55 protein-coding genes and 2 pseudogenes (1 of these 57 cut by a window edge) are annotated in these 55,695 nt (G+C 69.9%); 39 read left to right on the plus strand and 18 right to left on the minus strand.

The features are described from left to right. The 5 genes from ACH4OW_RS26670 to ACH4OW_RS26690 form a co-directional block, all read left to right on the plus strand. Positions 1–404 carry the 3' end of a nitrilase-related carbon-nitrogen hydrolase gene (locus ACH4OW_RS26670; protein ID WP_398030349.1) on the plus strand. The gene continues 1,351 nt to the left of window position 1, outside the view, so the window shows 404 of its 1,755 coding nt (coding positions 1,352–1,755); the start codon falls outside the window, past its left edge; the stop codon is at positions 402–404. 226 nt (positions 405–630) lie between these two features. Next, positions 631–1,182 (plus strand): hypothetical protein, encoded by a 552-nt coding sequence (locus ACH4OW_RS26675; protein ID WP_398030350.1) that lies wholly within the window; start codon positions 631–633, stop codon positions 1,180–1,182. A gap of 416 nt (positions 1,183–1,598) precedes the next feature. Then, complete coding sequence (locus ACH4OW_RS26680; protein ID WP_398030351.1) at positions 1,599–1,808, plus strand: hypothetical protein; 210 nt, start codon at positions 1,599–1,601, stop codon at positions 1,806–1,808. Positions 1,809–1,921: 113 nt separating this feature from the next. After that, a complete protein-coding gene (locus tag ACH4OW_RS26685) occupies positions 1,922–2,203 on the plus strand; it encodes a hypothetical protein (RefSeq protein ID WP_398030352.1) in 282 nt (93 codons plus the stop codon). A 67-nt stretch (positions 2,204–2,270) separates the two neighbouring features. Further along, positions 2,271–2,765 carry a tyrosine protein phosphatase gene (locus ACH4OW_RS26690; RefSeq protein WP_398030353.1) on the plus strand — a complete coding sequence of 165 codons (495 nt, stop codon included), beginning with the start codon at positions 2,271–2,273 and terminating at the stop codon, positions 2,763–2,765. A 412-nt stretch (positions 2,766–3,177) separates the two neighbouring features. Here the strand turns inward: ACH4OW_RS26690 and ACH4OW_RS26695 are convergent, their stop codons facing one another. Further along, the gene (locus tag ACH4OW_RS26695; protein ID WP_398030354.1) at positions 3,178–4,005 is read right to left on the minus strand and encodes a S1 family peptidase; all 828 of its coding nucleotides are present in this window, start codon (positions 4,003–4,005) and stop codon (positions 3,178–3,180) included. 1,447 nt (positions 4,006–5,452) lie between these two features. Here ACH4OW_RS26695 and ACH4OW_RS26700 point away from each other — a divergent pair. Then, positions 5,453–6,361 carry an aldo/keto reductase gene (locus tag ACH4OW_RS26700; RefSeq protein WP_398030355.1) on the plus strand — a complete coding sequence of 303 codons (909 nt, stop codon included), beginning with the start codon at positions 5,453–5,455 and terminating at the stop codon, positions 6,359–6,361. Between the two features lie 384 nt (positions 6,362–6,745). Here the strand turns inward: ACH4OW_RS26700 and ACH4OW_RS26705 are convergent, their stop codons facing one another. Then, the gene (locus ACH4OW_RS26705; protein ID WP_398030356.1) at positions 6,746–7,294 is read right to left on the minus strand and encodes a hypothetical protein; all 549 of its coding nucleotides are present in this window, start codon (positions 7,292–7,294) and stop codon (positions 6,746–6,748) included. A 56-nt stretch (positions 7,295–7,350) separates the two neighbouring features. On the opposite strand from ACH4OW_RS26705, the gene ACH4OW_RS26710 reads away from it, so the two are divergent. After that, the gene (locus ACH4OW_RS26710) at positions 7,351–9,513 is read left to right on the plus strand and encodes an SDR family NAD(P)-dependent oxidoreductase (protein ID WP_398030357.1); all 2,163 of its coding nucleotides are present in this window, start codon (positions 7,351–7,353) and stop codon (positions 9,511–9,513) included. Positions 9,514–9,639: 126 nt separating this feature from the next. Here the strand turns inward: ACH4OW_RS26710 and ACH4OW_RS26715 are convergent, their stop codons facing one another. Then, positions 9,640–10,569 (minus strand): ribosome-inactivating family protein, encoded by a 930-nt coding sequence (locus ACH4OW_RS26715; RefSeq protein WP_398030358.1) that lies wholly within the window; start codon positions 10,567–10,569, stop codon positions 9,640–9,642. Further along, positions 10,566–10,784 carry a hypothetical protein gene (locus ACH4OW_RS26720; RefSeq protein ID WP_398030359.1) on the minus strand — a complete coding sequence of 73 codons (219 nt, stop codon included), beginning with the start codon at positions 10,782–10,784 and terminating at the stop codon, positions 10,566–10,568. The genes ACH4OW_RS26715 and ACH4OW_RS26720 overlap by 4 nt, the downstream gene beginning before the upstream one ends. A gap of 554 nt (positions 10,785–11,338) precedes the next feature. On the opposite strand from ACH4OW_RS26720, the gene ACH4OW_RS26725 reads away from it, so the two are divergent. Further along, a complete protein-coding gene (locus tag ACH4OW_RS26725; protein WP_398030360.1) occupies positions 11,339–12,658 on the plus strand; it encodes a YcaO-like family protein in 1,320 nt (439 codons plus the stop codon). Positions 12,659–12,736: 78 nt separating this feature from the next. Here ACH4OW_RS26725 and ACH4OW_RS26730 read toward each other — a convergent pair whose 3' ends face one another. Then, the gene (locus ACH4OW_RS26730) at positions 12,737–12,988 is read right to left on the minus strand and encodes a hypothetical protein (RefSeq protein ID WP_398030361.1); all 252 of its coding nucleotides are present in this window, start codon (positions 12,986–12,988) and stop codon (positions 12,737–12,739) included. Positions 12,989–13,510: 522 nt separating this feature from the next. On the opposite strand from ACH4OW_RS26730, the gene ACH4OW_RS26735 reads away from it, so the two are divergent. The 3 genes and pseudogenes from ACH4OW_RS26735 to ACH4OW_RS26745 all read left to right on the plus strand — a co-directional run bounded on the left by ACH4OW_RS26735 (position 13,511) and on the right by ACH4OW_RS26745 (position 15,348). Next, a complete protein-coding gene (locus tag ACH4OW_RS26735) occupies positions 13,511–13,741 on the plus strand; it encodes a DUF397 domain-containing protein (protein WP_398030362.1) in 231 nt (76 codons plus the stop codon). 65 nt (positions 13,742–13,806) lie between these two features. After that, positions 13,807–14,721 (plus strand): annotated as a pseudogene (locus tag ACH4OW_RS26740) (IS5 family transposase). A gap of 120 nt (positions 14,722–14,841) precedes the next feature. Then, entirely contained in the window at positions 14,842–15,348 is a 507-nt protein-coding gene (locus ACH4OW_RS26745; protein WP_398030363.1) for a DUF6624 domain-containing protein, read from the plus strand. A gap of 441 nt (positions 15,349–15,789) precedes the next feature. Here ACH4OW_RS26745 and ACH4OW_RS26750 read toward each other — a convergent pair whose 3' ends face one another. After that, complete coding sequence (locus ACH4OW_RS26750; protein ID WP_398030364.1) at positions 15,790–15,933, minus strand: hypothetical protein; 144 nt, start codon at positions 15,931–15,933, stop codon at positions 15,790–15,792. A gap of 631 nt (positions 15,934–16,564) precedes the next feature. Between ACH4OW_RS26750 and ACH4OW_RS26755 the strand changes: the two genes are divergently transcribed. The 9 genes from ACH4OW_RS26755 to ACH4OW_RS26795 all read left to right on the plus strand — a co-directional run bounded on the left by ACH4OW_RS26755 (position 16,565) and on the right by ACH4OW_RS26795 (position 28,075). Then, complete coding sequence (locus tag ACH4OW_RS26755; protein WP_398030365.1) at positions 16,565–16,882, plus strand: hypothetical protein; 318 nt, start codon at positions 16,565–16,567, stop codon at positions 16,880–16,882. A gap of 562 nt (positions 16,883–17,444) precedes the next feature. Further along, on the plus strand, positions 17,445–18,374 hold the full coding sequence (locus ACH4OW_RS26760) for a hypothetical protein (protein WP_398030366.1): 930 nt from the start codon (positions 17,445–17,447) through the stop codon (positions 18,372–18,374). A 14-nt stretch (positions 18,375–18,388) separates the two neighbouring features. Further along, positions 18,389–19,318 carry a hypothetical protein gene (locus ACH4OW_RS26765; RefSeq protein WP_398030367.1) on the plus strand — a complete coding sequence of 310 codons (930 nt, stop codon included), beginning with the start codon at positions 18,389–18,391 and terminating at the stop codon, positions 19,316–19,318. Positions 19,319–19,359: 41 nt separating this feature from the next. After that, positions 19,360–19,746 (plus strand): hypothetical protein, encoded by a 387-nt coding sequence (locus ACH4OW_RS26770; protein WP_398030368.1) that lies wholly within the window; start codon positions 19,360–19,362, stop codon positions 19,744–19,746. 13 nt (positions 19,747–19,759) lie between these two features. Then, positions 19,760–20,128, plus strand: a complete 369-nt coding sequence (locus ACH4OW_RS26775) for a hypothetical protein (protein ID WP_398030369.1) — start codon at positions 19,760–19,762, stop codon at positions 20,126–20,128. Between the two features lie 58 nt (positions 20,129–20,186). Then, positions 20,187–21,476, plus strand: coding sequence for a hypothetical protein (locus tag ACH4OW_RS26780; RefSeq protein ID WP_398030370.1), 1,290 nt, complete (start codon positions 20,187–20,189; stop codon positions 21,474–21,476). A gap of 12 nt (positions 21,477–21,488) precedes the next feature. Continuing rightward, entirely contained in the window at positions 21,489–22,517 is a 1,029-nt protein-coding gene (locus tag ACH4OW_RS26785) for a polyprenyl synthetase family protein (protein WP_398030371.1), read from the plus strand. Positions 22,518–22,557: 40 nt separating this feature from the next. Further along, complete coding sequence (locus ACH4OW_RS26790) at positions 22,558–24,324, plus strand: hypothetical protein (protein ID WP_398030372.1); 1,767 nt, start codon at positions 22,558–22,560, stop codon at positions 24,322–24,324. 88 nt (positions 24,325–24,412) lie between these two features. Continuing rightward, on the plus strand, positions 24,413–28,075 hold the full coding sequence (locus ACH4OW_RS26795) for a hypothetical protein (RefSeq protein ID WP_398030373.1): 3,663 nt from the start codon (positions 24,413–24,415) through the stop codon (positions 28,073–28,075). Here the strand turns inward: ACH4OW_RS26795 and ACH4OW_RS26800 are convergent. The 4 genes from ACH4OW_RS26800 to ACH4OW_RS26815 all read right to left on the minus strand — a co-directional run bounded on the left by ACH4OW_RS26800 (position 28,068) and on the right by ACH4OW_RS26815 (position 32,526). After that, positions 28,068–28,928 (minus strand): hypothetical protein, encoded by an 861-nt coding sequence (locus ACH4OW_RS26800; protein WP_398030374.1) that lies wholly within the window; start codon positions 28,926–28,928, stop codon positions 28,068–28,070. The two genes, ACH4OW_RS26795 and ACH4OW_RS26800, sit on opposite strands and share 8 nt — an antisense overlap. Further along, positions 28,925–30,376 carry an FAD-binding oxidoreductase gene (locus ACH4OW_RS26805; protein WP_398030375.1) on the minus strand — a complete coding sequence of 484 codons (1,452 nt, stop codon included), beginning with the start codon at positions 30,374–30,376 and terminating at the stop codon, positions 28,925–28,927. The genes ACH4OW_RS26800 and ACH4OW_RS26805 overlap by 4 nt, the downstream gene beginning before the upstream one ends. Before the next feature lie 293 nt (positions 30,377–30,669). Beyond that, positions 30,670–31,557, minus strand: a complete 888-nt coding sequence (locus ACH4OW_RS26810) for an undecaprenyl-diphosphate phosphatase (RefSeq protein ID WP_398030376.1) — start codon at positions 31,555–31,557, stop codon at positions 30,670–30,672. A gap of 267 nt (positions 31,558–31,824) precedes the next feature. After that, positions 31,825–32,526, minus strand: a complete 702-nt coding sequence (locus tag ACH4OW_RS26815) for a TVP38/TMEM64 family protein (RefSeq protein ID WP_398030377.1) — start codon at positions 32,524–32,526, stop codon at positions 31,825–31,827. A 184-nt stretch (positions 32,527–32,710) separates the two neighbouring features. Between ACH4OW_RS26815 and ACH4OW_RS26820 the strand changes: the two genes are divergently transcribed. From ACH4OW_RS26820 to ACH4OW_RS26835, 4 genes are all read left to right on the plus strand, one after another. After that, positions 32,711–32,911 carry a hypothetical protein gene (locus ACH4OW_RS26820; protein ID WP_398030378.1) on the plus strand — a complete coding sequence of 67 codons (201 nt, stop codon included), beginning with the start codon at positions 32,711–32,713 and terminating at the stop codon, positions 32,909–32,911. A 123-nt stretch (positions 32,912–33,034) separates the two neighbouring features. Further along, positions 33,035–34,210 (plus strand): elongation factor Tu, encoded by a 1,176-nt coding sequence (gene tuf, locus ACH4OW_RS26825; protein ID WP_398030379.1) that lies wholly within the window; start codon positions 33,035–33,037, stop codon positions 34,208–34,210. Positions 34,211–34,316: 106 nt separating this feature from the next. Then, the gene (locus ACH4OW_RS26830; RefSeq protein WP_398030380.1) at positions 34,317–35,159 is read left to right on the plus strand and encodes a patatin-like phospholipase family protein; all 843 of its coding nucleotides are present in this window, start codon (positions 34,317–34,319) and stop codon (positions 35,157–35,159) included. A gap of 231 nt (positions 35,160–35,390) precedes the next feature. Then, positions 35,391–36,182: a spermidine synthase gene (locus ACH4OW_RS26835; protein WP_398030399.1), complete on the plus strand. Its 792-nt coding sequence runs from the start codon at positions 35,391–35,393 to the stop codon at positions 36,180–36,182. A 79-nt stretch (positions 36,183–36,261) separates the two neighbouring features. Here ACH4OW_RS26835 and ACH4OW_RS26840 read toward each other — a convergent pair whose 3' ends face one another. Next, complete coding sequence (locus tag ACH4OW_RS26840; protein WP_398030400.1) at positions 36,262–37,524, minus strand: MFS transporter; 1,263 nt, start codon at positions 37,522–37,524, stop codon at positions 36,262–36,264. A 173-nt stretch (positions 37,525–37,697) separates the two neighbouring features. On the opposite strand from ACH4OW_RS26840, the gene ACH4OW_RS26845 reads away from it, so the two are divergent. The 7 genes from ACH4OW_RS26845 to ACH4OW_RS26875 all read left to right on the plus strand — a co-directional run bounded on the left by ACH4OW_RS26845 (position 37,698) and on the right by ACH4OW_RS26875 (position 43,674). Further along, entirely contained in the window at positions 37,698–38,162 is a 465-nt protein-coding gene (locus ACH4OW_RS26845) for a DUF4442 domain-containing protein (protein ID WP_398030381.1), read from the plus strand. Positions 38,163–38,478: 316 nt separating this feature from the next. Further along, positions 38,479–39,123: a DedA family protein gene (locus ACH4OW_RS26850; protein ID WP_360130159.1), complete on the plus strand. Its 645-nt coding sequence runs from the start codon at positions 38,479–38,481 to the stop codon at positions 39,121–39,123. A gap of 197 nt (positions 39,124–39,320) precedes the next feature. Further along, complete coding sequence (locus ACH4OW_RS26855; protein WP_398030382.1) at positions 39,321–39,860, plus strand: putative immunity protein; 540 nt, start codon at positions 39,321–39,323, stop codon at positions 39,858–39,860. 498 nt (positions 39,861–40,358) lie between these two features. Further along, positions 40,359–41,384, plus strand: coding sequence for an alpha/beta hydrolase-fold protein (locus ACH4OW_RS26860; RefSeq protein WP_360129967.1), 1,026 nt, complete (start codon positions 40,359–40,361; stop codon positions 41,382–41,384). A 103-nt stretch (positions 41,385–41,487) separates the two neighbouring features. Next, positions 41,488–42,030 carry a gamma carbonic anhydrase family protein gene (locus ACH4OW_RS26865; protein ID WP_398030383.1) on the plus strand — a complete coding sequence of 181 codons (543 nt, stop codon included), beginning with the start codon at positions 41,488–41,490 and terminating at the stop codon, positions 42,028–42,030. 55 nt (positions 42,031–42,085) lie between these two features. Continuing rightward, positions 42,086–43,048, plus strand: coding sequence for a non-homologous end-joining DNA ligase (gene ligD, locus ACH4OW_RS26870; protein ID WP_398030384.1), 963 nt, complete (start codon positions 42,086–42,088; stop codon positions 43,046–43,048). 326 nt (positions 43,049–43,374) lie between these two features. After that, positions 43,375–43,674 carry a hypothetical protein gene (locus tag ACH4OW_RS26875; RefSeq protein ID WP_360129976.1) on the plus strand — a complete coding sequence of 100 codons (300 nt, stop codon included), beginning with the start codon at positions 43,375–43,377 and terminating at the stop codon, positions 43,672–43,674. Between the two features lie 204 nt (positions 43,675–43,878). On the opposite strand, the gene ACH4OW_RS26880 is transcribed toward ACH4OW_RS26875, so the two are convergent. Together ACH4OW_RS26880 and ACH4OW_RS26885 are read right to left on the minus strand one after the other, a co-directional pair. Next, positions 43,879–44,211 carry an STAS domain-containing protein gene (locus ACH4OW_RS26880; RefSeq protein ID WP_398030385.1) on the minus strand — a complete coding sequence of 111 codons (333 nt, stop codon included), beginning with the start codon at positions 44,209–44,211 and terminating at the stop codon, positions 43,879–43,881. Between the two features lie 56 nt (positions 44,212–44,267). Beyond that, positions 44,268–45,311 carry a Ppx/GppA phosphatase family protein gene (locus tag ACH4OW_RS26885; RefSeq protein WP_398030386.1) on the minus strand — a complete coding sequence of 348 codons (1,044 nt, stop codon included), beginning with the start codon at positions 45,309–45,311 and terminating at the stop codon, positions 44,268–44,270. Positions 45,312–45,553: 242 nt separating this feature from the next. Here ACH4OW_RS26885 and ACH4OW_RS26890 point away from each other — a divergent pair, with 242 nt between their 5' ends. The 5 genes from ACH4OW_RS26890 (at position 45,554) to ACH4OW_RS26910 (ending at position 49,528) form a co-directional block, all read left to right on the plus strand. Further along, the gene (locus tag ACH4OW_RS26890; RefSeq protein ID WP_398030387.1) at positions 45,554–46,291 is read left to right on the plus strand and encodes an ANTAR domain-containing protein; all 738 of its coding nucleotides are present in this window, start codon (positions 45,554–45,556) and stop codon (positions 46,289–46,291) included. A gap of 141 nt (positions 46,292–46,432) precedes the next feature. Then, positions 46,433–46,840: a DUF2795 domain-containing protein gene (locus ACH4OW_RS26895; RefSeq protein ID WP_398030388.1), complete on the plus strand. Its 408-nt coding sequence runs from the start codon at positions 46,433–46,435 to the stop codon at positions 46,838–46,840. 34 nt (positions 46,841–46,874) lie between these two features. Continuing rightward, positions 46,875–47,342, plus strand: coding sequence for a DUF5709 domain-containing protein (locus tag ACH4OW_RS26900; protein ID WP_360129991.1), 468 nt, complete (start codon positions 46,875–46,877; stop codon positions 47,340–47,342). 187 nt (positions 47,343–47,529) lie between these two features. Next, a complete protein-coding gene (locus ACH4OW_RS26905) occupies positions 47,530–48,414 on the plus strand; it encodes an SDR family oxidoreductase (RefSeq protein ID WP_398030389.1) in 885 nt (294 codons plus the stop codon). 73 nt (positions 48,415–48,487) lie between these two features. After that, positions 48,488–49,528, plus strand: coding sequence for an SDR family oxidoreductase (locus ACH4OW_RS26910; protein WP_398030390.1), 1,041 nt, complete (start codon positions 48,488–48,490; stop codon positions 49,526–49,528). A 21-nt stretch (positions 49,529–49,549) separates the two neighbouring features. On the opposite strand, the gene ACH4OW_RS26915 is transcribed toward ACH4OW_RS26910, so the two are convergent. Next, a complete protein-coding gene (locus ACH4OW_RS26915; RefSeq protein WP_360130000.1) occupies positions 49,550–50,155 on the minus strand; it encodes an NAD(P)H-dependent oxidoreductase in 606 nt (201 codons plus the stop codon). Between the two features lie 121 nt (positions 50,156–50,276). Further along, positions 50,277–50,768, minus strand: a complete 492-nt coding sequence (locus tag ACH4OW_RS26920) for a DUF6328 family protein (protein WP_398030391.1) — start codon at positions 50,766–50,768, stop codon at positions 50,277–50,279. A 125-nt stretch (positions 50,769–50,893) separates the two neighbouring features. Between ACH4OW_RS26920 and ACH4OW_RS26925 the strand changes: the two genes are divergently transcribed. Then, positions 50,894–51,697 (plus strand): acyltransferase, encoded by an 804-nt coding sequence (locus ACH4OW_RS26925; protein WP_398030392.1) that lies wholly within the window; start codon positions 50,894–50,896, stop codon positions 51,695–51,697. 61 nt (positions 51,698–51,758) lie between these two features. Here ACH4OW_RS26925 and ACH4OW_RS26930 read toward each other — a convergent pair whose 3' ends face one another. Continuing rightward, positions 51,759–52,520, minus strand: a complete 762-nt coding sequence (locus ACH4OW_RS26930; protein ID WP_360130009.1) for a Mut7-C RNAse domain-containing protein — start codon at positions 52,518–52,520, stop codon at positions 51,759–51,761. Between the two features lie 141 nt (positions 52,521–52,661). Here ACH4OW_RS26930 and ACH4OW_RS26935 point away from each other — a divergent pair, with 141 nt between their 5' ends. After that, positions 52,662–53,630: a DUF3048 domain-containing protein gene (locus tag ACH4OW_RS26935; protein WP_398030393.1), complete on the plus strand. Its 969-nt coding sequence runs from the start codon at positions 52,662–52,664 to the stop codon at positions 53,628–53,630. Between the two features lie 16 nt (positions 53,631–53,646). Here ACH4OW_RS26935 and ACH4OW_RS26940 read toward each other — a convergent pair. Together ACH4OW_RS26940 and ACH4OW_RS26945 are read right to left on the minus strand one after the other, a co-directional pair. After that, a pseudogene (locus tag ACH4OW_RS26940) lies at positions 53,647–54,505 on the minus strand (IS5 family transposase). A gap of 36 nt (positions 54,506–54,541) precedes the next feature. Continuing rightward, complete coding sequence (locus tag ACH4OW_RS26945; protein ID WP_398030394.1) at positions 54,542–55,171, minus strand: TetR/AcrR family transcriptional regulator; 630 nt, start codon at positions 55,169–55,171, stop codon at positions 54,542–54,544. A gap of 90 nt (positions 55,172–55,261) precedes the next feature. Here ACH4OW_RS26945 and ACH4OW_RS26950 point away from each other — a divergent pair, with 90 nt between their 5' ends. Continuing rightward, a complete protein-coding gene (locus ACH4OW_RS26950; RefSeq protein WP_398030395.1) occupies positions 55,262–55,675 on the plus strand; it encodes a DUF4345 domain-containing protein in 414 nt (137 codons plus the stop codon). Positions 55,676–55,695 lie beyond the last annotated feature (20 nt).

Raw genomic sequence — 55,695 nt, forward strand, 5'->3', positions numbered from 1 at the left:
CGCTCCCCAAGGGCCGGCTGTCGAACGACTACCTTGTCATCGACCGCGACTACGCCAGGCTCGCCCTCATGCAGGACGTCGACATGATGCCGCCCGAGACCGCCCAAGTCCTCGCCCACATGGGAGTCGACGTAGTCGCGATGAACACCGACTGGCGCGATCCGGTCCGCAGCGCCCTCTGGAAGAGCCGCACCGGCGACTACCTGCACATTGTCACAGCCAACAAGTCCGGCCCGGAGGGCGTCTACCTCGGCGGCTACAAGGCGGACCCCAGCTTCACTGAGAACGAGGGCATCGTCATCCGCGACATCACCACCGGCGACGTCCGCGCCAAGCCCTCGGCCCGCTTCTTCGACCCCACCACCATCCTCAAGCCGTGCCAGGAAGAAGCACACACCTGCTAGCCAGTACGCCCACCCCCACTACGAGAGATAAGGAACCCCGCCGGCTAGCTCCGGCGCGGCGGGGGTCCCCGTCCTCGATCTGCCTCCCCAGGGGCACGCCCATGATCACACTCGCCACACCGTAATCATCACTGCTCGGAACGGCTTCTGCCGACACGATCTCCACAGCTATCTCCACAGCTATGCTGACCGGAGCAGACGACAGTGAGCCAGACCGGGGGACATCGTGAACCGACCACTGCTGTTCCTCGACGTGGACGGCCCGCTCAACCCTTATGCGGCCCAGCCGGAAAGGCGTCCTGACGGCTACACCACACGCAGAGTCCCGCGGAACGGCGCCCATGAGGAGCACAGAAGCCTCTCCTCCCGGCGGCGCCCCCTGCGGGTCTGGCTCAACCCGGAGCACGGGCGGTTCCTGCTCGGACTCGGTTTCGAGCTGTGCTGGGCCACCACATGGATGGACGACGCCAACCGGTGGATTGCACCGGTACTCGGCCTTCCTGAACTTCCCTTCGTCGACTTCGGCGACGTCTTGCTCCAAGAACGTCCCGATGGAGTCCACTGGAAGACCGGCCCGCTGGTGAACTACGCCAACGGCCGTCCTTTCGCCTGGGTGGACGACGAACAGAGCGAGCTGGACCAGACATACGTGACCGCCCACCACCGGGGGCCCGGGCTTCTGCATCACGTCAACCCTCGGGTCGGCCTACGAGAGAACGACTTCCACACGCTCGCCGACTTCGCCCGATCCCTGACCACTCCACAAGCCATCAGCTGACCAGACCGCCAACTCTTCAAGCAGCTCTACGTACTCCGAGCCGCGGTCATGAAGAGACAGCCCTCGGACGGTCAAAATGGCCACCTGGTCACCTGGGTGGCTGATGGCTGACCCGTATTCCTTGTGACCTGCACAGCTTTCTCCGCGTACACATGGTCCGCCACGGGCCTCCAGATCGGAGTGACGTGTTACCTGCTACCCACCAAGTCGCGAAACGAGGCCGAACCGCTCTCGTCTCTGCGGTAGTCCTCACGACGGCCCTCTTTGCGTCTGCCTGTTCCGAAGCATCTGCTCCGGCCCGCGAACGCCCTGCGAAGCCACCTGAAGTCCGAGACGCGTTTGCGCGAGTTCAGGCGCGGCTCAGCGAAGGGTGCGGACAATCCCGAGAGACGTGTGGGGAGTACCTGGAAAGCGCCATGGAGAACCTCGCCTTCCTGTCACGGGCAATGCATGACGACCCCAAGGGGGTTGACCATTTTTCTGCCCCCGTGGCATGGATAGAGGAAACGCAGGAAAAAGTTTCCGATCGGTCCGGCGAGGTGATTGTGAAGCACGAAGCGGAAATAGTGCAGACTTTGAAGCGTATTAATGACTGGATGCAGCATCACCCGGAGGACTACAGATAGAAGTCGGAAGGTTAATCCAGGTCGCAGCTCGGCCGAATAGGCTAGGGGCGGATCCTCCTCGATCAAACCGAGACGGGAAAATGCATCAGCGCAATAGATGCTCTGGCACTGGTATGGCTTTTGTCCTGTTATTTGCCGACTCGATTGTCGCATACCTAACGATAGGTGCAGCCATCGAAAGTACGGGCTTCGAATTCACTTTCGGTGAGGCGGGGCCAAAACGGAACAATGATGTCGACTGGACAGTTCCGGTTGTCGCCTTGTGCGTCCTGGTTGCTATTTGTTGGCTGTCGGCATGGCCGCTGTTCCGTAAACGCTTCTACCTCAGCGGGGTGCTTCAAATAATTTTCGGTTCTGGATTGCTCATCCTCTTGGCCGTGGTGGCGGGATCCTAGAGGTGTACTACCTCTCGCAGTTCCTTCAGATCACCCACCGACCCCACCGATCGAAAGTGCTGCTGACATGCGACCTTCCCTGTTCACGGTCGACCTGCCGGGCCCGGGACGCCTTAGCACCATGGCCAAGCCCCGGGGCTTGGACTGGCTTGAGGATGAGATGACCGCGCTGGGTATTGCTGGTGTTGACGTCCTGGTCTGTGCGCTGACCCGGCCCGAACTCGACGAACTCGGGCTTGCGGCGGAAGACGAGGCAGCCGTGGCCGCGGGGCTGCAGTTCGTCGCAGTCCCCATCCCCGACCGTATGGTCCCCGATCTCGCCACGGTTCTGCCGACCCTTCGCGACCTCGCCGAACGGCTACGCGAGGGAGCGCACGTCGTCACCCACTGTCGCTTCGGCATAGGGCGGGCATCCCTCCTTGCCGCTGCACTTCTGATCCTCAACGGTGTCGATCCCGAAACAGCGTGGAATCGGCTCGAACAAGCCCGGGGCGTTCCCGTTCCGGACACTACCGAACAGCGGGAATGGACACTGGGTCTGCTTAAACACGCATCATCTTGACGAAACAGATTCCACAGAAGGGGCGGGAAGTTATAGGGCAGGGCAGAAGCGGTTCCGTCGGCCGGCGGGGGCCGGGGCGGCAAGCCCGGCGGCAAGGGGGCTGGCAGCGACAAAGCGTGCACGGCCTCCCGGGCGGCGAAGGCAGCGTTGGTGGCGGCCAGGGTGGCAGGGGCGGTACTCCGAGCAGCGACGGCAACCCGGGGAGCACTGGCTGTGCGCCCCGAACCGCCGGAGAACCTCTGATCGTTGTCACGCCGGCCGCACAGACCATCGATGCGCTCCGTGCGGCCGGTCAGTGGGCGGGGCTGTCCGCATCCGGTGCGGGGGCTGGGTGTGAGAGTCGTATAAAAACCCGCGCTCATGGCGTTGTTGAGGCGGAGGAAGCGCACCGGCACGGCATCGGTGTCCCGGATCAGCCGTTGCGGCTCATCGCCTTGTGGATCCAGCCCGCGTATGCGGGCGCGCTGGTGTAGAGCCCCGGGCCCTCGCTGCATCGTACGCCGGGGGCGCCCGGGCCCGAGGTGACGCCGATGAGTTCCCAGCGTCCCTTCCGGTCCCGCTGGAGCTGGGGGCCGCCCGAGTCGCCGTGGCACGCCATGGCCTTCGGCACCTGGCTGATCGTGCACAGACGGGTGTTGCCCGCGTAGCCCGGCGCGCACTCGGAGACCGCTCCCCGGCGCGTGTCGAGCTCCTGGAGCCGGTTGGGGAAGACCAACTTGGTGGGGTCGGGAGCGGTGTCGTCGATGGTGCCGAAGCCCAGGATCCGGGTGGGTGTGCCGGGCCGCCCCGGCTTGTCGGCGATGCGGATGGGCTTCTCGGAGACCGAGCGATTCAGGCGGATCAGCGCGAGGTCATGGCGGTTGGCAACGACGTTCTCGCCGTTCTTGTAGCCGGGGTGGGACACCGTCTTGGCGATGGACCGGACCGTGCCCCCGGACTTCTTCCACTCGCTGCCGATCCGGACGGTGCCGTCCAGGGTGACGAGCTTCGGGTCCACGCAGTGGGCCGCGGTGAGCACCCACTTCGAGTCGATCAACGATCCCCCGCAGACACCCTTGAAAGTGGGGTCGTCCACGCCCGTCACCGGGATCGACACCATGGACGGGTAACGCTGCGTGGAATCCTTGCCGTTGACGATGGCTTCGGCGCTGCCGGACATCATGGCGGCGCCCGCCGCGCCTGCCAGGGCCATCGCGACGGTGCGCGCCACTGTGCGGCGCGAGGACTTCAGGCTGAACACGGGTTCTCCGATCGGATAAGCGTTTGCGACACGTTCAGCCTCCGCCAACAAGAGGAGCTGATCCATCCGGTTAGCGGGCGTGTCCGGGGTTCGGTCAACAGGCCCATCCAGGGTAGGGAAAACCCCAGGTCGGCACGTTCCGCGTGCGGCCGGCGCGACGCCCCGTCCGGGTTGCTCACCAACGTGCCGGGACAGCACACCTAGCCGGAGAAACGGCAGAACGGCAGAACGGCAGGGCGGCAGGACAGCAGGACGGCAGGGTGGCACAGGCTGACGGACGCCATCCGGCGCGGACGGCGAGCCTGGCGTGGTCGACGGACGTATGCCTCATCCAGCAGTCAAAACCGCCGCATGATCGGCGATCCTTTACCGGCAGGGAAAGGAGCGAAGCTGGGTGGTCGACTTCGGAAGTTTTCGGGGGGCTTCCGGTTTCCGAAGCCCCAGGTGGAGGCGGCCTTGAGGAGAGTCTCGGCAGCAGCGGTGTGGGCGTAGAGGTATTGGGAGCCTCCTGCCGCCGAAAGCCGCGTCCGGTGGGCCAGTTCAGTGGTGGAGGCCGGGGCCTCCAATTCGGTAAGCAGCAGGGTACGCGAGTGGCCGAGGACGGGACGGGGGCGGGGGCGGGGGCTCCGATGGCAGGCCGTGCCTCCCATAGCGTGCCGACGCCACGGGCCGGGTGGGCGAGTTGGGGCGGGTCTGGCGGCTGCACTCTGGTGCGCAGACCGGGGCGGGTGAACGCCGACGGGATCAGCAGCAGTCCCGCGCCTGCGGGCTCCCGGGGCATGTCCCATCTCCGGCGGACCAGTCTGAGCGCATTGTCGCTCCAGCTCACCGACGTGTGCAGGACGTTGAAGAGGTGCCCCGCGCTGTGCTCGGCGACCGTGCGGGCCCGGTGGAAGATGTCGGCGTCCAGTACGTCCCCTATCCGTGCCCAGTAGGGGTCGAGTGCCAGTTCCCAGTACGTTGCGATCTCTTTTGTGACCTTGGCCAGATGGGAGGGCGGGGCGGCGTGAAGGCTCACCAGCCGTGGGCCGAGGTGCCCCCTGGTGGCGGGCGAGGTGGTCGAGGTCCTGGCGTACCCGGTCGGCGGGCGTGCCCAAGATCGCATCCCACTCTGCCGCCGGTGCGGGAGCCGGTCCGGCGGGGCCGGGGTAAGGAAGTCGGGCACGCAGCCGGAGGAGCCGACCAGTTAGGCAAGCCACCCCGGCCCAGCCCGGCAGCCGCCACGCGTGGCTGCACCTGCTCGTACCAGGATCGGTGGGCCGGATGCGCAGTGTTCGACATCAGCAGTCGGAAGCTGGGCGCGACCTCCCGCACCGGCGAGATGGCGAACCGGACCAGCGCGAGATCACTCGCCGAGAACGCCAGCTCTGCCACGGCAGTCGCACCTCGGATTCAGACATGATTTAAACAATGGCCTGCCAGGTCACCGTGCACCGATCATCGCACCATGAACTCACAAACGATCACCGCAGCGGCATCGGGCACCTGGAAGCTCGGCGACCGCACGGTCAACCGGGTCGGCTTCGGCACGATGCGCCTGCCCCAGCACGGCGAGGCGTTCGCGCCCAACGCCGTACCGCGCGACCGCGACCAGGCGATCAAGGTGCTGCGTCGGGCGGTCGAGCTCGGAGTGAACCACATCGACACCGCCGCGTTCTACTTCTCGCCCCTGCGCTGTGCCAACGAGCTGATCAACCGCGCCCTGGCTCCCTACCCGGACGACCTCGTCATCACCACCAAGGTCGGCCCCGGCCGCGCCCCCTCCGGTGACTGGCTGCCGCACGCCACCCCCGGGCAGTTGCGCGGCCAGGTCGAGGAGAACCTGCGCCAGCTCGGCCGCGACCACCTCGACGTGGTCAACCTGCGCATCGTCGGCACCGATTCCATCGCCGACCGCTTCGGCGCACTCTCCGAACTGCGCGACGCCGGACTCATCCGCCACCTGGGCCTGTCCAACATCCAGCCGCACCACCTCGCCGAGGCCCAGGCCATCGCGCCGGTGGTCTGCGTCCAGAACATGTACGGCCTCGGGGCATCACCCGAGCAGGAGGAACTCCTGCGCCTGTGCGGCGAACAACGCGTCGCCTTCGTGCCGTTCTACTCGATCGCCGGCAGCGGACGCGAGGGCGGCGCACCTGCGAACGACCACAACACGGTGCATGCCATCGCCCACGCCCGCGGGGTGAGCACCGCCCAGGTCAGGCTGGCGTGGACGCTGCACCGCGGCCCGCACGTCCTGGTCATTCCCGGCACCGGCGACCTCGACCACCTCGCCCAGAACGTGGCCGCCGGCGCCCTGCGCCTTACCGATAACGAACTGGCTGCCCTGGACTCCGTCCACCAGGCAACCGCATGACCATGCCATCCCCGAAGGCCCCGGTAAGGAGGCCGGCTTCCACAGAAACCTGACGCCGCATCCCGGACCTCTGCTGGACGACTTGCGAGAGTGCCTACGCGGTTGGTGACACGCCCGTGACGCGTGAGGTGCTTCTGTCGTGCCGTGCTCCGACGGGGCGTCCTCGTGCAGTTATTCACGATGGCTTGGAGACTCCGTTGTGCTCCGGCTCGCCGCTCGCGGTCCCGCTCCAGGTGGCGCGGATGTGCTCGCGGGCGAACGGGTCGTGTTGCGCTTCGCTGCTCTGGCTGGGCATTCCTGTCGGCAGTGCCTTTCGGGTTTGCTTGCTTCCGGGCGGGACGGAAGCGGGGTGATGCGGTGGACTACCAATATTGCTCCCAGCCGTCAGCAGTTCTTCTTCCGGTGTCGTGCCCGGAGGTATGCAGCCCCCATGGCAAGTGCCGGCAAGGTGTTGATAGGGGCCACACCTCTGTGGCGTCGCCCTGCCTGTATGGGGTCTCCCGGGTTGTTGCGGGTCTGGAGGGTGAGCTGCCGGGTGGAGAGGTCGGTCAGGGAAGCCTGCAATTGTGCGGGGCCCTGGGTCAGGGTGCTCAGCAGGTGCAGAGCCGTTTGGGCGGCTTGTTCTCCTGAGAGTGTTTCCAGGATGAGGTCTTGCATGACGTCCTGGAGGGTGCCGTGCAGGGCGGTGGACAGTTTCAGTTCGGGGTAGAGGCAGCGCACCGATCCTTCGATGTTCGCGACCGACTTGCCGACGACGGAGGTCAACGGAGTGATCTGGATGCCGCGCTGGGAGGAGTAGCGCAGCAGGGTCATCAGGGCGACGCCGAAGTTGAGTTCTGCCAAGGACGCGTCGGTCCAGTGGGGGACGATCCTGCTGATGTCCTGGATGAACGCCGAGGGGTTGCTCCACGGTGTGGCGGTGCCCAGGTTCACCCATTGGTGACCCCGCGTCGCTGCCCGCGGCCGCCCCTGTGACCTCCGGCGACTGGATGGTGCTTGACGCCTCGGGAACCGGCAGTGCCGCGCGCGACCTGGCGGAAGCCCTGGGGGCTCAGGGCAGCGCCTCCACCGTCGCCGAACTGAGCGCGTCAGACGAAGAACAGCGGGTGCAGCGCGCACTCCTCGACGCCCTGCGCAACAGCGTGACGGGAGACAGTGCCCGTCCAAGCAGTGTTGTGGTGATGTTCCCGACTGCCCAGGACAGCGGCGCGGACTCAGTGCCTGACCACGCTCGGCAGACCGTCGGCCACCTCCTGAACAAGACCGTCAAGCCGCTGCTGACCGATGAGCACACCACCCCGCCGCGCCTGTGGGTCATCACCCGCGGCGCGCAGTGCGTACGCCCCGACGACGTCCCGGACCTGGGGCAGGCGGGGGCCCGCGGGTTGCTGCGTACCCTCAGCTACGAGCATCCCGAGTTGCATCCGACCACGGTGGACATCGACGCCCGCACCTCTGCCGCGGTGTTGGCACGCGAACTGCTGGCCTGTCCCACCGAGCAGGACGACATCGCCTACCGCGACGGTCAGCGGTACACGGCACGGCTGGCGACTGAGCCGCTGGGAAACAACGATCTGCGTCACACCCTGGCCGACCGGGCCCGCGATGCCGTCACCCTCGACTTGGAGCACCCCGGCGACCTGAGCTCCTTCCGGTTCGTCGCCGAGCGCCGCCGCCCGCCGGCCCCTGGCGAAGTGGAGATCCGCGTACAGGCCACGGGCCTGAGCTTCATCAACGTGCTCAAGGCCCTCGGCGTCTACGACCGTTTCCGCGCACCGGGCGACGGGCCGACGTGCGACACGTTCGAGTGCGCCGGAGTCATCACCGCAGTGGGCGAGGGCGTCACCGACCGGCAGGCCGGTGACCGGGTCGCGGCCTGGGTCCTCGGCAGCACGATGGGCTCCTTCGCCCGCACCCGCGCCGGCCTGACCCTGCCCGTCCCCGATACCACGAGCCTGCCCGACGCCGCCGCGCTGCTCTTCGCCCACCTCACCGCCCAGTACGCGCTGCACCACCTGGCCCGGTTGCGTCCCGGCGAAACCGTCCTGGTCCACACCGCCAGCGGGGCAACCGGCCTTGCCCTCGTCCACCTCGCCCAATCCCGCGGTGCCCATGTCCTGGCCACCGCGGGCACCCCGGGCAAACGCGCCTTCGTACGGCGCCAAGGTGTACGCCACGTGATGGACTCCCGCCCCCTGGACTTCGCCGGCCAAGTACGCGACCTCACCCAGGGACACGGGGTGGGCGTCGTCGTCAACGCCCTCACCGGGCCCGCCCAGAGCGCGAGCCTAGACCTGCCCGCGCCGTACGGCCGGTTCGTCGAACTCGGCAAGCAAGACATCTACGCCAACACGCGGCTCGGACTCCTGCCCTTCCGTCGCGGCATCAGCTTCAGCAGCGTCGACATCCTGGCGGTAGGCCGGCACAACACCCGGCTCGCGGAGACACTGTGCGCGCAAGTTGCCGACGCGCTGCACCACGGTGCTCTGCCTCTGCTGCCGGTGACCACCTACCCGATCGGGGACGCCGCGGCGGCCTTCCGCACCATGGCCGCCGCCCAGCACACCGGCAAACTGGTCCTCACCTGGCCCGACCAGGGCAGCCTCATCGTCCCGGTCCGGCCGCACGACGTAGCCGTCGTCCGCGAGGACGGCAGCTACATCATCACCGGCGGTCTGGGCGGACTGGGACTGCTCGCCGCCCGCTGGCTCGCCCACCATGGCGCGCCGCATATCGTGCTGACCGGGCGTCCCCGGCCGGGCCGTAATGCCAAGCGGGTGATCGGGGACCTGCGGGCCGCGGGCACCCGCGTCGACGTCGTCAACGGGGACATCGCCGAGCCGGCCACCGCACCCCGGCTGGTGGCAGCCGCGGCCGCCGACGGCTACCCGCTGCGCGGCGTCCTGCACTGCGCGTCCGTCGTCGAGGACGCCACCGCCGCACGCATCACCGACGACCTGCTCGACCGCGTCTGGCGGCCCAAGGTGAACGGTGCCTGGCACCTGCACCACGCCACCCTGGACGCGGACCTCGACTGGTGGGTCGGCTTCTCCTCCATCGCCTCCGTCCTGGGCAGCCCCGGCCAGGGCGCCTATACCGCCGCCAATGCCTGGCTCGGCGAATTCATCAGCGGCGCAATGAAGATGAGCTGATCGCGCCTCCTCAACCTCCGGCCGGTAACACCCTTGTGCCGACACCGATTACTCATAGCCAGGTCCACCGCTTGAGGTTGGCGTGCAAACCGGTAAATGCGCTGCCAGCAAGTATGTGATCGAAATTCATGCAGCAGGTGGCGTCGGCGAGGGCAGGTGTCGCCGCTTCCCGACGCGAGATTCTCGGCTCATGTTCACGATGCTGAGGTACTTCTGGGCGTCGGCGAGGGTGGCGACGGTGATGTTGTAGACGGAGTGGGGACGGGTCTCCTTGCCCTTGTGTTTATTGATCGCCCAGGTGGAGAATGCATCCCAGTCGTTCTCCAATGCCGTAATGAACGGGCGCTGCTCGGTGGTGCCGGTCCATTTGCGCGCGATGAGGTCTTCGATCTTGGTGAAGCGCGCGGCTTCACTGGTGTCCTGAACAAGGGTGAGCAGGGCCCTGGAAGCCGACCTTCCATTGAGCTGTCCAGTATCGGAGGCTCTGGCAAGGTCAATGGCGGCCTGATCGAGACCGGCACGGTTGAGGCCAACGTCCCCGCGGGTGGTGTCGGCCTTTCGCTGGAGGGTGCCGTAGTTGCCGTCGAACCCGACACTTGCGCGCGTGGTGTTGTGATTGGGGCTGTAGTGGGGCGCAGGGGTGTCCTGGAGAGCCCAGAAGGTGTTGGTGGCGGGCAGGTACCAGCCGACGACGTAGAGGTTGCTGGCACGCACTACGAGATCGATGGCGACGTTGGTGGAAGTTCTCAGGTGGACTGGAAACAGGTCGTTGGTGGCTGCGGGCCGGGTTCTGTACATGCCCCGATAGAAGACTTGACCGTCAGTGGCGCGCAGGCGCAGTGCCTTGACGAAGGCGCGGTAGGCGCCAGAGCCGGCGGTCCTGAGGTTGGGTAGCGAGGGGTTGGGGTGGACAGCGGGCGCTGCGGCCGATGCCGTGCTGACGCGTGGGGCGGGCGGGGCGGGCAGGACCGCGGCGACGGCCGTTGCCAGCGGAGTGCCGACGCATAGGGCGGCCAGGGTTGCGGAGGCGAGCAGGCGGGGCAGTGGGACGTTCACAGGTTCTCCTGCCGGAAAGTGCCGAACCGGGGCCGGTTCTGCTTCGGGGCAAAAGAAGTGTCACCGCCCAGACGCGAACATATGCGAATCGCTGCGCGGTGGTCACTCGCGCGATGGATCAGACGCGCAATCGGCGCACCGGCGAGCGGATCCCAGCCGAACCAAACGGATTGGTTCGGCTGGTCATCACGGCCGCGGGCCGCCGACGCGCTCATACGCGGCGCCTGACAACGCGTAGGGTCGCCCAGCGGCGCGAGGAACTGCCCTGGCGCGCCTGCTTTGCCACGCGGCATGTCGTTGTATGGGCCGGTATCCCGCCCGCTGACCGCTCGCGTCGAAGGGTGCTCTCGTGTGAGCAGGCAACAGCCGGATCCGGGTGGCGCGTGTCCGGCCTGTCGGACCGCTATCGGTGAACCCGTCGGCCTGCGGCGTGAGCGTCGCAAGCCCGCCCCGGAGCGGAGGGAGTGGTTGTCCGCTGTCAGCGCCCGGAGCCGTGTCTCCAGCCCATGCGCCACCCTTAAATAACCGGATAATGGAGAGCAAAAGGTACGTGCAGTGAGAAGGTGATTGTCATGGGGAAGGCCAGGGAATGGGGCAGGGCCCTTGAGGCGCAGCAGAAGCTGACCCCCGCCGAGCAGCAGCGGCTACAGCGGCTGCTGGCGGAAGTCCGCCGTAGCAGCAAGTAAGGCCGGGCCCGGCAGGGCCGGCACATACGTGTGGGCACGGGCTCGCCGCCCGTGCCCGCGCACGCCACGGAGCGGGAGACCGGATGGACGCGCCAGTGCTTCGTACCGCCGGCGGGCCGGGCGGCATCGGCGGGCGGCTGCCTGTTTCGGGTACGGAGCGGGCGGTACCGCTGGCCGAGGCCGCGCGGCGGGTGACGGCCGCATTGAAGGCGCTCGGCCTGGAGGCGCACCTGACGGAGCTGGGGGATGGCGGCGAGCCGACCGCCTGGCGGTGTGAGCTGCGTACGCCCGGCGGTGACCTGGCGCCGGAGGCGCAGGGGGCGGGCAAGGGCACACGGGAAGAGGCTCGGGTGGGCGCACTGTTCGAGGCGCTGGAGCATCATCTGACCGGCCCCACCCACTTCGTCCCCACCGCCGTGGAACACCTGCCGGCCGCCGCCGTGGCCCAGGGACTGGCCGGCGACGTCACCGCACCGCTGTTGCAGGAGGCCATGTCCGCGCCGCTGGCCTGCCACCGGTACCGCCGCCTGGATACCGGTCGGCGGTCCCTGCATGGCGCGCTCGGCGCAAACCACCTCGCCGTGCCGGTTTTCTTGGCGTGCCCCTGGTACATCGACGAGCCCGCCTGGCGCCACGGCGCCGGTGACAGCTTCGACTACGCCCCGGTGGGCCGCTACAGCTGCAACAGCGGCTCCGCGATCGGAGTCGACGCCGCCGAGGCGGCCGTGCACGCCCTGAACGAAGCCATCGAACGCGACGCCTTCTCGCTGCTGCTGGCCCGCACCTTCCTCGGCGCCCACCCGGTGCGCGTGATCGATCCGGCCACCCTGCCCGGCGACCTCGCCCACGCCCTGGAGGCGGCCCGCCACCACGCCGGCCAGCCGGTCCACCTGCTCGACATCACCACCGACCTGGGCGTGCCCACCGTGCTTGCCTACAGCGCCCCCGCGGACGCCCGACCGCACCGGCGCGGCTGCGGCACCTCCCTGGACGCCCGCTACGCCGTCTGGCGCGCCCTGAGCGAGCACATCCAAGGCAGCCTCACCGGCGACCACACGGGGGCGGAACCCGTGGACCTGTCCGCGCTCGATCCCTACCCGGAACTGCTCGCCTGTGCCCGTTTTGACCTCACTCCGCATCTGGCCGGCGCCCGTACCGTCGCCTACCGGCCCACCCCCGCCACGCCGCGCCACCCCGACGGCCACCTCGCTCAGCTCACCCGCATCCTGGCCATGGCCGGACATCCGCCTTACCACCGCACCGTGGCCCGCCTGCCCGGCGGCATCACCGCAGTGCACACCCTCCCGCTCGGCCTGGAACGCTTCATCCTCATCCTCGACGGCGCCGCCGTCCTGCCCGGAGAACGCGCCGTCACCGCCCTAAGCCATGCCGCGACACGGTGAAGCGTTCCGCGGGGGCCGCCTGCTGCGGCTTCGGCTTGCTCATCGTTTTGGTGAAGAAGGAGCTGGAGGACGCGCGGCTCAGCCGCTTCCGCCGGCGTCGCCCGGCGCCGGCGGAGGGACGAGGATGACGCCCTTGCCGCCGAGGTTGCTGCCGAGTTCTGCGCCGCCGCAGTGGTTCCGGGCGTCGCCGATGGGCAGTACGGCCGCGTTGCCACCTGCCGTGCCGGTGCTGTGGGTGGTCGCTGCGCCGGTGCGGGCGAGCGGGCCGGCAGGATGCCGCCGGCCGCTGCGGGCGCGGCAGCCGCGCCAACGGCGAGCAGCGCGAGGCACGTTGCCATGCAGGTGCGGTTCATGTACTGCACGACGAATACTGGCCCGGCCCGGCCCGCAACCGACCGTCGCGTCACTCCGATGCCCGGCCTGGACACCTGCCCCGTGGGGCGCCTGCTGAGCAGGGAGGACTTTCCGTACCATCGTGGAACGGCTTCGCCCTCTGTTGGTCCAGGCCATCTCAAGGTGACCAGGAAGGTTGTTTCGCGGCGGCAGGCAAGCCCGAGGGTGCCAGTGACTCGGTGGTCACCAGGTGACGTCGGCGTCGACGACGGCGGAACGGGTGTGGTCGTGGCCGACGACGGTGACGGCGATGCGGGCGGCGGCCCGCTCGCTCGGGGTCGGTTGCGATAGGCAGAAGACGGAGCTGAGGCTGGCTCTCAGAAAGGTGCGGCAGAGAACCCTGCGCGCGCAGTTTGTGCCAGGTGCCTCGCCACCCGGTTGGTCATCACCGGCTGCTGGCCCGGCAGCGAGACCTGAGACCGGCTTCACGGAAGAGGGCCAATCGCCAGGGATGAGGACATGGACAAGAAAGAGCTGTACGGCCTGGACCTGAGCGACGCTACGTGGAAGAAGAGCAGCCGCTCGGCCTACCACGTCGAATGCGTGGAGGTGGCCGACCTCGAAGAGCACCTCGAAGAGCACGGGGTGGCGCTGCGGAACTCCAGGCACCCGGAGAAGGGCGACCTGCGGTTCACACCGGAGGAGTGGGCCGGTTTCCGTGAGGGCGTGCGCAACGGCGAGTCCGACTGACCACCGAAGACACCGGGGCTGCGACGCCGGCGGCTCCTGCGCGTAGGGACTGTCCGGCGGATCTTGTGACTGTCCGACGAGCCGATCGTTGCTCTGGTCATGGGGCGGGAGATCTGACCAGGGACGAGTGGATGCGGCTTGGGCCGCATCTGCCGAAGTTCGGTGGTTGCGGGGGGCGTTGGTGTGATCACCGGCAGGTGATCAACGGAATCCTGTTCCGGGTCCGTACGGGAGTGCCCTGGCGTGATCTGCCGGAGCGGTTCGGGAGCTGGAAGACGGTGTACGAGCGGCATCGGCGCTGGTCCGCGGATGGGACCTGGGACAGGGTCCTCCAGGCCGTGCTGGCCGACGCCGACGCTCAGGGGCGGGTGGACTGGAGCTTGGTCAGCGTCGACTCGACCTCATGCCGGGCTCACCAGCACGCGGCCGGAGCTCCGCACAGAGCACCGCGGATCCCGAAAAGAGATCAACGCCTCGACAGCACCGCCCTGACGAGGGACTTGGACGCTCCCGGGGCGGTCTGACGAGCAAAATCCACCTGGCCGGGGAAGGCGGCTGCCGGCCGCTGGCTCTACTGATCACGCCGGGCCAGTGGGGTGACAGTTCCCAGCTGATCCCCGTTTCTGGAGCGTGTTTGGGTCAAGCGCCTCGGTGGCGGCCGTCCGCACACCCGTCCTGACCACCTGGGCGGCGACAAGGCGTACAGCTCCCGCCGCAATCGTCGCTACCTGCGCAGACGCCAGATCAAGCACACCCTTCCGGAGCCCAAGGACCAGCGGGCCAACCGGCGACGCCGAGGCAGTCAGGGTGGTCGGCTGGCGGGCTTCGACAAGGAGATGTACAGGCGCCGCAATGAAGTCGAGCGCACGATCAATCGCCTGAAGCACTTCCGCGCCGTTGCGACGCGCTTCGACAAACGCGCCTACGTCTTCCACGGGACAGTCAGCGTTGTGTCGATCCGGCTCTGGCTCCGTCGGTAGATCAAGTATCCCAAGATTCGGACGTGCCTGTCACCGTCCTCCGGGAGGAGATTTTGTCGCGATTTGCACACCTAGGGTTGCGGGTGACCAGCGAGAAGCTCGATCTGACTTGGAGTCGGGATGGCCTCTGACATTGCCGCAGTGGCTGCGGCGCTCAACATGATGGTTGCGGCAGATCACCAGGCCGCGCGCTATGCGAACAGCGAAGATCCGGCAGAGCAGTTGGTCTGGCGGCGCTTGACGGCGCAACACGCGGACCGTCTCAGCGAGATCATGGATGCGTACGGATGGCCGACCGCGGAGGTTGTCGGTGAGGACGCGGCCCGGGCCGCGTGGCTGATCGCGCAACACGCCGACCGGCAGCTCGACGTTCAGCGGCGCGCGTTGCGGCTGATGGAGCAGGCGGTGGCCGACGGTGCCGCCAGCCCGCGAGATCTTGCCTTCCTGCGGGATCGCACCCTTGTGAACGAGGGGCGGGAGCAGATCTACGGTACGCAGATCGCCGGCGTGAGGGACGGCTCGCCGACTCCATGGCCCTGCGAGGAGCCCGAGCGCATGGACGAGCGCCGTGCAGAAGTGGGAATCTCACCGTTCGCCGAGTACATCGCTCAGTTCTCCATCGCCTGAGTCACCCCGGCACCCGGCGGATCACGCTCACGCCTGATCCGCCGGACGGACCCTAGCCGCACCCGCGTCCGCCTGTGCCCTTGTTCGCTGCTCAGGGGGATCTGTCGTAGCGGTACTGCTGGTTACTCGCCGCCCTGGCCCGCCCGTCGGAGTCGGCCGCGGGCCGTCCGCCCGGATCTCGGCCGTCGTCGGCCACGTCCGGGCACATCAGCGCCGGTCACCCGGATGTCCCGCTCCCGGAAGCTGCTGGCCCTCGACGCGCCGGGCGAGCCGGTTGGCTTTCTGGGCGTCGTCGCACGGGAGCCCGCCGAGCGGACGTGCTGTGCAGGTTGTGAGCGTGACGCTCACGCGGTGCGAGGAACTGGTCGCCGAGGACCGGCAGATGGTCGGGCGAGACAGAAGACTCCGGCCCGGTGGTGAGGACGAGCTGAGGGGGCGTGGCTACTGCCGTTCGCAGCCTTGGCCGTCGGCGGCCGGGGAGTAGGCGACGACGACGGCGCACCGGAAGGCCAAGCCGGGCAGGTAGACGGACTTGATGACCGAGTCGCGGATGATGGCGTCCGCGGGAACTCCGCCGAACGGCACGCAGTGCTGCCCGCCGACCTGAGGCCCTCTCGATGTTCACGAATGCGCACCAGTAGCCCCGGCCTTCCTACGCCGGCTGTGCTGACGCTGGCGGGCCGCTTGCTGGCGCCGCGGCGGCGAAACCGGTGGTCAGGACGAGCGCCGCCATCGCGGCGCCGCACGCTGTGCCGAGTGCGTACATGGTGTTCCTTCCGGGGGTGGTGGCTGCCCAGCCATCCGGTACGACCCCTGCCCTGTGCGTTGCACTGGTCCGGTACCGACACGCCTGTGGCCATTGCGCCCCACGCATACGGATGACACCCCCGGGACCGCAGCACCCTCGCAGCCAGCGCACCCGTCCCACCTCGGATGCCTGAACCATGGCGCCCCGGTCCGCACAGACAGCCCTGCCAGGACCGGCCAGGTCCCGCCGAGGAGACCGGACACGTCACCCCCCTGCCGGCCTTGAGCGGCACCGCCCCAGTCCGGCGACATCCGATGCTGTGCAGCCATTACTACGGCATAGGACCGCCGGGCTGTCCGCCTCAGCCGCGAACACCGCCTGCTGACCGCCCAAGTGAACCGCTGCATTACCCCATGTAGGCGGGCACTTCCTTTTCTGTCCCCCGCCGTTCGAAAACCGGAGGGTTCCATGCGACGGATACTCACCGCCCTCGCGTTCACTGCCATACCGGGAGCCGCAGCCCCGACAGCAGGCGCCGTCGGCCCTCCCACCTACACATGCGACCGCACCGACGCGGCCGACGACGGCCGAGCAGGCATCGGTTGGGGCTCGTGCGCCGCCTCGTACGGCGCTCCCACGAGCGGGTTGATCTACGGCAAGTTCGTCATCGAGAGCAGCGACAGCAGGGACAAGACTGTCACCTGCCTCCTCCGCAACGACGAAGACGACTCGGGAAGCGCCCACGATTACCCGCGGCACGTCTGGGGGATGAAGTGCGGTACCTAGCAGTTGCCCCGCTCGGGCCGCCTGAACTGGATCCTCGATAGGGCATGGCCCTCATGGCTCACGTCCCCCGGCGGAGGTTGCGGGCCGAGGACACCCGGGTCGCGCTGTCACATTCCTCCCGGGCCGGCGTGTGCGCCGCGTCCTGAGAACCACGGCCGCCGAGGGCCAACTGCAAGAAGCTCGCCGTCAAGCCCGCCACCTGCTGCTCCGGCTCCTCAGCGCGTCCAGGGCGGCCTGAGTGAGCGGCCCGCCTCCATGCCGCTGCGGCAGCTTCGCAGGCTGCCGCAGCGATGCAGGCTTGGGTGCGAGGCCAACCGTGCAAGGGCGGGCCTGTCGGGTCCCGGACCGCGTGGGGCGAAGGCAGACCTACCCGCACCATGAGAACCCGCTTCGAGCGCCGTCTTCGATGAACGTAGAACCACTTTCCCTGACCACCGCTTCATTCGAGCGGTGACGCATCTCCGCGGAACGCTGGTGCGTAGGTGTGAAGAGTGGCCGCATTTCAGTGAACCGCGATCGCTGAAACGTTCGCTCAGAGAACCCGCGTGCTAACACTTGGAGTATGAGCAGCCCCAGTTACGACCTCGCGCTCGGCATGAGTCAGGATTCCCTGACGAGTGGCATCAAGGAGATGCACAAGAAGCATCACGCCGCCCTTTTCAAAGGCGATGAAACCGTCCCCAAGGACAAGAAGGAATACCGCTTCATCTGGGACGCCGATGAGGCGCCCAACCTCGTGCTCGACGCGCCGGACAAGACGGTCTGGGACAATACGTGGAAGGCGCAGGGTGTCACCGCCCTCCCCGCTTCGAACGTGGTGCAACTCGTCCTGCCGAACCTGATCGCCAACTGCAGCATCGACAATATCGCCCTTCCCCAAGTGAAGGGAGAGGTCATCATCCCCGCCCACGTGACGGTCGAGTCCGGTGCGGTGACGCTCAAGCTGCTCGGTGTGTGGATGAAAAACCCTCCTGGAAACGGCACCGACAAGATCCTGATGAAGAACGTCGTGGTCCCCAAGATCATGAAAATGGCCAACCCGCCGCTGAAAGGGCTCCAACTTCCCGCGCAGCGCCTGATGGACAAGGAAGTGAAGCTCAAGCCCGTCGTGGTGGACGTCGTCACCAAGACTCAGCTCGTCATCGCTGCCACGGCGACGGTGAGCCTCAGCGCCGAAGACTTCCAGGACACGTACTCCTGGCCGACCGGCAAGAAGGTTTTCCTGCTGATCAGCCCGGCGGTACTGGAGAAGCTGATTGAACCCATGGTCACCAAGTACAAGAACAAGCTTCTTATCGACGCCAAGGAGGGGGACTGGTCGTACAACGCCACACTCAAGGCGTGGCTCAAGGAGATCACCAATGTGAAGATCAGCGAAAAGAACCCCCAGCAGGGATCCGCTAAGGTCAACATTCCCTGGGAGGCCAACGGCTACATCATGGGCCACGAAGACAGCGGATGTTCCATCTTCAAAGCGTCGCAGAAGGCATGAACGGGGTCGGTGCCATGACATACGACCTCCTGGTCACGATGAACCAGTCGACACTCAACAGCCTGGTCAAACAACTCCACGACATCCCGGGAGCGGCGGAGAAGCTCTTCAAGGGAAAGATGAAGGTTCCCGTCACCAAGACCGAGACCAGTGAGTTCCAATGGGCTCTGGAGCAGGAACCGTACGTCAATCTCTCCGTCGAGGACGGCCTGTGGAAGAAGGCGATCTCGCCCAAGGGCAAGCCGCCGGAAAAAGTCACGGGCGCATTGCACGTCAGGCTGCCCAAGCTTCGGGTCACAGGGCCCAACATCGAGGACCAGGTCCGCGCGGTGGATGTCATCTGCTCACTCACCACCCGCGCCGACGCCCTGGCCTTCACCCCGCTCGGCGCCGCGGTGGACTTGCAGAACATTTCCAACGCCAACGACCGAATGATCTACCGGCATGTCATCGTGCCCAAGGCTCTTCAGGCGTCCCTGGCGATGGTCGGCACCATCGCCCTGCCCCATCTCGATGTCGCCGGCGTCAGTTTCGGCAACTTCGCCCTCGCCGCGGGCAGCGGCCGGATTGCGGGGGCGGCGAACATGGCCGACAAAGCACCAGCCACCACACCGGATCCGTCGCAGGTCGCCGATGTCCCCTTCGAGATTCACCTGTCGCCCGCCGCGGCCGAGCGCGCGATCAACCACGAACTGGCGAAGTACGCCGGCGCGTGGGAGACCACCAAGGGCAGCACCACCTTCGGCATCGGCCGTGCCGAGTACGAGGGCGGCATGCGGGCGACCCAGCTCTACGCCACGGTCGACACCTCCGACCCGCTGCAGGTGACCGCCACCCTGCACCCGGAGGCGTACGGCAACGCGGGCGTGGATCTCTTCAGCGAGATCGGCCACGCCATCGAGCAGATCGGCGAGTCCATCGGCCGCGCACTCTCGAGCTATTAGCAGTCGCCCGCCACCCCACCCGGCCCGGAGGACGCCCCCCCATGTCCGATGTCAGCATCAGCTACACGACGCAGGTCAGCCCCGAGACCGTCACGGTCACCGTCACGCTCGGCCTCGCAGGCACGCATGTGCGGCTCAGCGTCACCGACCTCTCCTCCTTCACCGTCATCCTGACACCGCAGGGCGACCTGGAAGAAAAAATCCTCTCCGGCATCGCCTGGCCCGTCGCCCAGTCGCTCGCCCTGCTCCTGCCCCCACTCGCGCACAAGCTGATCGCCGGACGTGCGTTCGATGTCCTGGCCGTCCCCGACGTGCCCCCGCAGCACGTCGGAGACAAGCTCGTCAACCCCGTCCTGGAGCAGCCGACTCTGACCGGCCGGGACGGATACCTCATCTTCTCCGCCACCCCCAAGCTCGTCACGTCCTGAGGAGCGCACCGCCATGGCACTCATCGAATTCGGCGTCAGTTACACCCCCGAAATCCCGCGCGTCACCGTGGAAATGAAGAACCTGAGCAGCAAATCCCTCACTATCCAAGGGGTGGAGACCGATCTCACCGAGGTCAAGGCGACCGCCAAGAACGAAATCTCGAAAGTGCTTCAAGACTACATGAACGACCTGGTCAAACAAGCTCCGGGGAGCGTCAATGAGGCGATCAAGCGCCTCTCGCACACAGTGGAGTATCAACAAAAGCTCGGGGCGACGTTCCCGGTCAAGGAAGGCGTGCAGATCACCGTGGAGCTGACCAGCCCCGTCGTGGGACAGCACGACGGGAAGCTGATGATCAGCGGCGAGACACAGGTTTCCTGACACCCGCCACCTGTCCGCACCGCACCCCAGCCGGCCGACTCTTGAAGGGCACGTCAGCATGACCACCTTGCACCTCGCCGACACTCCCGGCTATCCACTCGCCCGCCGTGTGGCCATGGGGCTCGAAGTCCCGTACCAATTCGGCACACTCAGCATTCGTTTCGGCGCGCTCCAAGTCCGCCCGGAAGGACCGCCCGAGCTGATCAGCAGTGCGTCCGGCGGAGAGGTCGCGGACGTGACGTACCGCATTCCGGCGCTGACGCTGACCGGCCGGTACGCCCTCGATGCCCGGGAGGACGAGCCGCACGGCATCGACTCCGGCGGCAACCTGCTCCCCTTCACCACAGAGCCGCAGCCCACCGTACCCACCTTCGCCCGTGACGAATTGCTGCGCGGCGGACAGCAGGACGAGCAGACCCAGTGGACGAATCGGGCCAAGCGACACCGGGATGAAAAGCTGCTGAAGACGGAGAACGGCAGGGGCCTGCTGCGCAGTTACTACCGGCATAACTGGGCCTTCTGCGACATCTTCGAGGACTCCAGCGCGTTGCGGGCTGCATGGAAGAAGGACGGCACCGTCCGGCGCATGTCTGCTCACACCTACAAGGTCACTGACCCTGCTGCTGGCGATAACCAGCCCAAGATCAATGACTGGAAGGACACCGACGGATCAACGTACAACTTGCTCGCATTCGATCGCCAGGCCGTGCTCGCCACGGCGCTTGGACAGGCCGAGACGGATGACAAGGAGAAGAAGAAGAGGTTCGAAGCGGCCTGCGATGCCACGGCGGACTTTGCAACACGTGTCGAGGGCACCGGAAACAGTGGCTCCAAAACCACCCACCTCACCCAAAAGGACGTGTACGGCCACATCGCGAAACCACCCGGCTGCGATTCGGCCCGGTACGAGATGCTGCATGCCGTCACTCGGGGAGAGGTGGATCCGGACACTCTCACACCGGGCACGGCTCCGCACGAGTTCTCCGCAGAGGAACTGCACAGCTTGCGCAAAGCGCGCCGCGCCGTCTTCTCCGACAATGCCGAGCGGGAGCCCACGGCGACGGACACCCTGTACAGCGGTGACTGCTCGGCCCGGTTGGAGGGGGTGCGGATCGCCCTGGGCCCGCCCTCGCCAGACGGCGGACGGGCGGCTTACGCCCGGATCGAGCTGCCCGATCTGGCTTTGCGTATCGACGACTCCGCGTGGGGCGGTCCTGCCGGAGAGGTGGCGATGGAGCGCCTCGCCGCCATGGGTTTCATCAGCGGCATCGTCCAGGACGCGGTCAGCGAGTCGGTCCGCCACGCTGCGCTGACCGGGCTGGCGGGCTACGCGCCCCCGGCCCGGTGACGGTCCTGAACCATGACCGTGCTGCACGCGCACTCCCCGCCCGGAAACGTCGCCGACTGCCTGTGGAGCGAGCTGCTCGCCGACGACCGGCCCCGGTACAGCGCTGTCCTGGAAGAGGCACTGAGCCCTCAGCGGGAGTATCTGACCGACACCGAGTACGCCATCTACCGACAGGGCAAGCTGCTGCGCCCGGCCGTTCTCTTCCTCGCGGCCCGGATGGCACACGGCCCGGAGCCGCTGCCGAAAAAGGTGATCCAAGGCGCGGTGTCGCTGGAGATGCTGCACGTCGCCACCCTCATCCACGACGACGTGGTGGACGGCTCGGCACTCCGCCGGGGCCGGCCCTCGGTCAACGCGGCCAGGGGCGGCGGCACCGCCGTGATCGTCGGTGACCTGCAATTCGTCCAAGCCATCCGGGGATTCGTCGAGGCCATCGACCGGGACAGCGACATGGACCTGGTCAAGATGGTGCTGGACACCGCCTTCGAGATCTGCTGCGGCGAACTGGACGAGCTACGCGTCGAGTGGTCCCTCGGAACGAGGGAACTCGTCGGCCACTACTGGCGGACCGTGGACCGCAAGACCGCCGTGCTCTTCGGGCTGGCCGCCGAGTCGGGGGTCCGGTTGGCCGGCGGACGGCTCGGCGACGCCCGCCGGGCGGGCTTCTACGGGCGCGCCCTCGGCCGGGCCTTTCAGGTGATGGACGACCTCTTCGATCTGGCCCGGGACGAGCGGGCGTCGGGCAAGCCGCGCGGCATCGACCTGGTGCGCGGACGGGCCACCCTCCCACTGATCTACGCGAGGGAAGACCTCGGCCCCGGCCACCGTGTCAGTCGCCTGCTGCGCGGCGACACCGCCACGCCGGACGACGTCGAGCGCGCCATCGACGAGGTGCGCGCCACCCCGGGCTACGCCCGCGCCTACGCCGAAGCGCGTGAGCAGGCCCTCAACGCCCTCGAATACCTGCGGCCGTTCCCGCCGAACCGCTACCGCTTCGCTCTCGAAGACCTCGCCCTTCAGGTCGTGGACCGCGCGCCGTAGCCACCGCCGCCTCCCCCACCCCTAGCCGAAGGATTTTTCCATGGGCCTCAGCCTGGTCACATTCGTCTACGACACCATGAAGCCGCGGCTCAACAACCAGAAGAGCAAGTATTGGCTGCCGACCATCCTCTCGGAGGTCAAGCATCCCCAAGATCCACAGAAGAAGGCGCTGGTGCCCTTGGAGGTGCCCGAATGGGAACTGGGCGAGCTGTCGGGCGAGACCGGCAACGGCGTCGGCAACACCATCGCCTCGGTGTGGTGGTTTCTCCTCCTTTCTGCCTTCGACAAACAGAAGAAGAACCATAACGACTGGCCGAAGAACCTCGACGACTTCACCGGCCGACGGGACGCGGGCGCGCCGCAGCCAAAACTCAAACTGAGTAAGGTGAAGGTGCATGGCCTACCCAATATCGCGGTGGGTGAACTGACCGACCTCGTGTCGACCGGCAACGGTGGCTACAAGGGAGCCATTCCCATCATCGTCGCCGCCTACGAGACGGGCCCCTGGCAGAAGAAGATCGAAATTGAGGGGGAGTACACCCTGACCCAGTCCGTGGTCGCGGCCGACGATCCAAAAAACGACAAGCGAGACCCACTGCCGCCGACCGAGAAGGATCCGGTCCCCGGTCTGCAAAATTATCAGTGGCCGAAGGAGCTGGTGGAAGGTACCGGGAAGGCGGTCATCCTGGTCACCGGCCTGCAACTGCGAGCCGAGGTGGAAATCTTCGTCACGGGAAAGAAGACGGAGCGCAAGCCGCGCGTCAATGTGGTCTCCGTCTCGCTTGCCTCGCAGACTGGGCCCACGTTCGACCTCGACGAGAAACGTCTGACCATCAACAAGGGCAAGACGATCACCGAAAAGACCATGCAGAGCTGGAAAAAGCTCGCCGCCAATGCCTTCCGGAGCCAGGACGCGCGAAAAGAGCTGACATCCAAGCTCGTACAGAACCTCAACGCAGCGGACATCAAAACGAGTTTTTCGGATGCGGCGACCGAGCAGCTCGGCAAGGCGCTCGACGGAGTCCTCGGCGCGGTGGCATGCGGACAGCTTCCTTCCGAGGACACCTGCGTCCCGCCGGGCGAAGGACCGGTCGAGCGGTATCTCTTCGACCGGATCCGGGCCTCGCTCGCCGATCCGAAGTCGCCCTTCTACCCTCCGGCCGTGACGTTCTCCGTGAAGGACCCCGCGCTGGATCCGGCGAAGATCAAGCAGATCGACCTCGGTCCGCAGAAGATCGACGACGAACTGGACTTCTCCAGCGTCGTCGTCAATGCAGTGACCATCTCCGCCATCCCGAACGTGGAAATTCCTCCGGCCGATGCCAAGATGGTCACAGGGGGCATCGAGGCCACACTGCGGTTCGGCACCATCGCCGACGAGCGGGAAGTGACGTACTACGAGAACGGCGAGCCGAAGACCAAGAAGGTACCGAAGGCGCCTCTCACCCTCAAAGGCGATATCGTCCTCACCTTCAGGAACAGCGGCGACAAGATGACCGGCAAGATCACCATCAAGGTGCCCAAGCCGTCCGTCCTCTGTGGACTGAGCGCCGGAGGGCCGGACGCGGACCAGCTCGTCATCACCGTGAACAAGCTGGATCTCGTCCTGAAGGCCGACGAATACGACGTGATTGTGGAAATGGGCGACCTCTTCCAAGAGGCCATCAAAAAGCTCTTCAACAGCACCGATGTGAAGGAGAAGATCCTCACCGGGGTCAAGGACCAGATGCAGAAGAGCAAGGGCAAGGTGGCCAATGGCCTCTCCCAAGCGGCCCGGAGCGTGATCGGGCAGCGGCTCACTCAGTGACCAGCCTGCACGTGGTTCAGGGGTAGGCACGCCCTGGACCACGTGCCGTTTCTCTCCCCTTCCCTCGCCGTCCAAAGGACTCCTTTCCTTGACGCTCGACGAACTCCGCAAACTCATCACCGACAAGACCGCCGACGGAACGCTGACCCTCACCTCGGCCGACCTCGGCACGGGACGGGCCGCCGGCCTGGTCAAGGAGTGGCTGGACGGCACCTTCACCCTCACTGACGTACAGCGCACCGATCCAGAGGGCAAGGTGGTGCTCAGCGGCAGCACCGCGCTGCTCGGCGTCGAAAGCCGCCCGGTGAGCGGTGTCGAATTCGCCATCGACTCGGACGACAGCGGACAACCGTCGTTCTTCTTTCCCTTCGGATTGCCGAAGGAGTGGTCGTTCGGCACATCCTTCCCCCCGACCGAGGGCAGCGATCTGGCGGCCCTGACCTTTGCCGAATCGCCCGAACTGCTGCTGACCTCCCGCCCCCGCGCGGCGGAGGGCGTGCGCCCGGCGCTGCCGACCGGGTGCACGTTCCGCGCGCCGAAGATCGACGACCCGGCCGCCCTGGGCGCATTGTTCCCTCTGGTCCGAGCGTCCGACACCAAGCTTGCCGTCACCGGCACCATCCGGACGCCCGAGACCCCAGTGATCGCACTGCGCTCGGTTCCCCGGGCCGGCGGCAAGCTCGGCTCGTTGTTCTTCCTCTGGGCCGGTTCCCGTACGGACGGCGGCAACACGACCTACGGGCTCCGCATCGCGGCGGACCTCACCATCGCCACCGGCGTCGGCGCCACGATCAGTGCCGCGCTGGCCCAGGACGTCAACGAAGTCGTGCTGAACGCCGACGCGCTGCCCGCCGACCCGGCGTACCAGGCGCTCGCCGACTGGGACGGCAGTGGGATGGCGGCCAAGCAGCTCACCGAGCAGGGGTTCGGCATCGGGGACAAGGTCAGGCTCACCGAGCTGAGCCTGACCATCGACCGGTCGAAGGTCAAGGACGGCCTGACCAAGGCGGTCGCCCAGGTGAAGGTGGTGGCCCGGACGAACACCGGCGCCACCTGGCCGCTGGCGGGCGGCTCCCTGGTGGTGACCGAGGTGGGCGCCGACCTCACCGTCAACGACCCGCTCCAGGCGTCTCCACCGCGCGCCGCCACCGTCACGGGGTACGGGAAGTTCCTCGTGGCCCAGACCGCGAAGGTGAACGTCACCGGTGTGATCCCGCCGGGCACCCTCGCCATCGACCTGGATCCGGAGAGCAAGCCCCGAGTGGCCGACGTGGTGAAGAACTTCTGGCCGCAGGCCGACCTGAAGGGCGTGCCGGACCTGACACTGGAGTCGTTCACCGGGTCGGTGACGCCGAAGGCGGGCGAGTTCGCGGTCTCGGCGAAGGTCACGGGCGGCAAGCCGTTCACCCTCGGCGCCGCGCAGCTCAAGCTGAAGGAAGCCGGGGTCGCCCTCAACCGCATCCAGTCGAGCGGTGGTCAGCCGGTACTCGGAGAGGAAGGCCCGGCGGGGCATCAGCTTTCCGGGCAGCTGTCCGCCAAGGCCGCACTCAGTCCGGCCACGGGCGCGAACGCGAACAACACCATTGATTTCGACGCGTCCTGGACGATCCCCAAGACGTTCGAGCTTGGCGCGCAGGTGGCCAAGGTCGAGCTGACGAAGCTGCTGAAGGCCCTAGCCTGTGACGAGGGCATTCCGCTCCCCCAGAACTTGCCCGACATCACCCTCACCAAGTGCGGCCTGAGGTTCCGGGCGGGCAGCGCGCAGGCGATGGAGGCCGTTACCGGCTTCGAGTTCGAGCTGTTCGTCGCGACCGGCGTCAGCTTCAATGGGAATGACAAGCTCACCCTCGCCGCCAGGGCGGCCAAGGACAGCGAAGCCACGCTTTTGGCCGCAGCGCTCTGGCAGGACGGCTGGACGTGGTCGCCGAAGGACATCACCGCGTGGGCCAAGGACCTGGCGATTCTCAAGGACATCACCTTCACCAAGTCCGGGCTCGCCCTGTGCAGCCGGGACGGCACATCCCTCAAGGCCGACAAGCTGCCGGAGACGATGCCCGAGACGCTGAAGAAGGGGCTCACCTTCTTCTGCCAGGTCGGCTTCACCGGGGCGCTGGCACCGCTCGGCAAGCTGCTCGCGGACGGCTCGGGCATCCAGCTCCAAGGCGTGCTCACCTCGCCGGTGAAGAACTGCGAACTGCTGATCAAAATCGCGGAGAAGAAGGTCAAGAAGGGCTTCGGCGGCTTCGAGCTGCGGGTGCAGCCCGCCAAGCCGCTGATCTCGCTCGACGCGACGTGGTACTTCGAGCTGCCGAGCCTCAACGGCACGAAGACCTCCCTGGCCTTCCTCGTGGGGGGCAGTGTGTGGCAGGACAACGGCGCCTGGACGTTCACCCTCTACCTCGCGCTCAAGGCGGTCGCGACCGCAGCGGGCACGGTGCCCGGTGAGATTGCCGCACTGCGGCGCGTTCTCTCCCTCGACGCGCCGGGCTATGTGCCGCCGCCGCGCGACCCGGCGGATGTCTGGGCGGCACGGGAGCTGGCGCGGGTGGTGACCGAGGCGCAGGAGACGATCGGTGAGGAACCGCCGCCCCCGCCTCCGGAGAAGCGGCCGACCTGGAAGAACGCGTTCGGCATCCAGGACTTCGACATCGCGTACTTCTACGTCCAGGTTGGCTACACCACCGGCTCCGGGGGGCTCACGCTCGGCGGCGGCGGGCAGTGCGCCATCGGCAAGGTGCAGCTGGAGCTGGACGTGGCCGGGGTCATCTCCGCCGAGCCGTACCTGAACCTCTTCCACTTCGCGCTCAACGCTGCCGACCGGCCGCGGCAGGCCGCGGTGTCCGCCGACGTGGCGCTCGGCGAGGAGAAGAAAGGCGTCTCGCTCTGGGAGATCCTGAACGCCTTCTGCGAGCCGTCCGAAGACCTGAAGTTCCTCGATCAGATCGTGTTGCACGACCTGATGGTCTGCTACGTACTGGACGCTGCCGGGTGGGAGAACCCGGTCACCAAGGAGAAGTGGGCCCAGGGCTTCCACGCCAAGGGCAACATCGACTTCAGCGATAACAACTGGCGTTTCGAGCTGTCCGTCGGCCTGGCCGGGATCTGGGCCAGCAGCGACATCGCCCAGCCCGTCAAGATCGGCACCGCGTTCACGCTCAGCGATGCCACTGGGAAGAAGGGGCCGTCGTTCTCTCTGGACACACGCGCGGAGTCGTCGCTGACCACCGCGACGAAAATCTTCACCCTCTCGGGCAAACTCACCCTCCTCACCCTGACGACCACGGTGGAAGCCGAACTCGGCAAGGACGGGTTCCACTTCACCCTCGCCGCCAACTTGGTGAGCATTTTCGACTCCAGTGTGTCCTGCACCTACAAGGACAAGCAGCTCACCGCACGCGGCAAGGCCAAGCTGGCGAACCTCCAGATCAAACTGGACAAGGACGTGGTGATCGGCTGGGCCCACATCAAGGCGGGCACCCCCTTCACCGTCGACCTGGGCGGCTCGTTCGACCTGTACGTCAAGCCGGCGATGGGCACGGCGCGGATCGACCTGGACGGTTCGTGCACCGCGTCTCTGGGCGGCGTCAAGCTGGTCGACTTCAAGTACAAGGGTGGCTTCGGGGTTTCGGAGTGGACCGGGGTCAGCGGGTATTTGACGAGTAACCCGGAGAAGCTGCTTGCCGACCTCGGGAAGGGTATCTGGGACGAGGCGAAGCGCTGCGCCCTGGGGAACGCCGGAAAGCTCATGTGAGGACGGCGACTCCGGCCGCAGCGGTCGCCAACTCGGCCGCCAGCCCCTGTAGCCCGGCCGTCGCGGCGCGTTCCTGTGCGGCGGCCAGCAGCCTGGCGGCCTCGGCCAGTACCCGCCGCACCGCGCCCTCGCACCACGTCTCGCCGCCCATGGCACCCGGCCGCCAGTGCACCCGGTCGGCCGGGGCCAGCTCCCACCACACCGCCGAGCGCGCCCCCGCCGCGGCGTCCTCGGGGACGTCCGCCGCGTCGTCCACCAGCCGCCAGGCCACCGCGAAGTCGCGGATGACCGCCGGCAGTTCGGGGGCGGCGAGCAGGCTGGGTACCAGGGCCCACAGGGCGGCCTCGCGGCCGGCGCCGGCCCGGTGCCCCACCGGGCCGTCCACACGGGGCGCGGCATGCACGGCCGTGAGGTAGGCCGCCGTGTGACCGGCCGCGAGAGCGGGGTCGACGCCCCAGGTATGGCAGAGCCGTTCGGCGCCCGCGGTGCACTCCCGCCACAGCTCGGTGCGGAGCTGCACATGGGCGAGGGTCAGGGGCAGTTGGCCGTCGAGAAGGTGGTCGTCCCAGAGGTGGAGGAGGAGCGCTGCGGCATGCACCCGTTCGGCATCCGGGTGGCGGGCGGCGGGGATCCAGTGGAGGAAGGACCAGACCGGGGGCGGGAACAGGACGAAGGCGTTGCCGGTCGGGCTGCCGGGGACGCGCCCATGGCGATTGAGCAGGTCGGCGCAGTCGCGGGCAAGAGGGGCGGGGAGCCGGTGGACGATCTCCATCAGCCGGTCGTGCAGGCGGCACCGGAGCGCGGCCAGCGGCGGGGCCTCGACGATGGCGCCGAAGCCGGGACGGGGGTTCACCGCGCGCCGCCCAGGACGCCCCGCGGGTCGAGGACGCGGCACACCCGTGTCAGCAGCCGCCCGGTGTCCGGGCCGACCGCCTGCGGCGGGATACGGCCCAGCACCGGCCGGTAGGCGAAGATGCCGACGCGGGCACACTCCTCGGTCAGCCGCCGGTGGCAACCAGCGGCACGGCGGTCCGCACCGGGGGCGTTTCGGTCCCAGAAGAGACCGGTGACACAGGTCAGGTGGCGCGGCGCGAGGCGCAGGGAGAGACAGGGCTCCATGCCACAGGCGCGCACGGTGCGTTCGATCAGGGCGACCGCCGTGGCGGCCGGGGCGCCCAGGAGCGGCAGGCGGGGGGCGAACCAGAGGACGCCGCACCGGTCGCGGTCCGGGTCGGCGGGGGCGTCCGGCGGCGGGCCGCCAGGCTTGTGGCGGTAGGCACTGGCCAGCCCGTCCTCAACAGCGGTACCGTCCCCGCGTCCCGTGGTCTCGGCCCCCAGGTCCCAGCAATCTGCCCAGGGCGCGAAGGTGCGCAGCACCCGCTCACGGGCAAGACGGAGGGTGGCCGTGTCGTCCGCCCACAGCTGGGCGTGGCCGCTCCAGGGGCCGTCCAGGGGCGGTGGCAGGGCCCGTTCGGGTGCGGGCAGAAGCTGAGCGGCGAGGCGGTCGGCGTTCAGCAGGTCCAGGGTGAGTCCGTCGGGCCCGCCGCCCCCGAAGCGTTGCAGCAGGTCGCGGGCGGCATCCAGGACGGCGGGCAGCAGGCCGGGCGCGGCCAGACGAAAAGTCAGGCGCTGGTGGACGGCGGGCGACGGGTGGAGGATCAGCGCCCCGGCAGTGACCACGCCGGGTCCGCCCTGCCGGAAGAGGCCGACCGGGTCGGGGCCGGGCCCCTCGGTCAGGTGCAGCAACCCGCCTCCGGAAAGGGCGACTTCGCTGGGCCGCAGGTGGGCGGACAGATCGCCGTAGGGGCCGTGGCCGATGCCGCGCTGGAGGGCGTTGCCGAGGACCGAGGTGCGAGGTCCGGCGCCGGTGGCGGGCGGCCAGCGGTCCGGGGCGCGCTCGCGCAGCGCCGACGCCAGCGCGCCGAAGGTGACGCCCGGCTCGACGGTGGCCAGGCCGAGGACGGGGTCGATGTCGCGGACCCGGTCCAGGCGGGCCAGGTGGAGGACGGCCATGGCTTCGTGCGGTGGGCAGCCGGAACCGTAGCCCCAGTTCCGGCCGGTGCTGACCGGGTGGACGCGTACGCCGTGGCGGGCGGCGACGCACAGGCAGGCGGCGACCTCCTCCGGCGTGCCGGGCCGGAGCAGGACGGCCGGGAGAGGAGCGTCGGCGAAGGTGCAGCGCCCGGCACGGGCGAGCTCCTCCGGATCCGTCCGCACATGGTCGGCACCGAGCGCGCCGCGCCAGGCGGCCAGCGCCCGGGAGGGGATACGACTCGGGGTCGGGTGCCTACTCGGTGTCACAGTTCGGTTACTGTAGTAGGCGAGGTGTGCGGGGAATGGCGCAACGCGCTGCCGGCGGGCCCGAGGGGCCAAGGCGAATGCAGTGAGGGGGCGGGCGTCCATTCCCGGAGCGGAACTGGTTGCCCCCAGAAGAGTGGTCCGGAGACGGTCCGAGCCGTCGGCGGGCAAGGTCAACTGGGAGAGGAATGGGAGTCGACCATGGGTATCGCCCGCGCGGACCAGCGGGGATGTGCCGGTTCCTGCGGGGTGGTGCGTGTAGGAACCGGTAGTTCCCGGGGCCTGGAACCGCTCCCTCAGCCCGCTGATTCGCCCGCGTGGGGGCTCAGGACGCCTGCGCTGACCAGGGCGAACAGGGCGATGCCGAGCAGGATGCGGTAGATGACGAACGGCATGAAGCTCTTCGTGGTGATGAACTTCATGAACCAGGCGATGACGGCGTAGCCCACGACGAAGGCGATGACCGTGGCGAAGATGGTCGGGCCCCAGGAGACGTGGGTTGCGGTGGCGTCGCTGCCGAAGGCGTCCTTGAGTTCGTAGACGCCGGAGGCCAGTACGGCGGGGATGGCCAGGAGGAAGGAGTAGCGGGCGGCGGATTCGCGGGTGTAGCCCATCAGGAGGCCGCCGCTGATGGTGGCGCCGGAGCGGGAGACGCCGGGGATCAGGGCCATGGCCTGGCAGACGCCGTAGATCAGGCCGTCCTTGACGCTCAGGTCGGTCAGGGACTTGCGCTGCTTGACGGCGCGGTGGCGGCCGCCGGACTCGTCGCGGGCGGCGAGGCGGTCCGCGATGCCGAGGACGACGCCCATGACGATCAGGGTGGTCGCGATCAGGCGCAGATCGCGGAAGGGGCCTTCGATGGCGTCCTTGAGGGTGATGCCCAGGACGCCGATCGGGATCGAGCCGACGATGACCAGCCAGCCCATCTTGGCGTCGTGGTCGTGCCGCAGGTCGCGGTTGACCAGGGAGCGTGCCCAGGTGGAGACGATCCGCGCGATGTCCTTGCGGAAGTAGATCAGTACGGCGGCCTCGGTGCCGATCTGCGTGATGGCGGTGAAGGCCGCGCCGGGGTCGTGCCAGCCCGCGAACGCCGCGGTCAGGCGCAGGTGCGCGCTGGAGGAGATGGGCAGGAACTCGGTCAACCCTTGGACCAGGCCGAGGATGAAGGATTCAAACCAATGCATCGAAACTACGCTATCCAGAGGGTGATCAAGCGCTTACCGGCACGGATGCGTGGCAGGCGGCACGAGGGACGGACAGGACAGGAGTGCGTGCGGGCGGTCGGCGGGATCGGTGACCGGCTGAGGGGCAGCGTAGCGCCCGAAGGTGTCCGAGAGGCCAAAGGGCTCTTTCCGGGCGTCCCCGGTCAACGCCCCGCGCGTCCCCGGTCAACGCCCCGGGGCTGCCGTTCAACGCTCCGGAAGTGCCGGTCGACGCCCCGGGGCTGCCGTTCAACGCCCCCGGAGCGCGGCTCGCTTGCGCCAGGCCACGAGTGCCGCGGCCAGGCCGGAGAGTGCGATGAAGCCGGTGGAGATGAGGAAGGCGGGCGAGGTGGGCGTCGAGGCGCGGGCCCCGGCGATGACGTACGCGGCGGTGTTGGGCACGCTGCCGAGGGTGGTGGCCAGCAGAAACGCGCCCCAGCCCATGCGGGAGACCGCGGCGCAGTAGTTGGTGGCGCAGAACGGCAGGCCGGGGAAGAGGCGGATCGCCATCATGGAGCGGAAGCCGTGTTCGCTCAGCTGCCGGTCGGCGGCGGTCAGCCAGCGGGCGCGCAGCAGGGGGCGCAGCGCGTCCTGGCCGAGCAGGCGGCCGAGTCCGAAGGCCAGGCCCGCGCCGAGGACCGTACCGGCCAGGGCGGACAGGAAGCCGGGCAGGCTGCCGAAGATCGCGCCGGCGGCGAGGTTCAGGACGGGGCGCGGGACGAAGGCGGTGGTGCACACCCCGTACGCGAGTCCGAAGATCACCACGGCGCCGCTGCCGGCCCACTCGGGCGGCCAGCCGTGGGCCAGCAGCCGCTGCGGCTGCCAGACGATCATCGCGACCGCGGAGGCGGCGAGCAGGACGAGGAGTACGGCGAGTCGTGCCCAGGGGGAGAAGAGCACACGCGTGCAGCGCGCGGCGAGGCCGTCGGGCGTTGCGGCGGGTTCGAGCATCCCGGGAGCGTAACCGACAAGTGTGGCGAGGAGGTGGATTCATGATCTCCCGGGGCCGAACGAACCGGGAGGGGCGCGGGGGAGGGGGCGGGGAAGGGGGTGGGGGGGCGGGCGCGGGCGCGCCCACTCGCGGCCGTTGATAAATCGTTCGACGTGGTACGGGTCCGCACGAGATCCTTGGGCCATGACCAGGCAGCCGTACCTCGCGCTCACGTCCGCAGTCGCGGACGCGCCGAAGGCTGCCGTGGACTCGATCGCAGTTCTCGTCGCGGCCCTTGTCGCGACCCTCGGGGCCGACGCCGCGCCCGGCACGGCCGCAGCCCCGGCCGCGCCCGCGGCCCAGGCAGGCACCGCCGCCCCCGCGGCCGGCGGCGCGCGAAGCTGACCCTCTCCGGATCGACCGGCGGACCCCGCAGGGGGAGGGTCGGTGGGGCTCAGGGGTTCCCGCGGCGGCGTGTCACGTCGATGCCGCCGTATTCACCGCATTGCTTCGCGAGGAAGAACTGCCATGCCCAAGACGGCATACGTGCGGACCAAGCCGCACCTGAACATCGGCACGATGGGGCACGTCGACCACGGCAAGACGACGTTGACCGCCGCGATCACCAAGGTGCTCAGCGAGCGCGGGGGCGGCACCTTCGTGCCCTTCGACCGGATCGACCGGGCCCCCGAGGAGGCCGCCCGCGGCATCACCATCAACATCTCGCACGTCGAGTACGAGACCGGCACCCGGCATTACGCCCACGTCGACATGCCGGGCCACGCCGACTTCGTCAAGAACATGATCACCGGCGCGGCCCAGCTCGACGGCGCGATCCTCGTCGTCTCCGCGCTCGACGGGATCATGCCGCAGACCGCCGAGCACGTCCTGCTCGCCAAGCAGGTCGGCGTCCGGTACGTCGTCGTCGCGCTGAACAAGGCCGACGCCGGCGACCCCGAGCTGACCGACCTGGTGGAGCTGGAGGTCCGCGAGCTGCTGACGGCGCACGGCTACGACGGGGACCACGTGCCCGTCGTACGGGTCTCCGGGCTGCGTGCTCTGGAGGGCGACCCGCGGTGGTGCGAGGCGATCGAGGCGCTGCTCGACGCGGTGGACACCTACGTGCCGACGCCGGAGCGCTACCTCGACGCGCCGTTCCTGCTGCCGGTGGAGAACGTCCTGACCATCACCGGGCGCGGCACGGTCGTCACCGGCGCCGTCGAGCGGGGCACGGTGCGCGTCGGCGACCGGGTGGCGGTGCTGGGCGCGGACACGGAGACGGTCGTGACCGGCCTGGAGACCTTCGGGAAGCCGATGGAGTCGGCCGAGGCGGGCGACAGCGTCGCGCTGCTCCTGCGCGGCCTGCACCGCGACGAGGTGCGCAGGGGGCACGTCGTCGCCGCGCCGGGCAGTGTGACGCCGCGGCGGCGCTTCACCGCCGAGGTGTACGTCCTGTCCACGGAGGAGGGCGGCCGCCGCACGCCGCTGTCCACGGGCTACCGCCCGCAGTTCTACATCCGTACGGCGGACGTGGTCGGCGACGTCGACCTCGGTGAGCGGGGGATCGCGCGGCCCGGCGAGACGGTGACGTGCACCGTCGAGCTGGGGCGCGACGTCCCGCTGGAGCCGGGTCTCGGTTTCGCCATCCGCGAGGGCGGCAGGACGGTGGGCGCCGGCACGATCCGTACGGTGGCCGGAACGTAACGGCGACCACCGGCCGGGGGCCGGGGCGGGGCCGCGGGAGCTGCCACACTGCCGTACGAGACCGCCGTACGGGGGTGTCCCGGGCGGTACCGGAGAAGGGACCGTGATGACGGGAACGGCGCTGGTACTGGGCGGCGGGGGCTACACGGGCATCGGCTGGGAGATCGGCATGCTGGCCGGTCTCGCCGAGGCCGGTGCCGACCTCGGCGCGGCCGATGTCGTGATCGGGACGTCGGCCGGCGCGATCGTGGGCGCCCAGCTCGCGTCCGGCCGGCTGACGCCGGAGGAGCTGTACGAGCGCCAGTTCGTCCCGGTCCCGGGGGAGTCCGCGGCGCGCATGGGGGCGCGGGAGCTGGCCCACTTCGCGTACTTGGCGCTGCGCTCCCGCGACGCGACGGCCTTCGGGGCCCGGATGGGGCGGCTCGCGCTGGCCGCCCGCGCGGCCGCGGGACCCAGCCGGCGCGACGCCATCGCCGCGCGCCTGGCCTGCCACGACTGGCCGGCGCGGCGGCTGATGATCACGGCGGTGGACGCGGCGACGGGGCAGCGGGCCGCTTTCGACGACACCAGCGGGGTGGAGCTGGTCGACGCGGTGGGCGCGAGCTGCGCGGTGCCCGGCGTGTGGCCGCCGGTGAGCATCGGCGGTAGGTGGTGGATCGACGGCGGCGTGCACTCCAGCGCCAACGCGGATCTGGCCGACGGGTACGGCAGGGTCGTCGTCCTGGCGCCGGTGGCGGCGGGCGGCGGCCCCCTCGCCACCGCGCGCTCCCAGGGGGCGGCCCTGGCCCGCCGCGGGGCCCGGGTGAGCGTCGTCGTACCGGACCGCGCGGCCCGTGCCGCCTACGGCCGCAACGTCCTGGACCCGGCCAGGCGCGCCGACGCGGCCCGCGCGGGACGCCGCCAAGCGGCAGCGCACGCGAAGGAGATCATGGGGGTGTGGGAGGGCTGAGGCGGGAGAGAGAGAAGAGGGGAGAAGGGAGGGGAGAGGCGCCGGGGGATTTACGGGGGTGGAACAGGGCCGTTCAGGGTGGGGTGGAGTCCGGTCGCCGACCGGCACAATAGGACGGTGGACGAAGCAGCCGAGCAGATACCGGGCGCGGAGCCGGCCCCGCACGACCCCGACGCACCCGCAGACCCGGTGCCCGTCACACGGGTCGTCGACGGCGGTACCGCCAAGCTGATGCCGGACGTGGACCGCCCGCGCGCCTGGCTGCTGACCGTGGACGGCGCCCCGCAGTCGTACGTCGACCTCGACGCCCCGACCGACCTGGAATTCGAGTACGCGCGCCGGCTCGCGGCCGTCCTGGACGCGGCCGCCGCGCCCGCCGAACCACTCGACGTACTGCATCTCGGCGGCGGGGCGCTCACCCTGCCGCGCTACCTGGCCGCGACCCGCCCGGGCTCCCGCCAGCAGGTGATCGAGGCCGACCGGGGGCTGCTCGCCCTGGTCGCCGAGCGGCTGCCGCTGCCCGCGGGCTCCGGAATCGAGGTGCGGGCCGAGGACGCCCGCGCGGCACTGGAGGCCGCGCCGGAGCACAGCGCGGACGTGATCGTGGCGGACGTCTTCGGCGGCTCGCGGGTGCCCGCGCACCTCACCTCCGTCGAGTACGCGTGCGCCGCGGCCCGGGTCCTGCGCCCGCACGGGATCTACGCGGCCAACCTGGCCGACAGCGCGCCCTTCGGCTTCCTGCGCGCCCAGCTCGCGAACTTCGCCACCGTCTTCACGAACCTGTGCGTGATCGCCGAACCGGCGGTGCTGCGCGGCCGCCGCTTCGGCAATGTGGTGCTGGCCGCGTCCCGTGCCGAGCTGCCGCTCGCGCAGCTGGCGCGGCGGGCCGCCGCCGACGTGTTCCCCGCCCGGGTCGAGCACGGCGCGGCGCTGCTGCGGCTGGTCGGCGACGCCGCGCCCGTGCACGACGCCCAGGCGGTACCGTCACCGCGCCCGCCGGACGGCGCGTTCAGCATCGGCTAGGCGTCCAGCGTCGGCTAGGCGTCGAGCGGCAGGCGGGAAGGTGACGCCAGGGTCGCCAGGGCCGCCAGGTCGCCAGGGCCTAGGAGCCCGCGCCCCGGCGCGTGAGCCGGCGTACGTCCGGTACGCACAACACGGCTGCCGTCAGTAGCGCGATCAGCGCGGAGCAGCCCCACAGCGCGGTGGTCCGGCCGACGAAATTCTGTACGGGCCCGGCCAGCGCGGTGGCCAGCGGCGTGACCGCCAGCGAGCCGAACCAGTCGTACGACGAGACGCGGGAGAACTTCTCCTCCGGGATCTCCTGGTGCAGCGCCGTCATCCACAGCACGCCGAACACCTCGATGGCGATGCCGGTGCCGAACATCACCAGGGCCAGGGCGCCGGCCGACACCGGTACGGCCAGCGCGGCCGAGGGCAGGGCGAGCGGGAAGACGCACAGGATGCCGGTGAGCAGGATCCGGCGGGGCTTGAGGCGCATCATGAGCAGCGCGCCGCCGACCGTGCCCGCGCCGAACGCGGCCAGCGCCAGCCCCCACGGCCTCGGGCCGCCCAGATGCTCCTCGGCGACCATCGGCCCGTACACCGCCTCGGCCGCCACGACCACCGCGTTGACGACCGCGAACTGCCCGATCACCGCCCACAGCCACGGCCGGGAGACCACCTCCCGCCAGCCGTCGCGCAGGTCCTTGAGGAGCCCGGCCGCGGGCGGGCGCGCGGGGATGTGGCCGACGTCGAGGAACGCGCGCAGGGCGCCCGCGACGGCGAAGGCGGCGGCGTCGATCGCGAGCACCCAGCCGGGGCCGACGGCGGCGACCAGCGCGCCGCCGAGGGCGGCACCGCCGATGTTCGCGCCGTTCATGCTCATACGGAAGAAGGCGAAGGCCCGGCTGGAGTGCTCGCCGGAGACGCTGGAGAGCACCATCCCCTCGGAGGCCGGGGCGAAGAACGCCTGGCCGGTGCCGCCGAGGGCGGCCAGCAGCGCCATCTGCCACAGCTGTGCCTGCCCGGCCAGGACCAGCAGCGCGAAGGCGCCCTGCGAGACGCAGCTGAGCGCGTTGGCGGCGACCATGACACGGTGGCGCGGTACCCGGTCCGCCACCGCGCCGCCTATCAGGAGGAAGACGACGAGCGGGACCGTACGGGCGGTGGCGACCAGGCCGACGTCGGTGGCCGAGCCGCCGGCGCCGAGCACCGCGAACGCGGCCGCGATGAGCGAGCCGGCGCTGCCGAGGTTGGCGACCACGGCGGCGGTGGTCAGCAGGGTGTAGTTGCGTCCGGCCCAGGCAGGGCGGCGGGGGGAGCGGCGTATGCCGTCGCGGTCGTCCGCGCGTTCGGTGGTCAGCACGGTCGCACCGGGGTGCGCCACGGGGCCGCCGGTCGCGCGGGATTCTGCTTCTGCTCGCCTTCGGGCGGCTGCTGGCCTGGGCACATGGGCCACCACGATAGGCGAGGAGGTCTTCGTCCCGGGATGGCGGGCGGGGCTTCCCACGGAAAGCTACTCGTAGGTAACATGCCGCCATGTCCTCCGAGACCAAGCCGTCGATCGGCGAAATGATGGCGGCCACCGTGCCGATGGCCCGTACGCTCAACCTCGAATTCACCGAGACCACCGCCGAGCGGGCCGTGGTCCGGCTGCCCGACCAGGCGGATTACCACAACCACGTCGGCGGACCGCACGCCGGCGCGATGTTCACCCTCGCCGAGTCGGCCAGCGGCGCGATCGTGCTCGCGGCCTTCGGTGACCAGCTCTCGCGCGCCGTGCCGCTCGCCGTACGGGCCGAGATCGGCTACAAGAAGCTGGCCATGGGCCCGGTCACCGCCACCGCCGAGATCGGCCGCCCGGTCGCCGAGATCGTCGCCGAGCTGGACGCGGGGCAGCGGCCGGAATTCCCGGTGAACGTCGCCATCATCAGGGAGGACGGCGCGGTCACCGGCGAGATGACCATCGTGTGGACGCTGCGCCCGAACAACCCCGCCGCCTAGGAATCGGGGGCGCCGCGGCGGACCCCGGCCGATTCGGTCCGTCTCACAGGCAACTCCGGAGCACCGGGGCGCGTCTCGTACGGGGAAGGCCCGGCCACCGGCCCCGTCACCCGTGTGCGTACCGGCCCGTCGCGCGAACCGCGGCGGGCCGGTTCCGCGACGCGGGAACGGGGGCGGCCGAAGGAGATCGAGTAGGCTTCCCGGGCGCGCCCGCGGGCGCGCGTACGCGGGGAATGTGCGATCTTCGACGGCGTCGCCGGGCGCCGGGACGCGGCCCACGGGGGCCCGACACCTAGTGGAGGAAGCGGCGTTGCAGATGGAGTGGCTGGAGACGGTGCCGGCCTTGAGCGTGTACCTCCTCGTGGGGGTGGTCATCGGCCTGGAGAGCCTCGGCATTCCGCTGCCCGGTGAGATCGTCCTGGTGAGCGCGGCGATCCTCGCGGCGACGCAGGACCACATCAATCCGTGGGTGCTGGGCGGCTGCGCGTCCGCAGGCGCGATCATCGGGGACTCCATCGGCTATCTGATCGGCCGCAAGGGAGGCCGGCCGCTGGTCAGCTGGGCCGGGCGGAAGTTCCCCAAGCACTTCGGCCCCGACCAGGTGGGGATGGCCGAGGAGAAGTTCGAGAAGTGGGGCATGTGGGCGGTCTTCTTCGGCCGGTTCATCGCCCTGCTGCGCATCTTCGCCGGCCCGCTGGCGGGCGTGCTGAACATGCCGTACTGGAAGTTCCTCATCGCGAACGTGCTCGGCGGCATCGTCTGGGCCGGCGGCACGACCGCCCTGATCTACAGCGTCGGTGTCGTGGCCGAGGAGTGGCTCAAGAAGTTCTCCTCGCTGGGCCTGGTGGCCGCGGTGCTGTTCGGCATCGGATCGTTCGTCGTCATGAAGCGGCGCGCTTCGAAGGCGGCGGCCAAGCGCGAGGCGGCGGCGGCCAAGCCGGCCGACGCCATGGCGGAGTGACCGGCGCCCGATCCGTCAGGTGAGACCGAGCCCGCAGCGGGCCCTTGAAGGGGCCGCTGCGGGTTTCGCTTTGCGCGGCGACCGTCAGGGCGATGGCCGGCAGGGCCTGGCTGCGGGCGGGGCCGGGGCCTCGCAGAATGGTCCGGTCGTCCGGATACCGGGGCGTCGGGCGGTTGGCCGGTGGAAGAATCGGATCCGTGACGACCGTAACGGGAGACTTCGAGCTGACCATGGATGAGCTGCGCGTTGTCGCACGCTACGTTGTGGAGAGCGCTGAGGAGGTTCTCCCCGTGTTCCAGGCCGCCAACCCCGGCGATCTGCGGCCTCGGGCAGCCGTCGACGCCGCATGGGAGTTCGTGAACGGCGCGAGAAGGACCAAGCTCCAGCGCATCACCTCCTTGGACGCCCACCGCGCAGCGAAGGAAGCGGCCACCGAAGCCGAACGGCTCGCCGCGCGCGCCGCCGGTGATGCTGCCTCTGCGGCTTACCTTCATCCGATTGCGAAAGCCACTCAGGTAGGCCACATCCTGCGAGCCGCTGCGAGTGCGGCGCTCGTGGGGGAACTGAACGCGGGCGGTGATTCCGCCGTCGGGCTCAAGCTGATCGAGCAGGCTCGACGACGCGCCACACCGGTCCTGATCGACGTCCTCAACCGGTACCCCCTCGCACCGACCGGCAAGAGCCGTGCCGCACAGCTCATGACCATCCTGGACACGTCCCTGCGCACGTCCCGCTAGGGAGACCAGCCGCCACGGAATTCCCAGCGGCTGCCGCGCCTGGTCACAATCCGCAGTACGGCCGATGCGTACGGTATGGGATTGGCGGGCCGCGACCGGCCCGGCCTCCTCCAGGACGGCCCGGGCCACTGTGCTCTTCCCCACGTTCGCGGGCCTGTTCACCAGTCAGATCCGGGCGCGCAGCCTGCGCAGCGCGCTGTACTCCGCCGCGCTGTCGCCGGCCGGAAACGCAGTGCCAGAGCCCGCCCGCGAATCAACCGCATCCCGACATACCGATCGAGGGAACCTAAGCCCACCTGTTCGACATCAATATGCCTGGGGGTGCACGACGGGGTGCGCGACCGGGACGCCGTCGTGTGGCACGCGGCAGGACCGGTGCCCCCGGGGGAGCCGGAAACGGCCGACCGGCCGATCTTTATTCTGGTTCTTTCGCCTACGCGCGGAGAGTGGTGCCCGCCGCTCGCCGCCCGGACATGAGTTTGCAAGGAGTTCGTCCCGATGAAGCGCCTGCGTACCAGTACTGCGGCCGTCGCCGCGGTGAGCCTGATGGCGATGGGGCTCGTGGCCGGCTGTGGCAGCAAGGACCGGGACGACGTGGACGCCTCGCACGTGCCGCAGCTGCGCTCGCAGGCGCGCGAGGCGAGCGACGGGACCGCCAAGGTCGTCCAGCCCACGGGCCCGCGGTCCGACTTCGTGACGCAGCGCACCACCGGTGACGACGGCACCAAGATAGTGAAGACCCGCTGGCACGGGAAGAAGTCCGGATTCAGCGGCGACATATGGGCCTGGGTGCCGCCGCAGTACAACGAGCCCCAGTACGCCAAGAGCGGGTTCCCGGTCCTCATCGCGCTGCCCGGCTCGTACGGGTACCCGAACAACTACTGGATCGGCGGCGACTTCAAGCTGGAGGAGAAGATCGCCGAGTGGTCCCAGGCGGGCAAGACGCTGCCGTTCATCCTGGTGATGCCGGTGCTGAACCCGAAGAAGAAGTACTACGACGGCAGCGACATCCCCGGCCAGCCGAAGATGGGCACCTGGCTGACCGAGGACGTCCCGGCGTTCGCCCGCGCCAATTTCCGTACGTACGACAACCGTGACGGATGGGCGTTCATGGGGTCCTCGTCCGGCGGTTTCGCGGGCCTGAAGGCCGTGCTCAAGCACCCGAAGAAGTTCAAGGCGGTCATCGCGAACGGGCCCGACACCGTGCCCGACTCCCCGATGTGGAACGGGCACCCCAAGGAGAAGCAGGCCAACGACCCCCGCTGGCTCGCCGACCAGCTGAAGGCCAAGGGCGGCCCCGACGTCTACGTCGCCTTCGAACTGGGATCGAAGGAGGTGGCGGTGCCTTACGTGAAGAAGTTCATCAACGAGCACACCGGCGGTCCGGTGCACCACACCCTGTTCGAGATTCCCGACGGCCGGCACAGCGGCCACACCTACATCCAGCGGATGCCGGAATCGCTGCACTGGATCAGTGAGCAGATGCTGGGCCCGGTGGCGATGGACACCCGCCCCAAGTCCTGACCCCGGCCCCGCCACCGCCCGGCCCGCCTGCGGCGCACGCTCGCCCGTCGCCTACTGTGCCACCAGGCGCGACCCGACCGGACCGGCAGCGAGGAGAACGGCAATGGAGCGGCGAGCACTGATCACGGGCGTGGGCGGCAAGGAGCCTTCGGTCGACCCCGGGGCGTTCACGGCGCCGACCTCCGTCGTGGTCGGTGACGTCACGCTCGCGCCGGGGGCGAGTGTCTGGTACCACGCCGTCCTGCGCGCCGACTGCGGCCCGATCGTGCTGGGTGCGGACAGCAACATCCAGGACAACTGCACCGTGCACGTCGACCCCGGATTCCCCGTGACGGTCGGCGAACGGGTCTCGGTGGGCCACAACGCCGTCCTGCACGGCTGCACGGTCGAGGACGACGTGCTGATCGGCATGGGGGCCACCGTCCTCAACGGCGCGCACATCGGCGCCGGGTCGTTGGTCGCGGCGCAGGCGCTGGTGCCCCAGGGGATGCGGGTGCCGCCGGGGTCGCTGGTGGCCGGGGTGCCGGCCAAGGTCAGGCGCGAGTTGACCGGCGAAGAGCAGGACGGCATTCGGCTGAACGCTGCGATGTACACCGAGCTGGCGCGGAACCATCGTGCGGCGGTGATGGAGGAGACGGAGGGGTAGGCCGCCGTACGGCCGACCGGTGGCCGGGTCGGGGGTGGCCGTCGATCATCGAGGTATGGCCCCGTCCGGCGCACTGCCCATCCTCAGGCCCATGCTCGCCACCCCCGGCCCGCTGCCCGGTGCCGGGGAAGAGGACGCGTGGGCGTTCGAGACGAAGTGGGACGGGGCGCGCTGCATCGTCAACGCGCCGGGCGACGGGACGCTGGGACTCGTCACCCGGGCGGGCAACGACGCGACCGCCACGTACCCGGAACTAGCGCCGCTCGGTGAGCGGTTGCGCGGCCGGCCCGCGGTTCTCGACGGCGAGGTGGTGGTCCTCGACTCCGAGGGGCGGCCGGACTTCGGGCTGCTACAGCGCCGGATGGGCGTCACGAGCCGGCGCCGGGCGGCGGGGCTGGCGGGGGAGTGCCCGGTCCACCTCGTCCTGTTCGACGTTCTCCACCTCGACGGCCTGCCGCTGCTGGAGCACCCGTACGAGGAACGGCGCGCGCTCCTGTCCGGGCTGGGGCTGGGCGACGGGCCGCACTGGTCGGTTCCGGCCCATGTGCGGGGCCACGCCGCGCAGACCTGGGAGGCGACGCTGCGCGGCGGCTTCGAGGGCGTCGTCGCCAAGCGGCTGACCTCACGGTACGTCCCCGGCGTCCGCTCGTCCGAGTGGCGCAAGACCAAGCACCTGGTGACGCTCGACGTGGTCGTCGGGGGCTGGACGGAGGGCCGCGGCGGCCTCGCGGGGCTGCCCGGCGCCGTGCTGGCCGGCCTGGACGGGCCGGCGGGGTTGCGGTACGTCGGCTCCGTGGGCTCGGGCCTGTCCGGACGCGAACGCCGCGAACTGGCCCGCTACTTGGAGGTCGTACGGCGCGACACGTCGCCGTTCGCGAACCCGGTCGACGTCCCGGGTGCCCACTGGGCCGAGCCGCGCCTGGTCGCCGAGGTCACCTTCTCCGGCTGGACCTCCGCCGACCGCCTCCGCCAGCCGACCTGGCACCGGTTGCGCCCCGATCTCACCCGGCTGGACTGACGCCACCCGAGCGCCCGCGCGCCCGCGCGCGCTCCGCGAGGCCGCCGGTACGTACGGGGGCTCGCGAACCGGACACAGTCGGCGCTGCCGCGCAACCCGCCGGGTGGCCCCGCGAGCCCCGGCGTGCGCGGTCTCTGCGCCGGTGCACAGCCGCTGACCAGCTGTTTTGTCGACCGGCGTGTGACCGGCGCGGACGACCGGGCACATGGCGCGCACACGACCGGTCGAGTGGTCGCCGTGACCCGGTGGTTTGCCGCGTCCACGCCGGGTGACCCGAAGAGCGAAGCTCCAGTCAGCGTGTACGACCGGCAAGGAAGGGAGCGGCCATGCCCTTGCTCGCCGCGCTCTGGCCTTTGGCGATGCTCGGACTCGTGATCGCCCTGGGCCGGTACGAAGACGCCCTGCTGCACCCCCGCAGGCCCCACCGGCCCGCACCGAAGGAGCCGCAGGCCGCGGTCTCCCGCGGCCGGCAGTACCGGCGGCCGACGCCGTACGGCAGGGCCGCTTCCATCGACCGGTACCGGCACGCGTCACCGCTGACACGGCTGCCCGCCCACCCGCTGGTCTTCAAGGCGGGCGTGCCCCAGCGCGCCCCGCGGCGCCACTGGCACCGCGACGTGCCCTGAGGCGCGATGCCCGGGTGCCGAAGGGGCGGCGCCGGCGGCTGTGTTCTCAACCGGTCCGGCGCCTGCCTTCCTGCGGCCGCTTGCGGAAGGCTGGGGGACGAGTAACTCGCCACACCAGTTGGTAAACACCTCATTCGTACGTCGGCGGGCCGGGATGCCGGTCGGCGCCGCCGGGGTGCCGTCCGGCTTCTACGCGGCGTCCTTCTACGCGGCTTCGAGGGCGGCGGCCAGGGAGCTGTGCACCGGAATGGTCCGGTGCACTCCGGTGAGCCGGAACGCCTTGCGCACCATGGGACGGTCGGCGGCCACACTCAGCGTCATCCCCCGCGCCCGCGCGGTGCGTTGGCAGTGCAGCAGGGTTTGCAGTCCGGCGACGGTGATGAGGGGCGCCCGCAGGTCGATGACGATCCGGCAGGCCCCGGGTGCGCGCAGCAGCCCTTGCAGGCCGGCGGCCACCTGGTCGGTGTTGGCGATGTCGATGATCTCGGGGACCTCGATCACGAGGCGGTCGGCGATGTGGTAGTTCGACAGGTTCATGGTGACTCCGGCACGGAGTGCGTCAGCGCCCCGCGTGGCATCGATGTGGGTGGGTTTCAGTCGCCCGGCGTCCGCCCCGCCGGCAGCAGACGCGGAGCACGGGTCGCCGCGCCGCTGCCCGTCGGCGTGCGGGGCTGCACGTGCCGGTGCCGCGGTACGGGGGCCGGCCACCAGTCGTTGCCGCCCTGCTCCAGATGGCGCAGCAGCACGCCCTCGCGCAGCGCCCACGGGCAGACGGTGACCTCGCCGATGCCCATGGACTTCATCGCCTGGTGCGCCACGACGGCCCCGGCCGGCGCCTGACGGCTGCGCGCCGCGGAGATCCCCGGCAGTTCGGCCCGCTCGGCCGCGGTCAGTTCCGACAGCTGCCGTACCGCCCTCTTGAGGTCGGCGCGGGCCAGCCGGCGCGTGACGAACGGGCCGTCGCGGCCGGGCGCGGCCCCGCACAGCCGGGCCAGCTGCTGGAACATGCGGGAGGTGGCCACCACGGTGTGCGGCTCCTCCCAGCGCACCCGCGCCGCAACGTTCTTGAGCGAGGCACGCGCGTGCCGGCGCAGCTCCCGCAGGGCCTCCGGCTGCGGCCGGCCCCGGCCCGGCAGGAACTCCCGCGTCAGCCGCCCCGCGCCCAGCGGCAGCGAGAAGGCGAAGTCGGGCCGGGCGCCGCGCCCGAACGCGACCTCCAGCGAACCGCCGCCGATGTCCAGCAGCGCCATCGGACCCGCCTGGAGACCGGTCCAGCGCCGTGCCGCCAGGAACGTCAGCTCGGCCTCCACCTCGCCGGGCAGCACCGCCAGCCGCATACCGCCTTCGGCGCGTACGGTCTCCAGGATCTCGCCGCGGTTGGCGGCGTCCCTGACAACCGCGGTGGCGTAGGCGAACAGCCGGTCGCACTCCCACCGGGCCGCCTCCTCGCGGGCCCGCCGCACCGCGGTGGCCAGCCGCCGCGCCGCCTGCGGTGCCAGCGTCCCGTCCACGCCGACGTCCTCGGCCAGGTGGACGGGGTCCTTGAGGGAGTGGGCCGGCAGCGGTACGCCGCCGACCACCTCGCTGATGAGCAGGTGTACGGAGTTCGATCCCGCGTCCAGGACGGCTAAGCGCATATCCGTGCGGGTACCCCATTCGGCCGGTTTCAGCGCCTGGAACCCCGTAGAACCCGGCCGCGGTTCCGGCACGGGCGGCTGTGGCCCGCGCTGCGCCCCGGCGCGGCCGCCCCGCCCCGCGCCCCGGTGCACGCCCGCACTCCTGCCGGGAGCTTGCGCCGCCCGTTCCTGGTTACCCGGCAGGCAGACCCATTCCATCAGCGACGGGCGACGGTGCGGCCCGTCGAAAGGGTGAACCCGCCATGTCATCGCCTGACCGAGAAGAACTACTGATCACGGCCCTGCTCGAACTCGCAGATCCGGCCGAGGACCAGGACACCACCGGCCTCACCAAGCGGCTCGCCGAGTACTGCCTGCTGCTGCCGGGGGTGCAGGCGGGCGGTGTCCTCATCGTGGGAGAGCGCCGGCCCATGACGGCGACCGGTTGCGGCGAGGCGGCCGAACGGCTGGAGCGGACGCAGGTCGAGCTGGACGAGGGGCCGTGCCGGGACGTCTGCCATACGGGGCGGAGCCTGGCCGACGTGCCGCTGCGCCACCCGCAGTGCCGCGCCCGCTGGCCGCGCTTCACCGCTCAGGCGCTGGCCGAAGGCTTCAGCGCCGCCACGGCGCTTCCCGTGCGCTACCGCGCCCGGCGGCTGGGCGCCCTCAACCTCTTCCACGAGCACCGCGCGCTGGGCGGCAGTGAGGTGGCGCTGGGGCAGGCGCTGGCCGACGCGGTCGGCATCGGACTGGCGTACCGCAAGGACCTGAACGGCCTCCGGGACCGGACCGGTCAGCTGCAGACCGCGCTGAACAGCAGGATCGTCATCGAACAGGCCAAGGGCGTGCTCGCCGAGCGCCTGGGCGGCACACCCGACGCGGCGTTCGCGCTGATGCGCCGGCACGCCCGCGCACACCAGCTGAAGCTGACCGAGGTCGCCGCCCGGGTCATCGACGGGCCCGCGGACTCGGGGCCCTTCGCCCGGCCCCAGCGCGGCTGACCGGCGCGTTCGCTCTCGGCTTCCGGCTGTTTCGCGAAAGAGGCAGCGGGCACCCCGTAACGCATGGCACGGGAGGGGTACAGACGTGCGGGGCGGGAATGCGGAATGCGTAAGGCAACCGGTCCTGGAGGCAGAAAGACAATGGATCACGGTACGAACAAGACCGGCCCGGCCCGGGACGACATGATGAAGAAGCAGATTCAGGGCGAATTGAAGGCCGACCGGGCCCTGCGCGCGGAAGAGGACCACGACCCGGAGCCGTCGGGAGAGGACCAGCCCGACGTGACCCGGAGCGCCGGCGCTCCGTTCGGCGGCAGCACACCGGACGGAATGACGCCCGAGGCCGTGGAAATCCGGACGGAAATGGCCCAGCATCTGGGCCGCGCCGTATACCCGGCCGACCGGAACGCCATCATCGGCACGCTGCGGCAGAACAACGCGCCGGACCGCTTGGTCGAACTGGCCCAGCGTCTTCCGGAGAACGAGCGGTACGAGAACGCGCAGCGCATCGTGGAATCGCTGGGGCTCACGCGAGAGCACCGCGCCTGACGGTCGCGCGACCCGCGCTGGAAAGGGAGCTGCCATGTCCGATGAAGCGATGGGCGACGAGGTCTACCAGCCCTCGGCGTCCGACAAACAGGGGACTTCCGACGAACTCGATATGGAAGACGCTCTCGACGAGCCGGACCTCGACGACATGCTGGACCAGGGGTATTCCCCGCCCGAAAAGCCGCTGGCGGTGAACCAGAAGGGCACCACCGCCAACGAGCAGCGCGAGGGCGAGAGCCTCGAAGAACGGCTCGACAAGGAGGTGCCGGACGTCCAGCCGCCGGACGGCGACGGCATCGGCGACCAGCCGGACGCCGACGGCGAACCCGTGGACGGCCAGGTGGGAGACGAGCGCGCGGGGCGGATGACCGGCACCGACGAGGGTGACGCGCTGCGGCTGCGCAACGACGAGATCGGCCGCGACGTCGGCATCGACGGCGGCGCCGCCTCGGCGGAGGAGGCCGCGGTGCACATCGTCGACGACCCCGACCTCTCGGGCTGACCGTCCGCCGTTGCCGTTGCCGTTGACGCTGTCGCTGTCGCGGGAAAGGGCCTCGACGAGGTGGGCGCGCGTCACCGGGGACCGGCGGGAAAGCCGGCCTCGGTGGCGCGTTCACTGTGCCCTGCCCGGTTCCCGCGCTCGCCCGCAGGGCGCTTTTTGGAGGTATGGACTATTGGAGGTACGGACGATGACCGGTAACGACCAGCAGAATCCCGTGACGCAGCACCCGCAGCCGGAATTCCCCCAACAGGACCAGCCGCATCCCGGTGCCACGGAGGACATGTCGCCCCGCCCGGACCATGGTGAAGCCTCGTACGAGGGCACCGGGCAGTTGCGTGACCGCCGTACGCTGATCACCGGCGGAGACTCCGGAATCGGCCGGGCCGTCGCGCTCGCCTTCGCGCGCGAAGGCGCGGACGTGGCCTTTACCTACCTGGAGGAAGAGGAGAAGGACGCGCGGGAAACCACCCGGCTGATCGAGGAAGCGGGACGGCGGGCCCTCGCGGTGTCCTGCGACATCCGCGAAGAGGAGCAGTGCCGGAGCCTGGTGGACCGGGTGGTGCGGGAATTCGGCCGCATCGACGTCCTGGTCAACAACGCCGCTTACCAAATGGCGCAGTCCGACGGTATCGAAGGCATTTCCACGGAGCAGTTCGACCGGGTGCTGCGGACCAATGTCTACGGCATGTTCTGGCTTTCCAAGATGTCGTTGCCGCACATTCCCGAGGGCGGCAGCATCATCAACACGACATCCGTCCAGGCGTACCAGCCGAGTCCGCAGCTGCTCGATTACGCGACCACGAAGGGCGCCATCGTCACATTCACCCACGGGCTGGCGGGCCAGCTCGCCGAACGCGGTATCCGCGTCAACGCGGTGGCGCCCGGGCCGGTGTGGACGCCGCTGATCCCCTCGACGCTGCCGGACACCACCGGATTCGGCAAGCAGAGCCCGCTGCAACGTGCCGCCCAGCCCGTGGAGATGGCGCCCGCCTACGTCTTCCTCGCGTCCCAGCAGGCCAGTTACATCACCGCGGAAATCGTGAACGCGACCGGCGGCACACCGCTGCCGTAACCCGCGACTGTCTCAAGGAGGTATCCATGCCCAGCGCCCACGTCCGCCTCTCCGGCGCCCCGGGCGGTGCACGGTGAGCCGCCCGCGCCGGCCCGCGGCGCAGACCGTCGTCGTCACGGGCGCGAGCGCCGGGGTCGGCCGCGCGACGGCCCGCCTCTTCGCGGAGCGCGGCGCCCACGTGGCGCTGCTCGCCCGCGGCCGTACCGGGCTCGACGCCGCGGCGGCGGAGGTCGAGGCGCGGGGCGGCCGGGCCCTGGTGCTGCCCACCGACGTGGCCGACCCCGACCAGGTGGAGGCGGCGGCCCGGGCCGTGGAGGACGCCTTCGGAGGCATCGACGTGTGGGTGAACAACGCGTTCAGCTCGGTGTTCGCGCCGTTCACGGAGATCGGGGCCGAGGAGTACCGGCGTGCCACCGAGGTCACGTACCTGGGTTTCGTCAACGGCACGCGGGCCGCGCTGCGGCACATGCTGCCGCGGGACGCGGGCGCGATCGTGCAGGTCGGCTCCGCACTCGGCTCCCGGTCGGTCCCCTTGCAGTCGGTGTACTGCGGCGCCAAGCACGCCATCAACGGCTTCACGTCCAGCGTCCGCACCGAGCTGCTGCACCAGGGGAGCCGGGTGGCGGTCACCGTCGTCCAGATGCCGGCCGTCAACACCGCGCAGTTCTCCTGGGTGCTGTCCCGGCTGCCGAGGAACCCGCGGCCGGTGGCTCCCGTGTACCAGCCCGAGGTGGCCGCCAGGGCCGTGGTGCACGCGGCCGACCACCCGCGGCGCAAGCAGTACTACATCGGGTTCTCCACCGTGGCGGCCATCCTCGGCAACCGGGTCGCGCCCGCGCTGCTGGACCGCTACCTCGCCCGTACCGGTTACGACTCGCAGCAGACGGACGAACGGGCGGACGCCGACCGGCCGGAGAACCTGTGGCGCCCGGCGGACGGTCCCGGCGGCCGGGACTTCGGGGCGCACGGCGTCTTCGACGGCAGTTCGCACCTGCGCTCGCCGCAAGCGGCCCTCGCACGCCACCCCGCTCTGGTGTCGGCCGCCTCGGCGGCAGCCGGAGTCGCCGCGGGTGCCGCGCTGAGGGCCGTACGGCGTCGGGGGCAGGGCCGCTGATCCGGCGGCGGGCAGCCCCGGCTACGAGGACGGCGGGTAGGCGTACTGGCGCAGCAGCCGGACCAGGTGCACCGAGTTCACGGCGAGCGTGCGCGTCGTGGAGGCCACGTTCTCGGGACGTTCGTCCAGGTCCTGGTAGTCCGTGCCGTGCTGCGCCTCGCCCACCCAGTAGGTGACGGCGTTGGGCGCGAGGGAGAAACCGAGGTCGTTGAGGCCCTGGAAGAGGTCGGCGCTCACCTTGTGGGCGCCGTCCTCGTTCCCGACGACGGCGACGGCACCCACCTTCCCGTACGTCAACTGCCGGCCCTGGGCGTCGGTCTCGGAGATGTCGGCGTTCATCCGCTCCAGCACGCGCTGGCACAGGCTGGAGGGGTGGCCGAGCCAGATCGGGGTGGCCAGCAGGACGATGTCGGCCGCCATGATCTTCTCGCGCAGCTTCGGCCAGGCGTCCCCGCTGCCCATGTCGGTGGCGACACCCGGGCGGACGTCGTGGTCCGCGACGCGCACGGACTCGCACTGCGCCCCGAGGCCGGTGAGGTCGGCGAGCACCTGGTCCGCCAGCAACTGGCTGCTGGAGTGGGTGGGGGAGGGGTTCAGCGTACAGACGAGCGCCAAGGCCCGGATCATGGAAGCTCCTCGGAGGTCGGCAGGGCGCGAGCGCCTGTCCTGGTGTCCCCGGTCAGATGGGTGGACCGTACCCGAAGCTCCCCCGGCCCGCCGGTCGGCGCGGCGTCGCCGCCCGCCCCGTTCACTCCTTGGGCGCGTACCGGTGCCGCACCCAGGCGGGCAGCACGAACCAGCACAGCAGGAACCACGCGACCAGGCCGGCGACGATCCACGGGACGGCGCTGTCGTGCAGCGCGACGCGCAGGATGAGCAGGAACGCCGAGATGACGGTGGCCAGCAGGAGCAGGATGCCGACGATGGTCATCCGGGAAGCCCAGGTGACCGTCTCGGGCTTCAGGTGCCGCCCGGCGACGAGCCGGTGGAAGGCGACCGGGCCGATGAGGGCGCCGTTGGCGGCCGCGCCCAGGCACAGCGTCACCACGTAGACGGCCTTGTCGACCGGGCCGAGGGTGGTGAAGCGGGGGGTGAAGACGACGGTGAGCAGGAAACCGAAGAGGATCTGCACACCGGTCTGGGCCACCCTGACCTCTTGCAGCAGCTCGCCCCACCGCCGGTCGGCCCGCTCCTCGGCCGACTCGCGACGGCCTTCGGAAGCCTGCCGGGCGGGTGCCATGACCCAACGATAGGCGGGGCGCGGGGCGCTGTCCCGCCGGCGCGGGACCGGCACGCGCCGCTGGTGGGGTGAAGATCACAGGGGACGGCGGCGCGGGCGGGACGCCGCCTGAGTACGGTGAGCGGGTGCGGAAAAAGCAGAACGTGTTCTCATCCGTGGTGGCGTGGCGCCGCCGGGCCGTCTCCCGTGCGGTGCACCGCGGAGCGCGCTGGGTACGGGAGGCCGGCGCCGTCACGGCCGAGCGCCCCGGGCCCTACCGCTTCCGCCGGCTGGGGGCCGGCGCCCGGCTGGCCTTTCCGCAGGGCACCGTCTTCGGCGATCCGTGGATCGAGATCGGCGAGTACTGCATCATCGCCCAGGACGTGACGCTGACCGCCGGCATGATGCCCGACCTCGACCTCGGTACCGAGCCGATCCTCACCCTGGGCAACGGCGTCGTCCTCGGCCGCGGCAGCCATGTGATCGCGGACGTCCGGCTGACCATAGGCGACGACTGCTTCTTCGGCCCCGGCGTCTACGTCACGACCACCAACCACAGCTACGACGACCCCGAGCTGCCGGTCGGCAAGCAGTGGCCGCGCAGCGAGCCGGTGGAGATCGGCCCCGGCAGCTGGATCGGTACCGGGGCCGTGATCCTGCCCGGCGCCCGGCTGGGCCGCAACGTCGTGGTCGCGGCCGGCGCCGTCGTACGGGGCCAGGTCCCCGACCACTCGGTGGTGGCCGGGGCGCCCGCCCGGGTCGTCCGCTCCTGGGACCCGGAAGCCGGGTGGCAGCCACCGCTGCGCACCCCGGCCCCGGTGCCGATACCCGAGGGCGTGACCTCCAGGGAACTCATGGCGCTGGCCGCGCTGGAGCCCGGGACGGACGGTGCGCTGCCAGTGGCACCGGAGCGCGGGGCCTGGGTACCGCGGGGCGCCGACGTCCCGTAAGCGCCGGCGCGTACCCCGACGCGCCCGCCGCGGACTCGCGCGCCGCTCCCGTGCCGCCGTTTCACCCGTGCGTGGCGGAACCGCTCCGGGACGCCGCCGCGCCGCCGAACTCGCGCACCGCCTCGTCGACGATGGCCTCCAGCCGCGCGTGGTGCGCGCCGTGCCAGTACACGCGCTCGCAGGCGGTGCACTCGGCGAAGACGTCGTACGTACGCTGCGTACCGCCTTCCAGCCGCTCCTGGACCGTGCCCTTCTCGGCGTCCTTGAGCAGCCCGTTGCACGCGGTGCACCGGGTCCACGGCGCGAGCTCCGGCGCGAACCGGCCCAGCACGTCGCGCAGTTGCTCGTCGGGGCGGTGGCTGTAGACGTACGCCCCCGCCCAGTTCTCGCGCCGGTGCAGCAGGCCACGGTCCCGGGAGAGCAGCACCCGGCGCTCGGCCGCCGAACGGGCCGCCAGGGCCGGGTCGCCGATGTCCTCGCTCTCGTAGGCGGCGTCCACGCCCAGCAGCCGCAGCCGCCGGGCGAGCGTCCCGAGGTGCACGTCGAGCAGGAAGCGCAGCGGCGCCCCCGGCACGTGCTGGGGCCGTTCGACCGCGCACACCTCGACGGACTCGCCGTCACCCGGCACGTGCGACACCGGCACCTCCCGGCCGTCCACGAGCAGCCGGCCCACCTCGGTGAGCGGAACCCCGAGCGATTCCACGACGTGCCCGAGGGTGGAGGACCCGTCGGTGACCAAGGGAGTGGTACCGGCGCGTCGGTTGGAGGCGACGAAGAGCCGCAGTTCGGGGGCGAAGGCGAGGTGGATCTCGGGTCGGTTCACGCCGCCAGCATGCCATCGCGCCGGACCCGCGGACGTACCAGGGCCGGGCACGACTATCCGCCGGCACGCGGCGCCCTCTCGCCAGGCGGCCTCTCCTGTGGTGTCCTCGACGGGCGGGGAAGCACGGACGGAAGGACGGCGGTGCGAACGAGGAAGCGTACGGTGCCGGCCGGGGCGGCGCTGCTCTGTGTTCTGCTGGCCGGCGCGTCGGCCGGCTGCCAGCAATCCGGTGTGCCCGGCGGGCACTCGCCGTTCACGGGCAAGACCGCGCGGGCCGCCCCGGTGCTCGCCGTGAAGATCGACAACGTGCGCGCAGCGCGTCCGCAGACGGGGCTCGACGGCGCGGACATCGTCTACGTGGAACGCGTCGAGTCGGGACTGTCGCGGATCCTGGCCGTCTACTCCTCCCGGCTGCCGTCCGCCGTCGGCCCGGTGCGCAGCGCCCGCGAATCCGACCTGGAACTGCTGCGCCAGTTCGGCCGCCCGGCCTTCGCCTACTCCGGTACGCAGGCCAAACTGGAGCCCGTCGTGAAGGCTGCTCCGCTGTACCCGCTGCCGGCGGGAAAGACCGGCGAAGCCTACTTCCGCGACCGGAGCCGCGCCGCGCCGCACAACCTCTACCTCCGGCCCGAGCGCGCCCTGAAAGCGGCCCCCGGCGCGAGCACCGCCCGCGACATCGGCTTCCGCTTCGGCGCCGCGCCGCCGGGCGGGCGGAACACGTCCTCGTACACGGTCCGTTACCCGGCCGCCCGCTTCTCCTTCGCCTGGTCGCCGGAGCGCGGGGGCTGGCTGGTGTCCATGGACGGCAGCGCCGTCAAGGCCGCTTCCGGGCAGCAGCTCGCGGTTCCGACGGTCGTCGTCCAGGGCGTACGGATACGGCCGTCGCGCTACCACGACCGCTGGGGCGCCTACTCCCCGTACACCGAGACCACCGGTGCGGGGCCCGCACGGGTGCTGCGCGGCGGCAAGGCGTACCAAGGGCACTGGTCGCGGCCTTCGGCCGATGGCGGCACGGACTTCACCACCTCGGCGGGCGCGCAGCTGGCCTTCGCGCCCGGCCAGGTGTGGGTGGTGTACGTACCGGAGGAGGCGGGCGGCGGGGCGCGCTAGAGATCGTCTTCAAAGGTCATATCCAGAGCAGGATTGAGGCGATGGTGACGGCGGTCTGGTAGGACTCGCGGGTCTTGTCGTAGCGAGTGGCCAGGCCGCGCCAGTGCTTGAGGCGGTTGAAGCAGCGCTCGACAACGTTGCGGCGGCGGTAGACGCACCTGTCGAAGCCGGGTGGCCGACCGCCGCGTGTGCCGCGGTTTAGTCGGCCAAGAGCCTGGTCGGTGCGTTCGGGGATCGTGTGCGGGATGCCGCGCCTGCGCAGACAGGAACGGATCCTTCGGGAGCTGTAGCCCTTGTCTGCGACCACATGGTCGGGCCGGGTTCGCGGACGCCCGGACCCGACCCGGGGCACGTTGATCGAGTACATCACCTGTTCGAAACGGGTGCAGTCGTTGGCGTTGCCGCCCGAGAGGACGAAGTCGATAGGGCGGCCAATCCGTCGCAGGCGAGGTGGACTTTCGTGCTCAGTCCACCGCGGGATCGGCCGAGGGCGTGATCACCCGCTTCGTCCCGGTCGACGGCCCCTTTTTACCGCCGGCGGCGTGCTGATGGGCTCGCACGATGGTGGAGTCGACCGACACCAGCCACTGGATGTCCCCGGCCGCATCCTTCTCGGCCTGGACGGCCCGCAGCATGCGCGAGATGGTGCCGTCCAGGGCCCATCTGCGGAAACGCGTGTACAAGGTCTGCCAGGAGCCGTACCGTTCCGGCGCATCGCGCCAGGACGACCCGGTCCGCAGCTTCCACACGATCCCGTTCAGCACCACCCGGTCGTCCGAACGGCGCCGCCCCGCAGTCCCCGATCTCGGCAGCAGCCGCGACAACACAGCCCACTCGGCATCCGAAAGCTCATGACGACGCACCACGACATGCATGATCCCTCATCACATGGACACCTTTGAAGACGATCTCTAGGTACCCGCGCCGGGCCCTCGTGGCGGCCAGTCGGGGGCGGGGTCCGTGGCGAGCAGCGGCCGGAGGGCGCCGAGAACCGCGCCGATGCAGGCGTCGCGCAGCTGGGTGCGAGTACAGGTCTCATGGGTGAGCCAGTCGACGACTAGGACCTGGACGAAGACCAGCCAGCTCTTCAGGACGCCGGACACGGCCTCGCGGGTCCTCTCGTCCGCGAGGGGGAGTACGGTCAGCAGTCGCGCACGGAGCGTGTCCAGCTCGTTCGTCATGATTGTCTGGATCACCGGGTCGCCCGCGAGGACCCGGTTGGCGGCGAGGACGGCGTTGCGGTTCGCCACGAAGTAGTCGAGATGGGTGTCCATGCCCTGGATGAGCTGCTCCACCAGCGAGTCGGTGGGGTCGAGCCGCGTCTCGGCGAGCAGCTGGTCTGCCCCCTGCTGGTAGACGGCTGCGAAGAGGGCGTGCTTGCTGGGGAAGTGACGGTAGAGCAGGGCCCGGGACACACCGGCCTCTTCGGCGACCTCCTCCATCAGCACGTCGGCGTAGGGGTGTGCGGCGAAGAGCCGTGCGCCGACGGTGAGGAGCTGGGCGCGGCGGTCGGCGGGGGTGAGGCGCTGGCGGGCAGGCATGAACGAAGCTTAGTTGACATAGGTCTACTAGTGCGCCCACTGTAGTAGACCCATGTCAACTAAGCTTCGCCAAGGCGGCTTGGAGGAATTGTGGCCAGGGTTCTGCGCGTACTCACACAGCTGATGGGCTGGGCCTGCGCGATGATCGGCCTGTTCCACGTGGCACTCGGCAACGCGGCGATCCCCGGCGCCGGTTCAGCCGGCGCGACGGTCGACAGCTGGGGCCGGTTCATGGGGGCCGTCTTCGTTGGCTACGGGCTGGCCTGGCTCTGGGCCGCACGGCAGCGTCCGATCCCGGCTCGGGCGGTGCGGTGGCTGGCTGGCATATTCCTGCTGGGCGGCGTGGGCCGGCTGCTCTCGCTCGCCGTGCACGGCTGGCCGCAGTCGTTCCAGATCGTGCTGGCGGTGATCGAGATTGGCCTGCCGCCGGTCCTCGTCTGGCTGGCCGACGCAGAGGAACGGGCCCTGCGCGGTGATGTGGAGGCCGTGCCCGCCAGGCGATGAACGCGCCTGAGTGCGTCCAG

The sequence above is a fragment of the Streptomyces sp. NPDC017056 genome (genome assembly GCF_044332485.1).
In the GTDB taxonomy this organism is placed as follows: Bacteria; Actinomycetota; Actinomycetes; order Streptomycetales; family Streptomycetaceae; genus Streptomyces.

Coding starts and splice junctions, on each gene's coding strand:
- ACH4OW_RS26680 (WP_398030351.1), top strand. CDS start 1,599: ATGGAGAACCTCGCCTTCCTGTCACGGGCAATGCATGACGACCCCAAG.
- ACH4OW_RS26685 (WP_398030352.1), top strand. CDS start 1,922: ATGGCTTTTGTCCTGTTATTTGCCGACTCGATTGTCGCATACCTAACG.
- ACH4OW_RS26690 (WP_398030353.1), top strand. CDS start 2,271: ATGCGACCTTCCCTGTTCACGGTCGACCTGCCGGGCCCGGGACGCCTT.
- ACH4OW_RS26700 (WP_398030355.1), top strand. CDS start 5,453: ATGAACTCACAAACGATCACCGCAGCGGCATCGGGCACCTGGAAGCTC.
- ACH4OW_RS26710 (WP_398030357.1), top strand. CDS start 7,351: ATGGTGCTTGACGCCTCGGGAACCGGCAGTGCCGCGCGCGACCTGGCG.
- ACH4OW_RS26720 (WP_398030359.1), bottom strand. CDS start 10,784: ATGAGCGCGTCGGCGGCCCGCGGCCGTGATGACCAGCCGAACCAATCC.
- ACH4OW_RS26725 (WP_398030360.1), top strand. CDS start 11,339: ATGGACGCGCCAGTGCTTCGTACCGCCGGCGGGCCGGGCGGCATCGGC.
- ACH4OW_RS26735 (WP_398030362.1), top strand. CDS start 13,511: ATGGACAAGAAAGAGCTGTACGGCCTGGACCTGAGCGACGCTACGTGG.
- ACH4OW_RS26745 (WP_398030363.1), top strand. CDS start 14,842: ATGGCCTCTGACATTGCCGCAGTGGCTGCGGCGCTCAACATGATGGTT.
- ACH4OW_RS26755 (WP_398030365.1), top strand. CDS start 16,565: ATGCGACGGATACTCACCGCCCTCGCGTTCACTGCCATACCGGGAGCC.
- ACH4OW_RS26760 (WP_398030366.1), top strand. CDS start 17,445: ATGAGCAGCCCCAGTTACGACCTCGCGCTCGGCATGAGTCAGGATTCC.
- ACH4OW_RS26765 (WP_398030367.1), top strand. CDS start 18,389: ATGACATACGACCTCCTGGTCACGATGAACCAGTCGACACTCAACAGC.
- ACH4OW_RS26770 (WP_398030368.1), top strand. CDS start 19,360: ATGTCCGATGTCAGCATCAGCTACACGACGCAGGTCAGCCCCGAGACC.
- ACH4OW_RS26775 (WP_398030369.1), top strand. CDS start 19,760: ATGGCACTCATCGAATTCGGCGTCAGTTACACCCCCGAAATCCCGCGC.
- ACH4OW_RS26780 (WP_398030370.1), top strand. CDS start 20,187: ATGACCACCTTGCACCTCGCCGACACTCCCGGCTATCCACTCGCCCGC.
- ACH4OW_RS26785 (WP_398030371.1), top strand. CDS start 21,489: ATGACCGTGCTGCACGCGCACTCCCCGCCCGGAAACGTCGCCGACTGC.
- ACH4OW_RS26790 (WP_398030372.1), top strand. CDS start 22,558: ATGGGCCTCAGCCTGGTCACATTCGTCTACGACACCATGAAGCCGCGG.
- ACH4OW_RS26810 (WP_398030376.1), bottom strand. CDS start 31,557: ATGCATTGGTTTGAATCCTTCATCCTCGGCCTGGTCCAAGGGTTGACC.
- ACH4OW_RS26815 (WP_398030377.1), bottom strand. CDS start 32,526: ATGCTCGAACCCGCCGCAACGCCCGACGGCCTCGCCGCGCGCTGCACG.
- ACH4OW_RS26820 (WP_398030378.1), top strand. CDS start 32,711: ATGACCAGGCAGCCGTACCTCGCGCTCACGTCCGCAGTCGCGGACGCG.
- tuf (WP_398030379.1), top strand. CDS start 33,035: ATGCCCAAGACGGCATACGTGCGGACCAAGCCGCACCTGAACATCGGC.
- ACH4OW_RS26830 (WP_398030380.1), top strand. CDS start 34,317: ATGACGGGAACGGCGCTGGTACTGGGCGGCGGGGGCTACACGGGCATC.
- ACH4OW_RS26835 (WP_398030399.1), top strand. CDS start 35,391: ATGCCGGACGTGGACCGCCCGCGCGCCTGGCTGCTGACCGTGGACGGC.
- ACH4OW_RS26845 (WP_398030381.1), top strand. CDS start 37,698: ATGTCCTCCGAGACCAAGCCGTCGATCGGCGAAATGATGGCGGCCACC.
- ACH4OW_RS26850 (WP_360130159.1), top strand. CDS start 38,479: ATGGAGTGGCTGGAGACGGTGCCGGCCTTGAGCGTGTACCTCCTCGTG.
- ACH4OW_RS26860 (WP_360129967.1), top strand. CDS start 40,359: ATGAAGCGCCTGCGTACCAGTACTGCGGCCGTCGCCGCGGTGAGCCTG.
- ACH4OW_RS26865 (WP_398030383.1), top strand. CDS start 41,488: ATGGAGCGGCGAGCACTGATCACGGGCGTGGGCGGCAAGGAGCCTTCG.
- ligD (WP_398030384.1), top strand. CDS start 42,086: ATGGCCCCGTCCGGCGCACTGCCCATCCTCAGGCCCATGCTCGCCACC.
- ACH4OW_RS26875 (WP_360129976.1), top strand. CDS start 43,375: ATGCCCTTGCTCGCCGCGCTCTGGCCTTTGGCGATGCTCGGACTCGTG.
- ACH4OW_RS26880 (WP_398030385.1), bottom strand. CDS start 44,211: ATGAACCTGTCGAACTACCACATCGCCGACCGCCTCGTGATCGAGGTC.
- ACH4OW_RS26885 (WP_398030386.1), bottom strand. CDS start 45,311: ATGCGCTTAGCCGTCCTGGACGCGGGATCGAACTCCGTACACCTGCTC.
- ACH4OW_RS26890 (WP_398030387.1), top strand. CDS start 45,554: ATGTCATCGCCTGACCGAGAAGAACTACTGATCACGGCCCTGCTCGAA.
- ACH4OW_RS26895 (WP_398030388.1), top strand. CDS start 46,433: ATGGATCACGGTACGAACAAGACCGGCCCGGCCCGGGACGACATGATG.
- ACH4OW_RS26900 (WP_360129991.1), top strand. CDS start 46,875: ATGTCCGATGAAGCGATGGGCGACGAGGTCTACCAGCCCTCGGCGTCC.
- ACH4OW_RS26905 (WP_398030389.1), top strand. CDS start 47,530: ATGACCGGTAACGACCAGCAGAATCCCGTGACGCAGCACCCGCAGCCG.
- ACH4OW_RS26915 (WP_360130000.1), bottom strand. CDS start 50,155: ATGATCCGGGCCTTGGCGCTCGTCTGTACGCTGAACCCCTCCCCCACC.
- ACH4OW_RS26920 (WP_398030391.1), bottom strand. CDS start 50,768: ATGGCACCCGCCCGGCAGGCTTCCGAAGGCCGTCGCGAGTCGGCCGAG.
- ACH4OW_RS26945 (WP_398030394.1), bottom strand. CDS start 55,171: ATGCCTGCCCGCCAGCGCCTCACCCCCGCCGACCGCCGCGCCCAGCTC.